We start from the raw sequence: 57,671 nt of genomic DNA, 5'->3' as shown, positions 1-57,671 counted from the left end.
GACATAGGAAAACGAAAGATACATGAGGAGGAACTCTTTTAGATGCAGAAAGTAGTAAAATTCGGTGGAAGCTCTCTTGCAAGTGCAAAGCAATTCAAAAAAGTAAAAAAAATCATTTTGGAAGATCCTGCACGCAAATACGTAGTGCCGTCAGCTCCGGGCAAACGCCATAATCGTGATATAAAAGTGACCGATATGCTGTACAGCTGCTATAAAAAAGCAGAAGATGGAGAATATTTTCTTGATACACTGGAAGCAATTCAGGAACGTTATGAAAAAATCATTGAAGGACTGGAGCTTTCCTTATCATTAGAAGAAGAATTTAAAGAAATTCAGAAACAGTTTGAAGCAAAGGCCGGAAGCGCCTATGCTGCATCCAGAGGTGAATATTTAAACGGTATTATTATGTCTGCTTATTTGGAAATGCCGTTTATTGATGCAGCTGAAGTCATCTTTTTTGATGAAAATGGAAATTTTGATGATGCGCGTACAGATATGCAGCTCAAGAAACGCCTTTCTCAGGAACCTACTGCTGTAATTCCTGGATTTTACGGTGCAAAACCGGATGGAACCATCCAAACATTTTCCAGAGGAGGCTCTGATATTACCGGATCGCTTGTGGCAAAGGCAATTGATGCAGATCTCTATGAGAACTGGACAGATGTATCCGGATTCATGGTAACTGATCCAAGAATTATTAAAAACCCGGAAATGATTGAGACGATTACTTACCGTGAACTTCGGGAATTGTCTTATATGGGGGCAACTGTGCTTCATGAGGAAGCAATCTTTCCGGTCAGAAAAGTAGGAATTCCAATCAATATCCGTAATACAAACAATCCGGAAGAACCGGGGACTTACATTGTAGAAAGTACATGTAAAAAACCAAAATACACAATTACCGGGATTGCAGGAAAAGAAGGCTTTGTTTCTGTTCATATAGAAAAAGCTATGATGAATGCTGAAATTGGTTATGGAAGAAAGGTCCTGCAAGTATTTGAAGATCACGGGATTGCTTTTGAACATATGCCTTCCGGCATTGATACTATGACTGTCTATGTACGTCAGGAAGACTTTGAGCCATATGAACAACAGGTCGTAGCAGGGATTCAGCGGGCGGTAGGTCCGGATCTGATTGAATTGGAATCGGATCTGGCGTTGATCGCAGTAGTAGGACGAGGAATGCGCTCTGCAAGAGGAACTGCCGGAAGAATCTTCTCAGCTCTCGCACATGCAAATGTCGAGGTAAAAATGATTGACCAGGGCTCCAGCGGATTAAATGTGATCATAGGTGTAAAATCATGTGATTTTGCCCCGGCGATCAAAGCAATTTATGATATTTTCGTGACAACACAGCTGTAATTGACAATCAGGAAGGAAATTATTATGAATATTTTATTTTTTCTGAAACCAAAAGCAGAAGTAGCAGTGATTTATTCCGATTACACCTTACGTCAGGTTTTAGAAACAATGGAGTATCATCGGTACAGCTCGATTCCGATGATCAGCAGGGCAGGAAAATATGTAGGAAGTATTACCGAAGGTGATCTGCTCTGGTATATTAAAGAACTCTCGAATCTAAATCTGAAAGAAGCAGAACGGATTTCTGTATCAGATATCCGAAGAAAGAGAGATTATGAATGTGTCAGCATCCTTGCTGACGTAGAAGATTTGTTTGGAAAAGCAATGTCTCAGAACTTCGTTCCTGTCGTAGATGATCAGGAAAACTTTATCGGAATTGTAACAAGAAGTGATATTATGAGTTACTGTTTCGAAAAATTAAAAAAATGTATTGACGAATAAATAAGTCAATGCTATAATACAGAGGTATGCCGCACAGTGGGGTTTCAAAGTGCTGCATTGCAGCCGCCGAAACTGGCGAGTAATGATAATAGGAGGTGCCATATGTACGCAATTATAGCAACAGGTGGTAAACAGTACAAAGTAGCTGAAGGCGATATCATTAGAGTAGAGAAACTTGGTGTAGAAGCTGGTACAGCTTACACATTTGACCAGGTTCTTGCAGTAAGTGACAACGAATTAAAAGTTGGAACTCCAACAGTTGCAGGAGCAACAGTTGAAGCATCTGTAATCGGTGACGGAAAAGCTAAAAAAGTTATCGTTTACAAATATAAGAGAAAAACTGGCTACCATAAGAAAAATGGTCATAGACAGCAGTACACAGAAGTTAAGATTGAAAAGATCAATGCTTAATAACTGACTATGATTCAGGTAACAATTTATAAGAATGAATTTAATGAGTTTGTAGGATTTCAGACATTGGGACATGCCGGATATGCAGATTCCGGTGAAGATATTGTCTGTGCTGCAGCGTCCATCTTAGTGATTAATACGATGAATGCGATTGAAGCATTTACTTCTGATGATTTCACTTGTGACTCGGAAGAAGAGAGCGGAATGATTCACTATAAGCTGTCGGCACGGCCTACAAAAGAAGCTGACTTATTATTGAGAACCATGATTCTTGGTTTACAGGACATGGAAGATGATGAGCATTATGGACGATATATTGATATAATTTACAAGGAGGTGTAACGACCATGATGAAATTGAACCTTCAATTTTTCGCTCACAAAAAAGGAGTTGGTTCTACAAAGAACGGTAGAGACTCTGAATCAAAAAGATTAGGTGCTAAAAGAGCTGACGGACAGTTTGTTAAAGCTGGTAACATCCTTTACAGACAGCGTGGAACAAAAATCCATCCAGGACTGAACGTAGGACGCGGTGGAGACGATACATTATTCGCTCTTGTAGACGGTGTTGTTAGATTTGAGAGAAAAGGTAGAGACAAAAAACAGGTTTCTATCTACCCAGTAACAGCTGAATAAAATGCATAATCACAGGCTTCAAATCTTTTGGTTTGAGGCCTCGTTTTTTAAGGAGAGAACTATGTTTGCAGACAGAGCTAAAATCTATATCCGTTCAGGAAAAGGCGGCGACGGACATGTCAGCTTTCGAAGAGAACTGTATGTTCCGAATGGCGGACCGGACGGCGGCGATGGCGGAAGAGGCGGCGATATTATTTTTGAAGTAGATGAAGGTCTAAATACACTGTATGATTTCCGTCATAAAACAAAATTCACAGCAAAAAATGGAGAAGAAGGCGGAAAAAGACGCTGTCATGGAAAGAACGCTCAGGATTTGATCCTGAAAGTACCGGAAGGAACAATTATTAAAGAAGCAGAATCTGGAAAAGTGATTGCGGATATGTCCGGCGAGAACAAACGTCAGGTGATCTTAAAGGGCGGCAAGGGTGGACTTGGCAACATGCATTTTGCCACTTCTACAATGCAGGTGCCAAAGTATGCACAGCCGGGCCAGCCAGCTCAGGAACTTTGGGTGATGTTGGAACTAAAAGTTATCGCAGATGTAGGGCTTGTCGGATTTCCAAATGTAGGAAAGTCTACATTACTTTCAAGAGTTACAAATGCGAACCCAAAGATTGCTAACTATCATTTCACTACAATCAATCCAAATCTTGGTGTCGTAGACTTGCCAAATGGTGACGGTTTTGTTATGGCAGATATTCCCGGACTGATTGAAGGTGCTTCCGAAGGACTTGGACTCGGACATGAGTTTCTGCGTCATATAGAACGTACTAAAATGATGATTCATGTGGTAGATGCCGCCGGCACAGAAGGTCGTGATCCGGTGGAAGATATTTATAAGATCAATGCGGAATTAAAATCTTATAATCCTGAAATCGCATCCCGTCCACAGGTAATTGCTGCCAATAAATCTGATTTAATTTACACAGAAGATGAAGACCCGGTGGAACGAATCCGAAAAGAATTTGAACCTCAGGGAATAAAAGTATTTAAGATTTCAGGGGTATCCGGTGAAGGGATCAATGAACTTCTTTATTATGTAGCAGAACAATTAAAGACAATGGATCAGAAACCGATCACTTTTGAACAGGAATTCTTCCCGGGAGATGAACTGATCCACGAAAATCTTCCATATACAGTAGAAGTTGTAGATGGCATGTATGTTGTTGAAGGACCAAAAATTGAAAAAATGCTAGGTTATACAAATCTGGATTCTGAAAAAGGCTTCCTGTTCTTCCAAAAATTCCTAAAGAATACAGGAATTCTTGCTGATCTTGAGAAAGCCGGAATTCAGGAAGGTGACACTGTAAAAATGTATGGACTTCAGTTTGATTATTATAAAGAATAACAGAAGGAGAAACGATTATGACAACAAAGCAGAGAGCTTACTTAAAAAGCCTTGCAATGACAATGGATCCAATTCTGCAGATTGGTAAATCGAGCATTACACCGGAGCTTACCACAGCAATTGCAGAAGCTTTAGAAGCGCGTGAATTGATTAAAATCAACGTGCTTCAGAATTGTGCTGATGATCCAAAAGAATTAGCACAGATTCTCGGAGAACGTACACGTTCTCAAGTTGTGCAGGTAATTGGCAAGAAAATTGTCCTGTACAAAGAGGGAAAAGACGACAAAAAGAAAATCGTATTACCATAAAAGAAAGGAATCCTGCGCAGACATTTTGTTTTGCGCAGGATTTTGGAATCATTATGAAAATCGGTATTATGGGAGGCACGTTTGATCCTATTCACAATGGCCATCTCGCATTAGCGCGATGTGCACTGACACAATTTCATCTTGATAAAATCTGGTTTCTTCCAAATGGAAGACCGCCTCATAAACTCGGGCAGGATGCGGATATGCGTCTGGCACATCGACTTAAAATGATAGAACTCGCAATTTCCGGAGAACCGGATTTTGAACTTTGCACCTATGAGGCAAAGAGAAAAGACGTTTCCTATTCTTATGATACAATGGAAACATTTCGGAAATATTGGCCGGAACACACTTTCTATTTTATTGTAGGTGCAGATTCTGTACTCACGCTGGAACAATGGAAACATCCGGAACGTCTTGCAAAAACATGCACCTTTCTTGCTGCCTGTCGAGATGATGTTGATAATGAAAAAATGGATCTAGAGATCAAACGACTGGAAAGACTTTATCAAACAAAGATTTTAATGTTAAAAATGCCCGTATTTCCAGTTTCCTCAAGTGAAATACGTCAAGAACTCGCATCCGGAAGTTTGGAGCATGGCCGCCTGCCGGAATGTGTATGGAATTATATTAAAGAAAAACATTTATATGAAGGTGATAAGAAATGGATCAGATAGCTCTCACAAAACTGCGCAAAAAAGTGAAAGAGCATTTGGATAAAGAACGCTATCAGCATACGCTCGGAGTTATGTATACAGCAGCTTCACTGGCTATGTGCCATGGAGCAGACCTCAGTCAGGCTATGTATGCCGGACTTCTTCATGACTGTGCTAAATGCATCCCAAATGATCAAAAATTAAATCTTTGTCGGAAATTTCAGCTGAATGTATCTGAAATCGAAGAAAGGAACCCAGGACTTCTTCACGCAAAACTGGGTGCTGCATTGACATGGAATAAATACGGCATAAAAGACGAACAGATCTGTCATTCCATTGAAGTTCACACAACCGGATGTCCGGAGATGAATCTGCTTGATCAGATTATTTATATTGCAGATTATATAGAACCGGGAAGATGTGAAGCGCCGCGCCTTGATCAGATCCGAAAACTAGCCTATCAGGATCTTGATTTATGTATGTACTATATTTTGGAAGATTCCCTTTCTTATATCCGTCTGCGAGGTTTTCCTATGGACCCGATGACAGAACAGACGTATCAATATTATAAAACAATCATTCAAAACCGTTAAAGGAGGAACTATTTATGGTTAATTCAAGAGAAATGGCGCGTATTGCATGCAAAGCGCTGGAAGAGAAAAAAGGCGAAGATATCTGTGTAATCGATATCTCAAAAGTGTCTGTACTTGCAGATTATTTTATTATCGCTAATGGTACAAACTCGAATCAGGTAAACGCACTGGTAGATTCTGTTGAAGAAGAACTCCACAAAGTTGGATGTGAAGCAAGACAGCGTGAAGGTTATGGCGCTGGAAATTGGGTATTACTTGATTACGCAGACATTATCGTGCATGTATTCGATAAAGAAAATCGTTTATTCTATGATCTGGAACGTATCTGGAAAGATGGACAGCGGATTGAATTAAATACTCTGTAAAAGCGGGGAGAACAATTTATATGCAATATACCATTCCCCACTATTATAAACAATTTCGCTGTATTGCTGATAAATGTCCGGATACTTGCTGTGCCGGCTGGCAGATTATGATTGATAATCGTTCTTTGAAAAAATACAGCAAGGTCAAGGGTGGTTTCGGGAATCGTCTTCAGAATGGTATCGATTGGAAAGCACATGCATTTCTTCAGCAGAGAGGACGCTGTGAATTTCTAAATGAAGACAATCTTTGCGATATTTATAAAGAGTGCGGGGCAAACATGCTTTGCAGAACTTGTCGGAACTATCCAAGACATACGGAAGAATTTGAGGGATTGCGCGAAATTTCCCTTTCCCTGTCTTGTCCGGAAGCTGCCAGAATCATTCTGGGAGAAAAAGAACCTGTTCGTTTTCTTACAAAGGAAGATTCCCGCGAAGAAACTTATGAATATTTTGATTTCTTCCTTTTTACTAAATTGTCTGATACGCGAGAGCTGATCTTTCAGATTTTACAAGACCGCAATCTGCAAATATCGGTTCGCATGGCAATTGTAGCAGCGTTGACTCACGATATTCAGATTCGAATTGATAAAAACAGTCTTTTCGAAATTGATGATATACTGGACCGATATCGCTCTGATCGGATGATTCCATTTTTCGAAACAGCTCTCAAATCATATAGCAATCGTGAAAAAGAACGTTATAAAATTCTGCAGCAAATGGGTGCCGTCCTCGATGAACTGGAAGTGCTGCGTCCGGAATGGCAGGTGCTCCTAAAAGACATCCGAAATGAACTCTACCAAAATGATATGGAACACTACCTTCGTTCTCGTGCAGAATTTTTGAGCACATTTGAGTCTCTTGAAATTTATTCTGAACAACTGATGATATTCTGGTGTTTTACCTATTTCTGTGGAGCGGTTTATGATGAAGCGGCAGAAAGTAAGATGAAGCTGGCTTTATTCAGCACAATCTTCATTCTTGAACTTGCCCACGGTATGTGGCTGAAACAAGGAAAACAGCTGTCATTCGATGATTTTACAGACTTAGCACATCGATATGCAAGAGAAATCGAACATTCAGATCCGAATTTAAACAGATTAGACCAGGTATTTCAAGAAAACAACATTTATCATCTGGAACAATTTCTTCTCTGTATTATGAATTGATGAAAGCGAAGAAAGCTATGTCAAAAAAAATATATTTACAGTATCATTTTCTATTTGTTATTTTTGATATTTGTAGCAAATGATGCATGGCTTTATAAAACTCCGATTGCAAAGATTACACAAGTTACAGAAAAGAAAATTGCAGAAATGCCTGCTGTCCGTGGCGGAAAAGAAATCTACTATTTGCTTGTTATCATTTTTACCATTGTAACTATGCTGATTTTGAATGGTTTCCATCGCAAAACAGTAGCGGCAATTTTTTCCACGTTCTTTGTATTTTCCCTAATCATGCTGATCTTTTTTGTTACTTTAAATACCACTGAACCATTTGATTATGGAATGATGGAATATCTTGGAAGTACAGAAAATCCGGAACATCTCTTTATAGCAGAAGTAATGTTTGCCGGTCTTGGCGCCATTATGGATGTCGCTGTTACATTAACCTCTGCTATGGAAGAACTGATTCGGAAAAAACCTGATATTTCTCTTCGCAAATTATTTCATTCCGGACGGGAAATTGGATATGACATTATGGGGACAATGATCAGTGTATTATTATTTATCTTTGCCGTAGGGTTAATTCCATCTTTTTTAATCCGAATGAACAACGATGTTCCGTTCATTACTAACATTAAGCAATATATTCCATTTGAAATTTCCAGATTCTTGATTGAAAGTATAGGAATTGTTGCTGCAATCCCGATTTCTATTGCAGTTTCCTCAGGATTTTTTAAATTGGCTGTTCGAAGGGAGAGAAGATGATGATATTAGTACTCATTCTTGTATTATGTATTTTTCTCTTCTTCGTAGGAGGAGAGCGTGGCGCTATCGTTGTAACAACGCTAGCCGGAAATGTTTGTGTATTAGCAGTTACGGTCATTCTTTTGGCAAACGGAATGCCGATTTTTCCCATTGTTTTTCTTGCCGCAGTACTAATCAGTTATATTACATTAATCCGACAAAATGGAAACAATCAGAAAACCTGGTCCGCATTTGTAAGTGTGGCAGGGATTATGCTTGTTCTTTCAATAGCCATTGCAGTAATTGTGCACATTACTAATGCTAGTGGATTAAATGAAATTCAATCTGTCCAAGAAGATGTAGCGTTTTATTATACATTGGATATTCAAATTCCTATGCAAAAAATTGCTGTAGGAGTTGTTATTTTAAGTGCACTTGGAGCTATTATGGATACAGCGCTTTCTGTAACGTCAGCAGTATACGAAGTTTCTCTTCATAAAGAAGAATTATCCAGAAAAGAATATATTTTATCTGGAATCCAAGTGGGAAAGGATATTATCGGAACAACCGCAAATACACTTTTATTCGCATACTTTGGAGAATCTATTTTACTATTTTCTTATCTGGTGAATATGAAATATAATTGGGAAATGATTTTAAACTCAAAGCTTTTATTTCAAGGTCTTGCCATGATGGCGGCCGGTATGACCGCATGTCTGCTGGCAGTACCTGTTTCATCGTATATCATAGCAAACGTAATCAGTGATAAATAAGAAAAACTGCAGAAGAGGAATGTTCTGCAGTTTTTTGTAATATTATATAACTTATTTGAATTCCGTGGGATGTGCCAGTTCCTTCATGGTTCTGCGATTTAGTATCACTGCCAGGAAAAAAGCAAATACGTCAGCAACAGGCTGAGCAAGCTGAATTCCTGTTAACTGGAGAAAATAAGGCAGAACAAGAATCATCGGAAGAAAGAATAATCCCTGTCTTGCAGCAGCCAAGAGAGAGGCGCGCATTGTTTTGCCGATTGTCTGCATCAACATATTATTCATTAAAACCCAGCCGCCTAAAGTAAATGTCACACACTGCATCCGAAGCGCTGTGCTGCCAATGGAAATCACAATAGGATCGTCCTTTCGGAAAATTGTGACAAGCGGTTCTGCAAACACGATCCCAAGTACAGAGAAGATAATAAGACCGCCAGTAGCGACCTTTACACAGAACCAAAATGCCTCCTGTACGCGCTTATACCGCCCCGCACCATAATTATAACCGCATACCGGTTGAAATCCCTGACCAAAGCCAATCAGGGCAGAATTTGCAAACATGGTAATTCTTCCAACAATAGACATTGCGGCAATGGCTGCATCGCCAAATGGATTTGCAGATAAGTTTAACGCCAGTGTTGCGATACTTGCAAGTCCTTGACGAAATAGTGATGGAAGACCGCCGCCGGCAATCGTAAGTAAATGTTCTTTGATATGCTTTAGATTCTTCAAACAAATCGGTATGCAAGTAGAAATCCGAATACCTGCCAACAGCAAAATGAAGCTGATAAGCTGGCTAATGATCGTAGCAAGGGCTGCACCGGCAACGCCCATATTCAATCCAAAAATAAAAATCGGATCCAGTACGATATTAATAACAGCACCGGAGGCAATTCCAAGCATTGCATAGAAAGCATTTCCCTGAAACCGAAGCTGATTATTCAGAACAAATTGCGCTGTCATATACGGCGCTCCAAGCAGAATAATTCCAAGATACGCTTCCGTATGGGGAAGAATCGTTTCCGTAGAGCCAAGCAGAAGAGAGAGTGGCTTTAAAAAAATCAGTCCCACAATTGTAATGATAAATCCTACAAAAATGGCAAGATAAAAACCGATTGCTGCAAGTTGTTCCGCTGCTTCATGATCTTTGGCTCCTAATTTTCTTGACATGGAATTCCCAGATCCATGACCGCAGAAAAATCCGGCTGCCTGTATTACGGCCATAACAGGAAAAGCAACTCCGACTGCAGCGGTAGCGCTCGTGCTGATCTGTCCGACAAAAAAAGTATCCGCCATATTATAAAATGCCGTAACAAGCATACTAATTATCGTCGGAATCGCCAGTCGGATAATAACCGATGGAAGAGGATCATCTGTCATCATTTTAAACTTTTCTTCTTGAGAAAGTGGATGTTTCATACTAATACTGCCTCCCGATTAACGCATAAAACGGAAGACACCGATTACTTTACCTAAAATTTCAACATGATCCACAATAATCGGATCCATGTGATCGTTCTCCGGCTGAAGTCGATAAATACCTTCTTCTTTATAAAAACGCTTGACAGTAGCGCTGTCATCAACCATAGCTACAACCATATCTCCATTGGCCGCTGTACATTCCTTTTGAACCAGTACAAAATCACCATCCAAAATACCGGCATTAATCATACTTTCACCTGATACTTTCAGCATATAAGTATTCTTATTCGGCATAAATTCCACAGGAATAGGAAAATAATCTGTAATATTCTGTTCTGCAAGGATTGGTTCTCCAGCTGCAACCCGTCCAACGATTGGAACCTGAACCATTTCCCGGCGTGACAGATTAAAGTTCTCATCAAGAATTTCGATCGCACGCGGCTTTGTTGGATCTCGACGGATATAACCATTCTTTTCAAGTGTCTCTAAATGTGAATGAACAGAAGAGGTAGACTTCAAATTCACGGCTTCACAAATCTCACGTACTGCCGGTGGAAAACCTCGTTCTAAAATCTGTTCTTTTATATATTCTAAAATTTCGGACTGTTTTTTGCTGATATTTCCATTTGACATAGTAATTCCTCCTGAATATGGCACAACTAATTTAAATTTAGTTTATCATAGATAATTTGAAAAAGCAAACAAATGTTTGAAATGTCTTGACAAACATTTGTTCGTATATTATAATTCGAACATAAAACGAACATTCGTTCTGATTAATAAGAAAGAGAAGTTATAATCCATTAAGAGTTCTACAAGAAGAGCAGGAGAGGAAGGTATTATGAAACATAAGAGCAATTATCATCATCACAATCCAAATAATCAAACGAACCATAATCACAGACGGAGATCCTCTGTCAGAAGAATACGTGCAAAGCGCTTATTCATGGTTATTTGTATGTTAATTGTAATCAGTTGTACCTTATTGCTTGGAAGCGCTTTTGCAAGTGCACATGATTCTAGCGAAAAGAACACAAACAATAAGTATTATAAATGTATTGAAGTTGCTCCTGGAGAAACACTATGGACTATTGCGGATCGTTATGCTTCAACAGAATATGATTCGTATCAGGAATATATCGATGAAGTCATTCAAATTAATCAGATGGATTGTTCTACGCTGTATGCTGATCAAAAACTTATTATTCCATATTATGCAGAGGAACACTCAGAAGATATCTATACAGCATCTGCGCTTATGCAATAGCTTTTTGCCATATACCATATAAATAGTACATACCATGTGACTGAATCGAATTCTTGGAAAAGAGTTGGTTGAATGAATTTTGTGTTTCATTATTGATATTTGTCTCTTCATTGAGAGAAGTATATCTATACGACAAATACAGATTTATTAAATAGATATAGACCAAATTGATTATTCGTGGTATAATCTCTTTAGATTTATTAATTTTAAGATATTAAGAAAGGGTTTACTACTATGGCGAAAGACATTAGAACATACCATGAACAGGCTTTTATTGACAATACGCTGCGGCTACGTGAAGTTCTTCAAACAATGCCGCCTTTTGTAAAAGACTATTTTCGAGCGATTGAACCGACTACTTCCGCAAAGACAAGAATTTCTTATGCTTACGATATCCGTGTCTTTTTCCGGTTTCTCATGGAGAATAACCCTGTTTATCGCAACTATACACTCAATCAGTTCCAACCCGCTGATTTAGAACGTGTTGAACCGGTTGATCTGGAAGAATATCTGGAATATCTGAAGGTTTATCACTCTGACGATGATAAACAAATTACCAACAGCGAAAAAGGGATTGCAAGAAAGCTTTCAGCATTAAGAAGTTTTTATACCTATTATTACCGTCATCAAGTAATCACAAAGAATCCAACAGATTTTGTAGATATGCCAAAGATACATGAAAAAGCTATTGTACGTCTGGATACCGATGAAGTTGCAATTTTACTTGACTATGTTGAGAATTGCGGAGCAACACTAACCGGTCAGAAAAAAGTATATTATGAAAAGACAAAAGAAAGAGACCTTGCCATTCTTACTCTCCTGCTCGGAACAGGAATTCGTGTTTCTGAATGTGTCGGTCTTGATCTGGATGACATTGATTTTAAAAATAACGGAGTAAAAGTAACTAGAAAAGGCGGAAACGAGATGGTTGTCTATTTTGGACGTGAAGTTGAAAAAGCTCTTCTTAATTATCTCGAGCATGATCGAAAACTCCAGAATCCTCTTCCGGGAAATGAAGAAGCCCTCTTCTTATCTACTCAGCGAAAACGTATGGGTGTGCAGGCAGTTGAGAATATGGTAAAGAAATATGCGCGACAAGTAACTCCAAATAAAAAAATTACACCGCATAAGCTGCGCAGTACATATGGTACTTCTCTCTATAAAGAAACAGGAGATATTTATCTTGTAGCAGATGTATTAGGGCATAAAGATGTTAATACAACCCGGAAACACTATGCAGCCATAGACGATCTTCGTCGCAGGCAGGCTGCCAGTGCCGTAAAACTCCGGGAAGAATAACCTGACTTTAGCTTTATCTGCTAGATTACTTATTGGTTTTCACGAAAATAATTCATTCGTTAATTTTCTATATGCAATATGGAAAGCTCATGTAATGCTCTTGTTGCACAGATATATTCTGCCTGTCGTGCCAGTTTCTGATTTGGAATTTCTTGCTGCCAGGAACAAACACAGTCAAATTCCAGTCCTTTTGCAAGATAAAATGTCGTGACGGTAAGGCCTTTTTGAAATGAACTGCTGTTTCGATCAAGATATGTTACTGCAGCATATTCTTTCAGATGCTCATAAATCCAGAGAGCTTCTCTCTCTGTTTTTGTAAGGATTGCTGCTGTTTCATATCCGTTGACTAATACTTCCTTAGAATCCGGATAGAGATATTCCAAACAAGATTGCAGTGCTTCCTCTCTACTGTGAAATATTGCTTCTTTTATCGGCGTTCCATGTCGCTGAAAAACACTGATACCGGATAATCCAATAAGACGATTTGCATATTCAGTAATTTCTACTGTGTTTCGATAACTTTTGTTTAGAACAATTTTCCGAATCTGTCTTCCATATATTTTAGGAAGAAACTGAAGTACATCCTGCTGTTCTTCATCCATTGTCTGCGCTTTATCGCCAAGAATTGTCATACGGCAGGAAAACATCGTTTCAAGGATACAGTACTGCAGATATGAGTAATCCTGCATTTCATCGACAACAAGGTGTTTAATGTGTTTATGCTGACGAACGCTGCAAAGACGATATTTCATATACAGCATCGGAAATACATCCTCATATCGGAGAAAACGTTCTTTCTGAGGAAGTTCCGGAAGTGGTTCAAAGCCAAACATCTCTAAAAATTGAGAATAGATTACATAGAGATCTTTTGTTTCATACATTTTTTGGAATTCTTCTGTAATGACTGCCCGCTCTTCTTCCGTCAGATCTTTTCCACGTAATGTTTCATATTCATCTATTACATATTCCATAACAGAATCCATTCTTGATAGTAAGGGGATCTGAGTAAATTTATCATAAAACAGGTGAATCAATTCATATTCGCTTTTTTCATAGCCTTTCCAGTGAATTTTATGAAATTGAACAAGACTATCTTCTAAAATAGCGAAATACCCTTCCATCATACCGATAAAATCAGCAGATTGTTTTTCATGAAATTTAGAACCGGCTTCTGGTGCAAAAAGCTGTTGTTCCAGAAGATCATACTGATCCTCACAATCATTGATATACGGCAGAAGCTCTCGATAAGCAAAAAGATCAAAACTCATTTCCTGAATTGGTTCTTCTCCCAATTCCGGCAAAATTTGAGAAATATAGTCTGAAAACACTGTGTTTGGAGATAAGATTAAAATATTGGAAGATTTCAAGTGTTTGCGATCATGATAAAGTAAATACGCTATTCTATGAAGTGCAATCGAAGTTTTTCCACTTCCGGCAGCTCCTTGAATAATCATAATTCGATCTTTCGTATTTCTAATAATTTCATTTTGTTCTTTTTGGATTGTTCTGATAATATTTTTCAGATGAATGTCTCCATTCATTCCAAGCTCTGCTTTTAAAATATCATCGTCTATTTTAATATCACTTTCAAATGCATAGATCAGCTTACTATTTCGGATTTTGTACTGCCATTTTGAAACTACTTCACCACTCATTTTTCCACCAGGTGCCAGATAGGATGCCGGTCCTTTATCATAATCATAGAATAAACTGCTGACCGGAGCACGCCAGTCATAGATTAATGGAATCTGTCCGCTTCCCTCTGAAAAACTGGCAATCCCGATATAAAAGGCTTCTGCATCATCCTCACCGTCATATTGAAAATCTACTCTCCCAAAATAAGGGGAATCTAGCATTTTGCGAAGACGCCGTCGAAAAAGCCGCTGCTCTCTCGTACTATTCATCTGTTGAAATAATGCTTGCTGATTATCATAATTCTCGTAGCCATATTCATCCATTTCTGTATAGCTTTCCCAATAATAGTCATGCATACGGTCAATATCTTTCTGACCATCGGCAATCTTCTGATCCAATTCCTGAATTCTCTTCTGTAATTTTGAAAGTACGAAAAAAAGATATTCTTCTGATGTATTTGTAGTAATCTCGTTCATAATTACTCACTCCTGTTGCTCTAGTCTTATGGGGTATTCTGTATCACTTCATTGGAGCCAAGCGGCATTAAATAATATGAAATCGTAACCGGGTAGCCTGATGCCCCGTCATAATGCCAAAATCTTAAGTACTGTCGATCATTTGTCATACCATCAAATAACAAATGCTGTTGTCCTCCAAGCCAATAACCAATTTGTGGATTGTCTGTTAAAAAAACAGCTTCCGGATAAACACTCTGAAAATGTGAAGCAAATAATATCTGCACAGCATTTCGGGGATCATATTCCAATGCAGAAAATCCAGCAGCGATATAATCTCCCGGCATAAAGATATGGTACATATCATTTTCAGAAAATGACAGTGTTTCTGGTTCCGCAATCATTTCCAAGCGGTACATTCCATTTTGTTCCTCAGTGAACGGATATACAGCATAACAGTCTTGTCCCTGCATAATTCTAAAATTCAAACAAACAGAAGTATCTTCTGCCAAAAGCGGCTGGCCATTGACCGCCGGAACCGTATATTGCTCTGTAAACGTAACCTGTGCCAGAAAATCGCTATCTGTTCCCGCTGTAATTTTCACTGTCTCTAATTGAATATAACGATCTGCTCCGTCTGTACGTCGGGATAACGCATATCGTTCCAAACTATTCTTGATCAACCAGTTTCTATCAGAATAGCTTCCGGCTATCCGAAAGCTTCCGGCAATAGTACTCTCCAGTGTTTCCAGCGTTGGATCCGCTGCCAGCAATTGCTGCATCTGACAGACAATCTCTGAATCCGCATCAAGCTGTTCCTCATCCAAAGAAGAGATCTCTTCGTTTAATACAGGATCTTTTGGAAATGGCTGCTGTTTTACAAAAAAATGTTTATAAGGATGCCAGATCATAGTCGTATCATGCACCGGATCACGCCATGTGATGGTCTTCGGATCATCGAGTGAGGAGGATAGCTCATACGACACTTGGATTTTCAGGTCATCAGTAAAAAAGCCTCCCAGTATAAATGTAGTCAATCCGGCTCCGGCAAATAAAATCCACATATTTCTCCACGGCCGTTCCGACACCCAGTAAAAAACAAGGCAGCCTGCCGCAAGAAGTGCAAACGCCAGCGCAGCTAAAAGACTTCTAAGCCATGGGATTCTATATGTGATCTGATAATACTTCAGCAAAAAAATATCTGTCCATGTAAGTATTTCGCATAAAAATGCGAGTCCAAGCAAAATACATCCTGTTATCTTACGTTTTTTTGAAATTTTCATAACTCCACCATCTTTTATGTGTATTCACACATTTGTATCAATACATGCACAACAATGCATGACGCAATAGACATCTGCTTTTTTGTTTCCTTCAGCTTAGCATTATAATTCTTTAGAATCCAGAATGATTGTAAATGGTCCGTCATTCAATAAATCCACTTTCATATCGGCGCCAAATTCTCCTGTCTGGACAACCGGAATAACTTTTTTACATTCTGAAATAATATACTGATACATCGCATTTGCCATATCCGGAGCTCCTGCATCTGTAAAGCCCGGACGATATCCCCGTTTACAATTTGCATAAAGTGTAAATTGAGAGACAAGGAGAAGTTCTCCATCAACATCGGCAAGAGATAAGTTTGTTTTTCCCTGTTCGTCTTCAAAAATGCGAAGCCCTGTCATCTTTTTTACCATTTTATCTGCAATTTCTTTTGTATCATCATGTGTCACACCGATTAAAACAAGAAATCCTTTATTGATTTTTCCTATCATCTTCCCTTCTACTGTTACCGAAGCATGTGTCACACGCTGAATTACAAATTTCATAATCATTTCCTCCTAAAGTTCCTATTTGTTATTTTTTTATTATAGCAAACCTACTGGCTTCACACAAGAATCGTCTCAGAAAAGTGTTGCATTTCCGCAGAAAATAAGCTAACATAACGATGATTAATAGTATTTAGTATTGATAGTAAAGGCAGGAATACAGATGAAACTACAACAATTATTAAGCTTGACACGAAAAGCAGTTGATGAATATGAAATGATTCAGGAAGGTGACCATATTGCTGTTGGTATTTCCGGCGGAAAAGATAGTCTGGCTCTTCTCTATGCACTGCAGGGGCTTCAAAGATTCTATCCGAATCATTTTAAACTAAGTGCAATAACCGTAGATTTAGGCTATGAGAAGTTTAGTACAGAACCCATTGCAAAGCTTTGTGAAGAACTTCATGTGCCTTATCATGTAGTAAAAACAGATATCGCACATATCCTGTTCGAAGAACGTAAAGAGACGAATCCTTGTTCGCTCTGTGCAAAAATGCGTAAAGGCGCCCTAAATGAAGAAATATTAAAACTTGGATGCAATAAAGTGGCATATGGGCATCATAAAGATGATATTATCGAAACAATGCTTTTATCAATGATTTTTGAAGGCCGCTTTCATTCATTTTCTCCGAAAACGTTCCTGGATCGAAGAGAAATTACCGTGATTCGCCCATTGATGTTTATTAATGAAGCGGATATTATCGGTTTCAGCCGCAAATATCAGTTACCGGTATCAAGCAGCCGTTGTCCGATTGACGGACTGACCAAACGCCAATATGCCAAAGAGCTGCTACACCAGATTAATACAGAAAATCCGGGAGCAAAGGAACGGATGTTTACCGCAATCTTAAATGGAAATATTAGCAGCTGGCCGCCGCGCACACTTCACCCGCGCATCCAGCAAAAGAAAGAAACTGAATAGTTTTTCAGAGCGTAAATAAAGCTCCGGCAGAAATACTTCTTTAAACATAAAGAGAGTTCTCTGTCGGAGCTTTCTGATTCGTTTCAATGCACACCGGATGGCAGATCCGGCAACTCAAAACAAATCTTAAATTGCTTCTACTGTTTTTTGATTGTTAAATGCGTCAACATAACGAATAATTGCTTCTACGGTCTTGTCGATTCCAAGCTTAGAACTGGACAGACAGAGGTCATAGCTAGACGCATCTCCCCAACGCTTGCTCGTGTAATAATTATAATAGCTTGCACGTTTCTTATCTGCTTTTAAAATCTTATCCTTTGCAGCTGCATCTGTCAAATCCTCTGTCCTCGCAATCCGCTGAATACGCGCATCTAATTCCGCGTGTATAAATACACTGACACGATTTGGAAATTCTTCCAAAGCATAATCTGCACAACGTCCTACAAGAACACAAGGACCTTCTGATGCTATCTTCTTAATCGTATCAAACTGTGCAAGAAAGATCTTTTGATTCAGCGGCATATCTGAATATGCAGATGATGCAAATCCATAAGAATACGTATCCATCACGAGAGAGTACAGAAAGCTGTTTGTAGGCTTCTCGTCATGGCTTTCAAATAGCTCTTTGCAAATACCGCTTTCTTTGGCTGCGCGCTGCAGCATTTCTTTATCGTAGAAACCGATTCCATAGTGAGCGGCGAGTCTCTTTCCGATTTCGTGTCCACCACTTCCAAATTGTCTTCCAATTGTAATTATTGTATTCATTTCACTCATAATGCCACTCTCCTTTTTAGATGATATGACAATTATATACTATTTTTACAATTTACGCAATAAATCCTCGAAATATTTTGGTAAAGGTGCATCAAACTCCATATATTCTCCTGTAGATGGATGATGAATTCCTAGTATTTTTGCGTGAAGTGTCTGTCCCTGAAGTTTATATGGACATTTTGCCGGACCATACACTTGATCTCCAAGAAGCGGGTGATAGATTGATGCCATATGTACTCTGATCTGATGTGTTCTTCCTGTTTCCAATTGGCATTGAATGTAAGTATACTGCGCAAAACGTTTCAATACTTTATAATGTGTTACCGCTTCCCGTCCACGATTATAATTTACAGCCATTTTTTTCCGATCAATAGGATGACGGCCGATTGGAGCGTCAATCGTTCCGGAATCTTCTTTAATCACGCCATGCACAATCGCATGATAGATTCGGCGAATACTATGCTCCTTGAGCTGCTCTGCCAGGTTTTGATGCGCCGCGTCATTTTTGCAGACAATAAGGGAACCTGTTGTATCCATATCAATCCGGTGAACGATTCCGGGACGCATTACTCCATTAATCCCGGACAAATGCCCCTGACAGTGATAAAGAACCGCATTGACGAGGGTGTGACTGTAATGTCCGGCTGCAGGATGAACGACCATTCCTTTTGGCTTATTTACGATTAAAATATCATCGTCTTCGTAAAGAATATCCAACGGAATATCTTCCGGGACAATATCCGGTTCTTGAAGTTCTGGAATCTGTACTTCAATCCGATCATCCGGAGATACTTTATAGTTGGCTTTCACAGTCATGCCGTTTACAGAAACAAGGCCGTCTTTTAGTAATTTCTGGATATAGGAACGAGAATACATCTCCATTTCCTGCGCTAAAAACTTATCAATCCGATCATTGGACTGTTCTTCTACAACAAATACTTCCAGATTATTCATTTGTAGTCCCTTTCTTTCTATGCAGAAGTAAATCTGTCATTAAATCCATATCTTCCTCTTTGTAATAAAACAGGATCAGACAAAGGAGTATAAAAGTAGCTACTGTAACAAAAATATCCGCAACATTAAAAATCGGAAAGTTAATCAGCGAAAGATATAAAAAATCAATTACATAATTATGGCAGACGCGATCAATCATATTTCCAACTGCACCCGTCATAATGAAAACAAGACACCACCGCAGCGGAGTGTAGCGTTTTTCAAATGGCATTTTCGTGAAAAAGAACATCCCGATCATCAGCATAAAAACACCAATGAGAACAAAAAACACTTTTTGATTTTGAAATATGCCAAATGCAGCTCCTCTGTTTTCCAGATATTGCAATTGAAATACATTTTTAATCAAAATAACAGGTTCCTTATCTTTTAAATTTACTACAGCCAGATATTTGGTAACCTGATCCATTACTACCCCCGCCAGAAATGCAAGCATACCGAGGGAATAGCACCGCCTTTTTAAAACATTTGTCATGAAATACACTTCTTTCTTTAAATTGTTTTACAATGAAATACATTTGCTTAAATATATTTATTGATGCATACACTGATCCGTCCTTTTTTCGTTCTGCCGGATGCCTCACAGAAACGAAAGCGTCCAAGTCCCCGAACGGAAATAATGTCCCCTTCTTTTACTTGATAACCATTTGAAGTGATCAGCTTTCCATTCACAAACACTTTTCCACCTTCAATCTGCCCGGTCAATTTACTTCTGGACGCTGAAAATGCCAGCGCAAGCAGACTATCCAGGCGCACAGAGGCAACTGTTCCGCGAATCGACTCTAATTTCGGTTCATAATGAAATTCTTCTTTTAAGATCCTCTGTGCCTGAACAGTTGTATGACGTATCCGTGTTAGATTGTCACAAATGTATTGTGCAATGGAACGATGTGCAAATAAAATAGCCCGATCCTGTTCTACAAGAATATCACCCAATTTACACCGTTCCAGTCCCAAATGTAAAACTGCACCAAGCACATCTCGATGTGACAATTCTTCTGCGAATTTCTTTTGGAGCGGTACAATTGCTATTGTTTCATACGGAAAGTCGATCTCTTCTACCGGATACAAAGAAAAAGCATCAGGTAGAAATGCAACCATCTGACGCTCTGAATACATATATCCTCCGCTGGAACAATACATCGTGTCAAATTCATTGTGCGGTGTCGTATGTAAAATATTTAGTTCATTCAAATTCAAAAAATCTGAATAGTAAATGATACCGCGCCGATATGCTGTCCGCGACAGCTCTATCAGGCGCTTCTGTAACATTAATTCTTCTTTTTGCATAAATCTTTCCTTAAAAACGTGTACGAATAGAAGGAACATCAAATGAAGAGTTCAGTAAATCCTGTAAATCCCCGGAAATTTCAACATTCGTTGGTGTTACAAGGAAAATATAGTTGGAAATCTTCTGAAGATTGCCACTGATTGCAAATGCAGCTCCGGATGTGAAGTCAATAATCCGCTGTGCAATCTCAAGATCCAGTCCTTCCAGATTCAAAATGACCGTACGTCCTTCTAACAGCGTCTCTGTAATATCTCTTGAATTATCTACAGAATTCGGCTTAATCACGCAAACCTCCATGCTAGGTGCACTTTTTCTTGCTGTTGGACGCATCGGAGTTACTTTATTATTAGACATTCTTGAAGATTTGGAATGACTGTCACTGTAATCTTCTTCCTCTTCTGTGCTGTCTTTTTTTCCAAATGCATTTTTCTTTGATTTATCATCATAATCATCAAATTCTTCGTCATCATCCATGAAATCGTCATCATCATAATCATCTTCATCTAACTTCATGATGGAAAGAAACTTATCTAATACTCCCATGTTATTTTATACACTCCTATCTTATGTTCTGTCGTAATTTCTCTCACCGAAGATGCCTGTTCCTACACGAACAATTGTAGCACCTTCTTCGATCGCAACTTCATAGTCGTTGGTCATACCCATTGAGAAAATACTCATAGTAACATTATTAACTTTTTTTGCTGTGATGTCAACAGATAATTGCTTTAATTTTGCAAAATATATCCGATTTTCTTCAGGATTTTCTACATATGGTGCAATGGTCATAAGTCCCTTTACGCGAATATGAGAAAAATCTGCAAAATGATCAATTTCTTTCAGTAATTCTTCCGCTGAAAATCCGAATTTACTTTCTTCTTGCGCTACATTTACTTCAAGAAGAACATCTGTTATACAGCCTTTTTTTGCCGATTCTGCTTCAATTGCTTCTGCAAGGCGCAGCGAATCCACCGAATGAATCAATGCTGTTTTCCCAATAATATATTTAATTTTATTGCGCTGCAGATGACCGATCATATGCCACTTAATATCTGACGGAAGCTGATCATATTTGTCTGTCAGCTCCTGCACTTTATTTTCACCAAAATCTCTTATCCCACAGTCATATACTTCCTTTAACATAGAAACCGGTTTTGTTTTGCTGACCGCAATCAGCGTTACTTCTTCTCGTTTTCGGCCGCATCGTTCACATGCAGCCTGAATATTTGCTTCTACTTTCTTCAAGTTTTCTTCTAACATGATCTCACGCTCCTTTATTCTAAGACAATTTCATTTTCCCGGACAGTGTCTCCGTACAAGGCAATCTGGTCATAATTGGATAACCCGTAGGCACTTCCGGACTGAATTACATAATATTCTTCACTCTCTGCCAATACATGGATTTGTTTAAAAACCGCATAGCCTTTATTGACATTATATACGCCCTTTAACGTCTTCGTCTCGCCAATGACATAAGTATCCTGAGATTCCGGCTCGAGAATTACATCTCCCTTTTCAAATAAGCTCTGTTCCAGATAAGAAATACCTTCTTCTTCATTTGCATAATAGACATCCGCCGAAACAAATTCTGTTGTATTTTTCTTTTTCTCTTTCAATACGCCGCTCTCATTTGTCTTTCCGCTTTCCGTAATATATTCTGTCGGAACAATATAAAACTTCTTTTCCACAACTGCTGATTTTGGAATCTTAAGTCCTGACTGATCTTCCAGAATGAGTTCAAAATCAAGATATCTGTCGCCGGCATAGCGAATCATCGAATGATCAAATGTCAGATACGCAAAATAAGCATCATCTTTCTTCTCAATCCGGATTCCGGCCCAAATATTTTCGTTGTCTTTCAGCATTTTAAGCTTTACCGTATTCGCTTCTGATTCCAGAAGGGTTTTCGCAGTATCTGCTGACAACACCGTCACAATCTGCCATGACTCGGAAGTGATCAGCCGGCAGACCGGATCCCCGGCTTGTACCTTCTGATTGTTCATAAATTCCTGGCGACTGTAATCTTTCTTTTGCAGATGATCAAATGTAACCTGCTCTGCAGTTAGTCCTTCATAGCCATCTTGTGAAAACTGTATGATACCGTCATCCGGCGTCTGAAACAGGCTCAACCCGGCAATACTTCCTCCCTGAATTAAGGAATCAAGATACATCTGTTTGCCGATAGAAGAATTGCTCTGCAAAATACTTTCCAATCCTGTCTTTAAACTATATGTTTCTGAAAAACGATTTGGATCATAGCTCTCCACAAAATTCTGTGTTTGCATAAGAAACTGTGCCGTATCTTCCTGATCCAAAACAGCTTCTTCTGACTGTGAAACATTCTCATCATAAGGAATCTTTTCTTCTGAGATCGTATAAATATTCTGTCCGACGGCAACCTTACTTCCTTCCGCTGCGTAATAATTAAGATAACCTCCCGCCGCTGCCGGAATGATGATTTCTTCTCTAAGAACAAGACCACTGTATGAATTATCTTTCAAAATAGAGCCTTCCCGTACTTCATATCTAATCACATGATTCTTCGTTAGATAAGTAAATACCGTCACAATTAGATAAATAAAAATCACTCCAAAAATTAACAGTCCGATATTAAATTGCTTGTTTCTCTTTTTAAATGTTCTGATATTTGAATATTCTTTCAGTTTTCCAGCCACCTGGCAATGCCTCCTGTATTAAATCTTAGAAAGTGCCGGACCATTACGGTAATGGAATTCTTTTCCCTGATAAATTCCCCGTTCTTCCATCCGTGTAAGCGCCTCGTCTTTTAGCTTCCACCAACTTGTATTCCAATTCGAAAAAATGGCTTCTTCCTCCGGAACCCGGCTAAAAAGCCTCTCCACAACAATCGTTGGATCTAAATATGCAATAAATGTAAGTAATCGTTCAAGATATTCTTCTTTTGAACATATTTGTATTGTACCATTTTCATATGCTTTGGACAATACAGTGTTCCGAGCAATATAAAGAGAATGCAGTTTTACTATCTCTGATCCAAGAACAGAAACAATCTTAGCTGTTTCAATGACATCCTGCATCGTATCTCCCGGAAGATTTAAAATAAGATGGGTACATACTTCAAAAGGATAGCGGTGAATCCTTAGTACACTGTCAATATATTCTGCCAGTCCATGTCCTCTTTGAATTTGAGCCAGCGTATGATAATTTGCCGTCTGAAGCCCAAGTTCAATCGTAATTCTTACATCGTATTCCAATTGAATTTTATGCAGCAGCTCAAGATAGTCATCACGAATACAATCCGGTCTGGTAGAAATGGAAAGTTCCACAATATCCGGAAAGGATGCGGCTTCCCGCATATATGTTTCGAATTGGTCCAACGGCATAAATGTATTTGTATAATTTTGAAAATAAGCAATGAATTTTTCCGCTTTATATTTGCGTTGAATCTTCTCTTTCGTAGTTTCAAGCTGTTCTCTGACACTGATGCTGGAATTCATTGCTTCAAATCCGGTTCCGACTTCTGCGCAAAAGGCACACCCCTTACGTCCACCCAGACGATTTGGGCAGGTAATTGGAAGATTTACCGGAAGCTTATAGACTTTCTGATGATAAATTTTTTTTAAATATTCAGAATACACACGATAATATTTATTTTCATTCATATTGTAAAAAACTTCCTTTATATGTGAATAACCAACTGCATCCGGGATATACTATAACTATCGAGTAAAGGAGGATATCATATGAAATGGTTCGATAACACAGCATTAACGATTGTTATTATCGGTGCAGTGAATTGGCTCTTAATTGGTATATTTCATCTGGATCTTGTGGCTTTTCTATTTGGAAACATGTCTGTACTTTCCAGAATCATCTATACTATTGTCGGATTATGCGGGCTGTATCTGATTAGTCTTTTTGGACGAATTCAGGAAATGTAAGCTATTTCCCAAAAGTCAAACACATAAACGCCACACATAAAAGAAAGAAGAGGGAATTTCCCCTCTTCTTTTGTAATGCAGTCATTAAAGTGCAGGTACTGCTTCTAACAGTGAGGTCATATCTGCATACAGTACCGGCCGCGTATCAGCTCCCATAACAATAGAAATGTATGGGCTGCCAGAAGCATTTTGACTGTACAAAATCAGGCATGCACCTGCTTCATTCGTTGTTCCGGTCTTACCTCCAACAACAGAAACATTCGCCGGCACGGGATACATTCCATTTACAAATTGATTGCTCTGTTTCCATATCTGACTTCGAATCGTTCCATCCGCCATAGTAATCGATGCCGTATATTCACTGGTAGAAACGATCTCCTGAAACACAGGATTCTTAATACATTCATTAAAAATCAAATACAGATCATATGCCGTAGTGTAGTGTTCTTCATGCTGATATCCGTTTGAATTCACGAAGTGCGAGTTTGTAGCTCCAAGAGATTGAGCTTTTTCATTCATCATCTGGGCAAAAGCCTCTTCACTTCCACTAAGAAACTCTGCGATTGCAACAGCTGCATCATTTCCGGATGGAAGCATTAATCCATACAAAAGATCACGAAGCGTTAATTGATCTCCTGTCTGCAAAAATGCTTTTGAAGAATCTGACGGCACATTTACCGCAGTCTGACTGACCGTTACAACCTCATCCAGGCGTCCGGATTCCAGTGCCAACAATGCAGTCAGTATCTTTGTTGTGCTTGCCGGAAAAAGTCGGTCATGAATTCGATAAGAATATAATACCTTTTGTTCATTTACTCCGAAAAGACCTGCTCCATGTAACATTGTATCTTCTGAAACAGACGGATTTCCAATATTCTCAGCTGTCACACAAAGCTCATCTGCAAATAATGATCCGCGATATAAGTCTTTGCGGTATGTGTCAAGCTCATATTCCGTAATTGCTTCGGATGGTTCCGGCTTAGCACATCCTGAACAGGTAATACAGCAAAGAAGGATACAACTCATTTTGATAATTTTATTATTTATACATTTCACGCCAATCTAAGTCTCCCCTGTCAAGTGCATGAATGATTAGTTCCGCTGTTGCAATATTGGTTGCCATTGGAATATTGTAAGTATCACATAATCTGACAACATCATTTACATTTGGTTCGTTTGACTTTGGAGTCAGCGGATCCCTGAAAAATATAAGCGCATCGATTCCATTCTGCTCAATCTGTGCACCGAGCTGCTGCATTCCCCCCAGCGGTCCGGCGAGATATTTATGGATAGAAAGGTTCGTAACTTCCTCGATCAGTCTTCCGGTTGTTCCGGTTGCATATAGAGAGTGCTTGCTTAGGATTCCCCTATACGCGATACAGAAATTCTGCATAAGTGTTTTCTTTGCATCATGTGCAATTAATCCGATATTCATCTCTGTCTCTCCTTATTGATATTTTTTCGGCTGCAATCCTACATTAAGCACAAATCCGATTCCCATATATAAACAAATAAGAGAGGACAGACCGTAACTTATGAACGGTAATGACAAACCTGTATTCGGGAAAATTCCCGTTGCCACACTAATATTAATAAATGTCTGAATCCCAATCAGTGAGGCGACGCCGCCGCAGATAATCATACCTGCCAGATTTTGCGCCCGTAGTCCGATTAAAATACATTCCACTACTATTAATAATAACAAAATTATTACGATACAACAACCCACAAAACCTAATTCTTCTCCAATAATTGCAAAAATAAAATCCGTCTGAGGCTCTGAAATAAAGTTACCATTTTTTACAGAAGTAGTTGTATTATTATCAAGTCCCTTTCCTGTCAGCTGTCCGGAACCAATCGCCATAATAGAGTTGCTCTGCTGATATCCCGTTCCATCTCTATATTCATCCGGATGCAGCCATGCAAGAATACGTTTCTGCTGATATGGTTTAATCAGTTTCTGGTCCGGCTGCACAACAATGCTTAAAAAAATCACTGAAATAGGAATCACAATGACCAGTACTGTTCCGATGAAACGATAATGCAGCCCCCCAAGATATAAAAGAGCACAAAATAATGCTGCAAGACAGATGGTATTAGAAAGATTCGGCTGCAGATAAATCAGAACCAGAGACGGCAGAATCAATGCAACGCCTTCCCAGAGTGTCTTATTTAAAAGCCCTTTACAATTCTTAAATACTTCTTCACGCTTCATCAAAAATTGAGCAAAAAACAAAATCATAAGAAGTTTTGTTAAGTCAGAAGGCTGAATTCTTGTAAAGCCCAGATCCAGCCAACGCTTTGCGCCGTTCACGGAAACTCCGAAAAATCTTACCGCAACAAGCAGAAGCAGATTCACGACATACATGACCCAATAGAATTTCAGCACCCAGTTATAATCAATCAATGACACAATTACCATAACAACGATACCCAGAATCACTCCGAAAATCTGTTTTGGCTGTGAAGATTTCTGTGCACTGCCAACTGCAAGAACTCCTATAATAGAAATTGCAATGACAAGCACTACCAGATTAAATTTGTAATCTTTCAAATGATACGGTTTTGTTAATTTCAAATTTCTTCTCCTGTAAGTTTGATATGTATGTGTGTATGTGTTACCTGAACTTCAAATTCCTCTTTTGTAATTTCTATATATCTGGAAAGAATCAGATATAACTCTTTTTCCAGCTGCTCCATTGCAGTCTCTGTACAGCAGATCCGGTCTGAAATCAGCAGTGATCTCAAGCGTTCTTTTGCGATTGGAACTGAAGCTCTTTTTTTCATATTTCTTTCCTCCCTAATGCTTTTTTAATGCATGCATTAGTTTCTGGAAAATCCCGCCGCCTTGTTCCAGATCTAAAAACGGAACTTCTTCTCCGCCAATTCGTTTACAGATATTCCGGTAAGCCTGTCCTGCCAGAGAATCCTGATCGATGACAGACTCTCCCTGATTTGTCGCAATTACTACCTGCTCATCATCCGGAATCGCTCCGATCAGATGAACAGACAGAATCTCATTCACATCATCGACAGACATCATATCCCCTCTCTTTACCATATCAATGCGAATTCGATTGATAATCAGATCAATCTTACGGATCTGATTTGTTTCTAAAAGACCGATGATCCGATCTGCATCTCGAATCGCCGAAACTTCCGGCGTTGTTACGACAAGCGCTCTGTCTGCACCTGCGATCGCATTTTGAAATCCCTGCTCGATTCCGGCAGGACAGTCCAAAAGCACATAATCATATTCTTCTTTTAACTCTCCCGTCAGCTTTTTCATTTGTTCCGGAGAAACCGCAGATTTGTCTTTCGTCTGTGCAGATGGCAGCAGATACAGATTTTCATAGCGTTTATCATGAATCAATGCCTGCTTTAACCGACATTTTCCTTCAATCACATCGACAAGATTATAAACAATCCGATTCTCAAGCCCCATTACTACATCCAGATTGCGAAGCCCAAGATCAGTATCGATTACAATAACTTTTTTTCCACTTTGTGCCAGACCGACACCGATATTTGCGGTAGTTGTTGTCTTTCCGACACCGCCTTTTCCTGATGTTACAACAATAATTTCACCCATTTCGATTCCTCCTGATCTTACTGTCCCATTCCCGCAAGCGGGAACATTTTAATTTTTGCATTCTGAAGAACTGCAATTTGCGGACAGAATGTAATTTCTTCTTTTTCAGAGCAGCGGGAATATCTAATCCCACGCCCGGCAATTTTCAGGCGTCCCGGACAAAATGCAAGAGCCGCAATAAAAGCCTCTTGATCTCCCGCAATTCCGGCATGAATATGCCCGGAAGCTGTTCCGAGTATGATCACATTCCCTTTTGCAGCGACACGGGCGCCTTCCTCCACATTTCCGAGAATGACAATACTCGTCTCGGACTCCAATATCTGATGTCTTTTCAGTGTTCCTTTGTAAAACTGTCCATCCTGTCTTGCAAAATCAGCAATGCAGTTATTAATCACATTGCGGTATGCAAGCTCTGTATGTTCCGACTGATCAACGATGCAGATAATATTTACTTTACCTGCTTCAGAAATTCGGCTGATCAATGCTTCTTCCTGTGCCTGACTCAAAGGACGGCCTTCAAATGAGACCGCCATTTTTGCCTCTTTGAAAAATTTCGCAGAAGATGCAAATTTCTCTTCCACCCGGTCAAGAAGCTCCGGGAAAGGAATTTCCCGATCCAGGTGTACAAGAATGCCATATCTGCTGCTTTTGATGATTACGGAGGGTTTCATTATACTTATACCTTCTTTCGCATTAATCTCCTGCAATGGCAGCTCCAAGCTCGGCAGCCTGGTTATGGATCAATGACGATTCATCAACAAGATGATAATAGTATTTGACAACATCTCTTCCAATCTCTGCAGCATAAGAAGAGCTGTATCCATTTGCAATTCGAACGGCAAGTGCAATCTCCGGATTCACACTTGGTGCATATCCTACAAAAAGTGCATGATCCGCGTGAGTCGTACTCTGCTGTGCGGTTCCGGTCTTGCCGGACATTTCAAAATCCAAAGATCTCATATCAGAAAAAGTAGACGAATTTTTAACCATATCCGCCATACCATCCTGGATCAGATTCCAGCTGGAGGAGGAAATATTCTCCATTTTTGTCAGGAGTTCTGGTGTAAATGTTTCAATGACATTGCCGTCCAGATCCTGCGTATGATCCAAAAGTGACAGCGAATACACATTGCCCCGGCTGGCAACTGCAGTCACATAACGAGCCAGCTGACTTACCGTATAAATATTAGTACCCTGACCAATAGCAGAACGAACGGCATCCGTATCAGAAATGTTCGGCTCTGATTCAGGAATCTCAAGTCCGCTCTTCTTGTCTAAACCAAATTCTGCCGCGTAAGACGCCAGTTTATTAACTCCAAGACTGTCTGAGTAGGAAGTTTCATTTTCTTTTGTTTCTGTGTTATAAGAAACCGTTTCTCCCAGTAAATGACCGACTTCATAAAAATAGCAGTTACATGATACATCAATTGCCCGCTCTACTCCGATACTGCCGTGTGCCCCACTGTATATCCAACATTTCGGACTCGGTGTTACCTTTGTATACACACCGGAACAATTAATTTTTGTACCTCCGTCAATAACGCCTTCTGTCAGACCTGCTGCAGAAGAAACCATTTTGAACGTAGATCCGGGAGCAGTTCGCTCTTGTGTCGCCTTATTATAAAACGGTCTTGAAGAACTTGTCTGAAGCTCATAATAATAAGCAGTATCCATTGTATTTGCCAGACGGTTATTATCATACCCAGGGTAAGAGACACAGGCAATTGTACTTCCGGTATTTACGTCTGTCATAACAATAGAACCGGTACACGGCTCAAGTCCCAGCGCTCCCGGCGTCAGCTCGAGCGACTGAATCTTTGCGCGAATGAAGTCGTAGGATGACAGCGATCCATCTAACAGTCCATTTATCGAAGCCTCATCTCTCGCCAGAACGTTTTGTTCAAACAAAGCAAGGCAAAGTTCGGTTCCGCTGATTGTACCGTCTTTAATCATATAGCGATATACCAGTTTTGCAAAAGCATCATCTGTTTTTAAGTGGTCCAGTGTAAATGTCAGGATTGCCTGATAAATCTCAGAGGCATCGGAATATTTCGCATCTGCAGACATATAATTTTGTAACACAGATGTATCAATCCAGTTTTTCGAAATTGCATGATTCAAATACGTATAAAGGTTGATGGATTCGTCTTCCATCCATGCTTTGTACATTTCATCATTTGTATCAATTTTGTCTTTCTGTATAATTCCGATATTCGTCGTCAGCAATGTGGTTGCAATATAATTCATATACGCCTGCATTTCTTTTGAAAGTTCACTATATGCAGGCGCCTGCGGGTTGGAAAGCTGTGCAGACAGTTCTGCAAGAGACTGCTCCAGCCGTACCTGGAAAGCACCGTAAATCGCCTGTTCATTTGCCCCGGCTTCTGCAAGCGCAATATGATCCATATCAAGGATACTGTTGTTGATCAGCGCAAAATACACATCATCAATTGGAATAATAACATTTTTTGAATCACTTTCCGGATCCGGCGTATAGTTCATAATATTTTGGATCTTACTCAGTAAAATACCCGCTAACTTTTCTTCGATCACGCGATATGCTGCGATCTGAAGATTCTTATCAATGGAAAGATAGAGATCATTTCCTGCTTTCGCTGCAGACACTTTCTGAGACTCTACAACTTTTCCCACATTATCTACATAGACAGTTTCTTCTCCTTTTGTACCTTGCAGATATTGATCCATAGACTGCTCAATCCCGGCTTTTCCAACAATATCTGTCAGAGAGTAATTACTATCCTTCTCTTCTGACAGTGTTTCATATTCTGACTGGGAGATTTTGCCCGTATAGCCAAGCAGCGGTGCAAAATACATTCCATCCGGATAGGTACGGACAGAATCTTCTGCAATATCAATGCCATAAAGCGTATCGAGATGCTCCTCAATCGCAGCTACTGTCACATCTTTAATATCTGTGGCAATCGTTACCGGAATGTATTTCTGGTAACTGTTCAAATGCATAGCATAACGAATCGTTGTCAGCTTTACTACCGTTGCCTTGTCATATTTTTTCTGATCAATATTGTAACCGCTTTTTTCGTCTTCACAGAGAAAATCCATAATATCCTGTGCAGTAGCATTCTTTTGTTTCGTACTCAGTTCATCAATGGTCCGCTTCCCGTACACATCGGCAATGAAACGCTGTCTCCGCGTTCCCTCGCTCATGGCAAATTCATATTCTCCATTGCTGTTTACAAGGATATTGAAGTCATTCACAATACTGTCTCCATTGGATTCTACAATATCAATGACATTCAAAATCGTCTCATTGATCACATCATTTTTTTCTGCCCGTGTTTCTGCATCAAATGATCCGTCATCTTCAATGGTAACTGCATAGGCAAGCTTATTATCCGCAAGTACATTACCATTACGGTCATAGATCCGTCCCCTTGTTCCCTTGAGTTCTTTTTTCTTCTGTATTAATAATTTATAATCTTCCAAATAGTTCTGCCCATTTACAATCTGCAAGTCAAACACACGGTAAATCAGTGTGGAAAATAATATGCAGAATGCAATAATCAAAACAAAACCTCTGGATTTTATAACATTTTTAAATGTAATTTTGATCCGGTTAAACAAGCTTACCAGCACCCCTTTTTTCGTCATCGTCCAAGCGTTGATTTACATATAAAATCAATGGATATAAAAACAATGTAATAATGATCGTATATACAAGTTCCGGCACGATAATATTCCAGAAATAATACCAAAAATCAAATTTACTCCGCATCATGTAAAGGAAAATATAATTACAAAGTCCGAATACAAACTCACTTGCAGAAATCAACAGAATCGGAAGTTTGATATCATCTTCAAAAAACATTCTGTTAAAAAAGCCATTACAGTATCCGATCAACAGATAAATCAATGCGTAAGCGCCGATCATGGAACCAACTCCATAAAATACATCCATGAAAAGACCGGAAACAAATCCAACAATCATTCCTTCTTTTTTACCACGCATGAACCCATAAGAAGATGCCAGAATAATCATAAAATTCGGAGAAATGGAAGCAAAAGCCAAATGCTGAAATACGGTTGTCTGCAGCAGGAAAAATACTACGATAAAAACTGCTGTTACAATTTTTCTTTTCACGTTGATACGCGCTCCTTTCTGATAACCCCGCCGTTATTCTTCTTTTCCGGTTAATTCCTGTTTCGTTGTTAAAATAACAAGTACTTCCTGCAAATGCTGGAAATCCACTGCCGGAGTCAGATATCCTGAACAAGTAAGATTATTCGAATCTTCTTCGATAGAATCTACATAGCCAACGAGAATTCCCTGGACATATCGACTGCTGATAGCAGATGTTACTACATATTCTCCGGCTGCAATTTCTTTGCCTGTATTCGGCAAACGTTCAAAGCGAATTCGTCCGTCATTCATTAATTTTAGATCGCCATTCACAATACAATTATCGGAGGTAGAGAGCATCATGGCGCTGACTTTACTTTCATCATCAATAATTGAACGCACTTCCGCCCAATTAGGCCCAACCTCGGTAACGATTCCTACAAGTCCGCTTCCTGCAATCACATTCATATCTGTTTTGATTCCATCATTGGAGCCTTTATCGATCGTAAAAGAATTAAACCAGTTGCTCCCGTTATTAGCGATAACCCGGGCGCCTATCTTCTCATAATCTGAATAGTTCTGATCCAATTTATACAGAGCCTGAAGACGTTCCAACTCCGATTGCTGCTGCTGCAGACTATTGCGTTCCAGAGTTAATGCATCTATCTGCTCTTTTAACGTCTCATTTTCTGCTTTTAATTCCTGAAGCGTCTCGAAATTATCCGTCAGATCGCTGAGCCATACTCCTATCGTATTAATCCCTTTCTGCATCGGCACAACTGTATATCCGGCAATAAAACGGAGCGGTCCGCTTGCCTTGCTGGATAACAGGGACAGCCCCATCATTAAAATACAGATCAGGCACAGGATCAGTACCCAGTATTTATTTGACAATGACGATTTATTTCGCTTTTTCATGCTATCATCCACCTACCATAATAATCTGATTAAAAATCTAGTTGCATTCATAATATTTTTGCTACAGCAGCTTCTGTTCTGCCATACTGACATAACAGCGATCACCCAAAATGATGTGATCCAAAAGCTCAATGCCGATCAGCGCACCCGCTTTTGCAATCTGCTGTGTTACCATAATATCTGCATGACTGGGCGATGCGTCTCCGCTCGGATGATTGTGAACCAGAATCATAGAAACAGCCTGATACCTCAATGCTTCAATCATCAGTTCCCGCGGAGAAATAATCGCAGAATTTACCGTCCCTTTAGAAATAATCCGTTCTCCGATCAGCTTAGATTTTGTATTTAGAAGCAGCAGCATCAAAAGTTCCTGTTCCTGATGTCGAAATTCTTCCATATAGTAAGCCGCAATGGAAGACGGATTGTCAAAACAAAGAGATTCCTCCGCCTCTGCTTTTGCCAGTCGTTTTGCCAGTTCTGAGAGACAGAGGATCTGAAGCGCTTTTACTCTTCCGATTCCGGGGATTTTAAGAAGCGCTTCATAAGACCATGTATGAACAGCCAGCAGTCCTTCCTTTGGTCCTCCCGGATGCAGGAGCATTCTTGCCAGTTCAAGAGAAGTGATTCCCTTTGTTCCTGTCCTCAGTAAAACAGAGAGCAGTTCACTGTCTGTAAGAAACTTTGCTCCGTTCTGCTCACATTTTTCATATGGCCGATCTTCTTTTAACATTTCTTTCATTGTACAAGTCTGATTCATAATTCTTTTGCAGACGCCGCCATGAGACAGCAGATATTATAAGAAGCGATATATAATAATAGACAAAATCATGCCCAGAATGCTGGCAATGTTAATCTCGATGCTGAGTCCAAATGTAATTGACATTACCCCAAGATTCAGTACAACGGGATTCTGAAGTCCAAATGCCTGTCCATATGACAGCCAGCTCAAGAATGACACACCATCCGCAAGCATTCCGATAAAGCCCCCAAGCACAATTCCTGTCAATATCAACAAAAATAAAGCCCATGAATTTTTGCTTCCTGAACCTCTCATTGATACTCCTCCTCTAATCCATTTCTTTCACAAACTTAGTTCATTTTAGCATATTTAAAAAATAGTGTATATACTTTGCAAAAACTTTATCATTAAATTTTTCTTAACTCCAAAGTCACTTTTTGCTGTAAAAACTACATCCATTTTTGAAAACGTGCTGCAATCATTTCCGCAATTTTTAAGCCGTCTATTGCTGCTGAAGTGATTCCTCCGGCATATCCGGCGCCCTCTCCACAAGGAAACAACCCTCTTATCTGATGCTGCATATCAGCATCTCGCGGAATCCGCACCGGTGATGATGTTCTGCTTTCTACACCGGAAAGCAATGTATCCGGATGATCAAAGCCACGAATCTTTTGTCCAAATGTGTTCATCCCCTCGGCAATCGCATCTCCGATAAACTCCGGTAAAATTCCTCGTACATCTGCAACACAGTATTCGCCTTTCATCTGTGGATGGACAAGGTTCTCCGCCACTTCCTGCGGCGTTTTTGTTTTTGAAAGAAAATCTTCCAAACGCTCCACCGGAATCTTTCCTTTGCCCGCTTCATATGCCCGCCGCTCCAGTTCTCTTTGAAAACGAATTCCAGCCAATGCATCTTCTGCACCGTAATCTTCCGGAGATACCGTCACTACAATAGCGCTGTTGGCATTCTCTCCTGCCCGGTCTCGGTAACTCATACCGTTCACAGCAAGCATTCCTTCTTCCGAAGAAGCATTCACAACATAACCGCCCGGACACATACAAAAGGAATAAACACCTCTTCCATTCTCCAGATTTGCTGTCACTTTATAAGCAGCCGCTCCAAGATATTGCTGTATTTCTTCCGGCTGATCTCCATACTGAGCCATATTAATCATCTTCTGTGGATGCTCTGCACGCACTCCTACCGCGAAAGACTTCGGTTCCATTGCCACCCCTCTTTCATAAAGACGAAAGAAAGTATCTCTTGCACTGTGTCCCGGAGCAAGGATCAATACTTCTGTTTCTATGTAGGAATCTTTTCCCTCTGGAAGATGTTTCACCATTATACCACACACCTGACCTCGATTTATGTCAATATCTGTCATCTGTGTATGAAAAAATACATCTCCGCCATGTTTAAGAATAAATTCCCTCATATTTCTGACTACCTTCGTCAAAATATCAGTTCCGATATGCGGTTTATTTACATAACAAATATCTTCCGGCGCACCGTGTTCGGCAAAAACCCTCAATACTTCAGCTCCTCTTCCATCCGGATCTTTCACAAGTGTATTGAGTTTTCCATCAGAAAATGTTCCTGCTCCGCCTTCTCCAAACTGTACATTAGAATCTGGATCTAAATATCCTGTCTGCCAAAACATTTCCACGTCTTTCATCCGTTCCTCTACCGGCGCCCCTCTCTCGATTAAAATCGGTCGATATCCATGAAGCGCAAGCATATACCCGCAAAACAAACCTGCCGGCCCGCATCCAACAATAACCGGACGATGGCGCAGCATTTCTGTACCGCTTTCCGGAAACTGATATCTCTTCTCCGGAGCCTTCCCAGCTACAGATTCTTTCAGCCGTTTTAATACCTGCGCTTCTTTCGGAACCGATACATCTACAGTATAACTGTAAAAAAGCTGCGGTTTTTTGCGCGCATCAAGCGACTGCTTACGGATCTCATACTTCTGAATCTGTCCTTCCGGAACCCGAAGCGTCTGCGCCAGTTTTTTTCGGAATTGTTCCTCACTGTGAGGAATGGGAAGTTTTACTTGATGAACTCGAATCATATATTTTTCCTTTCTGCCGCGCTCTGTCCTGCCAGATAACCGCTTGACCACGCCCATTGGAGATTATATCCGCCGCAAATACCGTCTACATCCACAATCTCCCCGGCAAAATACAATCCGGAGATACGTTTGGATTCCATTGTTGCAGAATGGATCTCTCTTGTATCTACGCCGCCTGCACAGATTTGAGCCTGTTCAAATGGGTTTGTTTTTATTACTTCTGTCTTAAAATGCTTTATTTTCTCTATAAGCATCAAAATTTGTTTTTCTGTTAGTTCTTTTCCCAATGTTTTTCTTGAAATCCGGCTTTCCTGTACAAGTACCTGTGCCAGTTTTTTGTGAAACAAGCCAATGAACAGCTCTTCTACCGTCTGTTCCGGATGATTATGAATCCGCCTTTTTAAAAGCCGCATAACTTCCTGATCTGTAAGTCCCGGAAGAAAATCAAGCTCTGCCCATACCTGTTTTTTATCTAAAAGCGCATAAGCAGCATATCTGCTTACCTGAAATACCGGAATGCCTGATATTCCATAATTGGTCAATTGCAGTTCTCCGCTGTCTTCTGCAAGCATCTTCCCGCCGGACCATATGGAAACACGCCCCTGCACCCGCACACCTGATATGATTTTATAGAAAGATTCTTTACAGCAAAGTTGTACAAGCGCCGGTACTACAGGAACAATCCGATGACCGAGTTTCTGAGCTAACGGATAGCCGCTTCCGTCAGAACCTGTATTTGGTGCAGCTTTAGAACCGGCCGTCAGGATAACCGCATCTGCTTCATAACATCTTTGCCCTGTTCGAATCCGGAATCTTCTTGAAGCTCCCTTTCCGGAAGGCTTAATCTCTAATACCTTCTCTTCGGTATGGATATCCACTTTTAGCCGCGTCAGCTCCATTCGAAGCACGTCCAGTACCGCTGATGCCTGATCTGAGTTTGGATAGAGATATCCATTTCTGTCTTTGGCATAAACACCAAGACGATCAAAAAAAGAAATCGTCTGCTCCACCGGAAATGTCTGAATCACTTTCCATGGAAATTCCGGATTCTGACTGCGGTAACATTCCGGCGTCTGATATGTATTTGTAAAATTACATCTTCCATTTCCGGTAGATAAAATTTTCTTTCCTATCCGGTCTTTTTGCTCTAACAAAAGTACTCGGGCGCCAGCCTTTGACGCAGCAATGGCAGCCATCATACCGGCCGCCCCTGCACCGACAATTACTATCTGTCTCATAAAACTCCTTTTACAATGTAACCATACCGGCATCAACAAGTTTCTGCAATGACATTAAAATACCAAATTTTGCATGTTCCCATGTCAATCCTCCCTGGAAATACACTGCATACGGAGGTTTGATCGGACCATCTGCACTCAACTCAATAGAAGAGCCCTGTACAAATGCGCCCGCTGCCATAATGACATCGCTGTCATAGCCAGGCATTGCCCACGGTTCCGGTGTGACATAGCTGTCCACCGGCGCTGCTGCCTGAATTCCCTGACAAAACGCAATGACACCTTCCGGTGTCCCAAATGTAACTGCCTGAATGATATCATGACGGCTTTCACTTCCATTTGGCACAACAGCAAAGCCTAACTGTTCGTAAATATTTGCAGCAAACACAGCCCCCTTCAAAGCGCCATTTACAACTGTCGGTGCTAAGAAAAATCCCTGGTAAAAATCTTTCATAACGCCAAGTGTAGCTCCAACCTCTTTTCCAAGTCCAGGGGATGTCAAACGAACTGCACAATTTTCAATACATTCATGAGTGCCTGCAATATAACCTCCGATCGGTGCAAGTCCGCCTCCCGGATTTTTAATCAGAGAACCTACAATCATATCTGCCCCCACATCACTAGGCTCCTGCATTTCTACAAATTCTCCATAACAATTATCTACCATACAGATGATGTGTGGATTGATTGATTTTACAAAGGAGATCGCCTCTCCTATCTTTGCAACCGAAAGTGTCGGACGTGTCTGATAACCTTTTGATCTCTGAATTTCGATTAATTTTGTCCGCTCATTGATAGCCGAACGAATGCCTTCAAAATCAAAATCGCCATTTTCTAACAGATCTACTTGCTGATATGTTACGCCATATTCTGCAAGCGATCCGCGAGACGGCCGAATTCCAATCACTTCTTCCAGCGTATCGTATGGTTTTCCGGAGATAGAAAGCATTTCATCGCCCGGCCGGAGATTTGCACTGAGTGCAAGCGCAAGCGCATGTGTACCGCATGTAATCTGCGGTCTGACAAGGGCGTCCTCTGTGTGAAATACTTTCGCATAAACTTCTTCCAGTTTATCACGTCCAAAATCATTATAGCCATAACCACTCACATAATTAAAACACTCTGCGCTGACCATACAGTCCTGCATTCCCTTAATTACTTTCAATTGATTATATTCTGTAATCCGGTCAATTTCCTCGAACCGTTCCTTTAATTTTGCCTCTACCTCGCGCCCAAATCTCAGAACCGGTTCAGAAATTCCAAGCGCCTGATACATAGTTGTTATTTCTGTCATATTCTTTTCCTCATTTCTCTTTGTAATGCTATCTTATATTCCATCTGCAGCTGCAGTAATTTTCTTTTCCTTCAAAATCCGAAGTATCTCATTTAAAATCAAAGTCTCATCATTATGAAACTCCTGCTTCTCAATCCAGATAACATCCCGTTCCCTCCGAAACCATGTCAGCTGGCGTTTAGCAAAATGTCTCGTATCTCTTTTCAGGAGATACACTGCTTCAGACAATGTGATCTCACCTTCCAGATAAGCCAGAATTTCCTTGTATCCCAGCCCCTGCATCGAAACAAGCTCTCTCGTACATCCACGCTCTTTCAGCGCTCTGACTTCTTCTACAAGTCCTTCTTCTAACATCTGGTCAATCCGTTTTTCAATCCTGTTGTAAAGAACCTTACGATCATCGTTCAACACAAAATATGCAAATGCATACGGCGATTCCTTTTGACGTTCCTGTGCATTGTGCTCCGAGATTTTCTGTCCGGTCTGATGGTAAAATTCCAGTGCACGGATTACTCGTTTGATGTTGTTTGCGTGAATTGTCTGGGCAGAGATCGGATCTACTTCCTTTAATTTCTCATGCAGCGCCTCAGCGCCGTTCAACTTTGCGTATGTTTCCAACTCATTTCGATACGATGTTTCTTCTTCATTTGCTGTAAAATCAATATCATACAGAAGCGCCTGAATATAAAATCCAGTTCCCCCCACAACAATTGGAATATGTCCTTTTGCATAAATTTCTTCCATTGCCTTTTTTGCCAGGCTCTGGAAACGCACGACATTAAATTCTTCTTCCGGCATAAGAACATCGATCAAATGATGTGTAACTCCGTCCATCTCCTCCTGCCGGATCTTAGCAGATCCGATATCCATATATTTATAAACTTGCATAGAATCAGCGGAGATAATTTCTCCGCCGATTTTTTTTGCAAGTCCGATAGATGCTTTTGTTTTTCCGACCGCAGTCGGTCCTGTTAAAATAATTAACGGCTTCTTCATCTTATACAATCCTCTTAAATTTCTTCTCCAGTTCCCGACGGCTCATCTCAATAATCGTCGGACGCCCGTGCGGGCAGTGATATGGATTCTCCAATTTCAAAAGTTCTCCAATCAATGCATGTACTTCGGCCGATGATAATTTGGAGTTTCCTTTTACTGCGGCCTTACATGACATGGAGGCAATTTTCTCATCAATAAGCTCCGGGGTGAGATTTGGTCCCACTTCATCCGAAAGAGAATCAATCATTTCCATCAGAAGTTCTTTCTTAGCAATGCCAAAAAGGTTATCCGGAACAGCTCTCACTGCAAAGGAATCACCGCCAAATGGTTCAATTTCAAATCCGATTCTCGTGAATTGATCCAGATATCGACAAAACAATTCTGATTCCTGCATTGTCAGATTCAAAATAATCGGCGGACTAATGTACTGAGAGGTATACTCTCTTGTACGCATTCCCCGAAGCGTTCTTTCATACAATACTCTTTCATGGGCTGCATGCTGATCGATGATATACATTTTATCTTGCAGCTGCACGATCCAATAAGTGTCAAATACCTGACCGACGATTTCATACTGTGCAAGTGTTTCCCGTTTCAGAAGATTTTCCGAAAAAAGATCCAACTGCTGCACAGAACTATCTTCCGCTTTCCTTCCTTCCGGAGCTTGCTTTGATTCCGCTTTTGGTACCAGCTTTGGTTCCGCAGATAGTTGTTCCGTCTGCTTTCGATAATTCACAGCCTCGCGAATCCGGTCTGCCTGAAATTGTGGTTTTGCAAAGGCGCTCTTTCCTGCCACCTCTGCCTGAGAATTCTGGTTGTGATACGACAATACCCGATCCCGCATCTTCTGCATAAAATAATCCAGTTTTGTTCCGTCTGATGCCTCTTTTGACAAAGGCTCTTCTGTTATTCTGTCTGATTTCGTGAAATCTCTTTTCGGAAGACCTGATTTTGGAGCCTTTGAATTCGTATCATTCACTTCCGGAACATTCGATTTCGGAAGTTTTGGCTCCGGAAGTTCAGCCTCCGGAATCAGCTCTTTTCCATGCAAATGTGCATTTACAGTCTCATAAAGAAATCGGTATACTTCCTGTTGATTACTAAAACGAAGCTCCATCTTTGTTGGATGTACATTCACATCAATGTTTTCTCCCGGCATCTCCAGATGAAGAACAGTAAACGGATATTTATGCTGCATCGAAAAATCTTTGTACGCATCTTCAATCGCTTTCGCTACTATTTGATTTTTAATGTATCTTCCATTAATAAAATAATTTTCATAATTTCGGTTTCCCCTGGTAATAATCGGTTTCCCGAGAAATCCGGAAATTTTCATTCCATGTTGTTCTGCTGAAATCTCAATCAGATTCATTGCGATTTCCCGCCCATAGATATGATAAATAACATCCTTGAGATTTCCGTTTCCGGATGTATGTATTTTCGTCTGACCATTATTTATAAATTGAAAAGATACTTCCGGATGTGACAATGCCAGTCTTGTCAGCAGCTCACTGACATGGCTTGCCTCCGTCATTGGCGTCTTCAAAAACTTTCGTCTTGCCGGAGTATTATAGAACAACTGACGTACAAGAAAGGTTGTTCCGTCCGGAACTCCTGCCGTTTCAAAAGAAACTTCTTCTCCCCCTTCAATGCGATAGCAGTTTCCATAGTCATCTTCCTGTCGCTTTGTATTTAATTCCACTTGCGAAACAGCTGAAATACTTGAAAGCGCCTCGCCCCGGAATCCGAGGGAATGAATATGAAGAAGGTCTTCCACCTGACGGATCTTACTTGTTGAATGGCGCAAAAATGCATTGGGAATATCTTCCTTTGCAATTCCGCATCCATTATCTGTAATACGGATGAAAGAGATCCCGCCTTCCTGGATTTCTGCCACAACGGCAGTTGCTCCGGCATCAATCGCGTTCTCTACAAGTTCTTTCACAACAGAAGCCGGGCGTTCGATTACTTCACCGGCTGCGATCTTATCAATTGTAATTTTATCCAGTACTTGTATCTGTCCCATAATATCCTACCACCGATTCTTCAGTTTATTCTGCAGACGATAAATGGCATTCAGCGCATCCATCGGCGTCATATGCGCAACATCCATTTCTTTCAATTCTTCCAACACATCATCATCTTTTACTGTATCAAAAAGTGAAAACTGCGCAAGATCCACCTCATCATAGCGCGGCGCTTTTGCCTTTGGCTTCGGTTCTGTTTCCGCTGACGCAGCCTCATTGATCCGAAGCGCAATATCCGAATCACTTAGTTCCTCTGCAATTTCTTTCGCTCTGGCAATAACACTGTCCGGCACTCCTGCAAGCTTTGCTACCTGTATTCCATAACTCTTATCAGCGCCACCTTTTACGATTTTGCGAAGGAAAACAATATCATCTCCATTTTCTTTTACTGCAATACAGTAGTTATTGACATTACTAATCTTTCCTTCCAACTCAGTCAATTCATGGTAATGTGTGGCAAACAATGTCTTTGCTCCAAGCAATTTGCCGTTGCTGATATGCTCTACCACCGCCCAGGCAATAGAAAGTCCGTCAAATGTACTTGTTCCGCGGCCGATCTCATCCAATATCAGCAGGCTCTTACTCGTTGCATTGCGAAGAATATTGGCAACCTCTGTCATCTCCACCATAAAAGTACTCTGTCCGGATGCCAGATCATCAGACGCTCCGACACGGGTAAAAATTCTGTCCACAAGTCCAATATTTGCACTTTTCGCCGGAACAAAGGAACCAATCTGTGCCATCAATACAATTAACGCGCTTTGGCGCATATAGGTAGATTTTCCAGCCATATTCGGACCGGTAATAATTGCAATCCGGTTCTTTTTATCATCCAGATAAGTATCATTTGCAATAAACATATCGTTTGGAATCATTTTCTCTACAACCGGATGACGTCCATTTTTTATATCAATCACACCTTTTTCATTGATCTTCGGACGCACATAATTATTGCGCTCCGCCACAACTGCTAAAGATGCAAATACATCCAGTTTTGCCACCGCTTTCGCCGTCTTCTGAATCCGCACAACTTCTGCCGCAATCTTATCACGCACTTCACAATAGAGTTGGTATTCCAATGCATACAGTTTGTCTTCTGCACCAAGAATCGTATCTTCCAGTTCTTTTAACTCCGGAATCGTATAGCGCTCTGCATTGGCTAATGTCTGCCTGCGTGTATAGTATTCCGGCACCTGATCTTTAAATGAATTCGTCACTTCCAGATAATAACCGAATACTTTATTGAATTTTACCTTCAGTGTGCGAATACCTGTTTTCTCCCGCTCCTTTGCTTCCAGCTCTGCAAGCCACGTCTTTCCGTCTGATTTGGCATTTCGCAACCGGTCTACTTCTTCAGAATATCCTTCCCGGATAATTCCGCCTTCTTTCATCGCCAACGGCGGTTCCTCCTGGATTGCCTCTGTAATCAGGCTGCAAAGATCTTCCAGTGTATCCATCTGCTCACGGATATCACACAACCCTTTTGTACTCATATCCGCTAAAATACAATGAATTGGCGGCAGCATCGCAAGTGAACTCTTCAGCGCGATTAAATCTCTCGGATTTGCCGACTGATATGTCACACGGCTCATTAATCGTTCCAGGTCATAAATTGCTCCCAGATATTCCCGGATTTCTTCCCGGCAAATGGCGTTATTTTTTAATTCTTCAACGGAATTTAAACGTTCCTCAATACTCTCTGCATCGATCAAAGGCTGCTCCACATATTTTCGGAGCGTACGCCCGCCCATTGCTGTGCGTGTTTTATCAAGAACCCAGAGCAGCGAACCTCTCTTTTGTTTTTCACGAAGCGTCTCACATAGTTCCAGATTCCGTCTCGTAGAACTGTCAAGCAACATATATTTTCCAGTAACATATCCCGTCAGACGGCTCAAGTGCGTCAGGTCATTTTTCTGTGTTTCCAGAAGATACTGCAGCAATGCTCCCGATGCGATCACACCACAGTCATAATCCTTCAGACCAAGCCCCTCTAATGAAGACACATGAAAATGTTCCTTCAGCGTTCGCTCACAGATTGCATCATCAAAATACCATGCATCCAGTGAATAAATCGTAATGCCGAGGCGATTTTTCATATCGTCCAAATCCATGCCGCTCATATAAAATGCTTCGTTGCAAATAATCTCCGAAGGCATAAATTTGTAAATTTCATCTCTGAGCTTCGTACTGCTGTCAATCTCTGTTACAAGATAGTCTCCAGTTGTAACATCTGCAACAGACAAGCCGTACCGGTCAGCAATATAGACAATACACATGATATAATTGTTCTTTGTCTCATCAAGCGCCTGCGTATTCAAATTCGTTCCCGGCGTCACAATACGAACAACTTCTCGTTTCACAATGCCTTTTGCCTGTTTCGGATCCTCTACCTGTTCACAAATTGCAACTTTATAGCCCTTTGATACTAATTTATTCAAATATCCATCTACTGCATGATATGGAATTCCGCACATCGGCGCGCGTTCTTCCAATCCACAGTTTTTTCCTGTTAACGTAATTTCAAGTTCTCTTGATGCCGTCAATGCATCATCAAAGAACATTTCATAAAAATCACCAAGACGATAAAAAAGAATACAATCTTTATATTCTTTCTTTGTTTCCATGTATTGCTGCATCATTGGTGTTAATGTATTACTATCTTTCATGTTCCCTTTGTTTATCAGTATTTTAGGACGTTGTCATCAGTCTGCAACGTCCTAATACTTTTTCCCTTTTTAGTTTTTCTATATGAATCCTACCCATCTCTTATTTTTCAGAAATAAGGATACAGGTTATATTTCGGTTTTCATTTTAGCAGACTTATTTTATATTTTCAAGAAAAAACCGAATATGACATTGCAATCCTACTAACCGAATAAAATTTCCTATATAATATTTGCAGATGAATTTGCTTACTTTTTTTAGTTCTTCTGTGAAGTACAATAAAGAAAATGGACAGCACTATCCCGTACTATCCATAATTTCTTTACATTGCCTCTACGGCATGCACAAATTCTTTTTCTGTGTTTACAAAATGATATGGCTCATACTCACCATACGCGGACGGCCTACTGATAGTCACAAGCTGAATTTTATCATAGCCAACTTTTGACTCAATACTTCTTTTAAATGATGAAAGATGCTTTCCATGTGTTGTTCTTAAAGCAACACAGCCAACATCATCAATGTTTTTTGCAATTAGATAACACATATTCTAAAGCCTCCTTAAAATCTTGTTCCGTTTGAATCTTCCCCATGTATATAATATTTTTTCTGAGCCTGATAAAGCTCATAATATCGTCCTTGTTTTTTAGAAACAAGTTCTTCATGGGTTCCTTTTTGAATAAGTTTTCCATCATCAAATACTAATATTTTTTCACAGGATTTGCAGCTTCCCATCCTGTGAGAAATAGAAATACTCGTTTTCCCTTCTACCATTTTTCTTAAATTGTTATAAACATGATATTCGCTGATTGGATCTAATGCAGCGGTTGGCTCATCAAAAATCACAATGGGTGAATCTTTATACAGAGCCCGTGCAATAGCAATTTTTTGTTGTTCGCCTCCACTAAAATTAACTCCATTCCCTGTATATTGAAACATAATTGTATGAAGCCCTTCCGGCAATTGCTCAACATATTCTTTTATCCCTGCTTTTTTCAGGCATGTTTCAATTTTAGAAGAGTCATACTTTTTCGTTAAAGTAATATTTTCCTGAAGCGTAAATGCAAATAATTTAAAGTCCTGAAATACAATTGAAAATAATTCCAGGTATTCTTTATAGCGGAATTCTTTAATATTAATTCCGTTTAAAGTAATATATCCTTCTGTCGGATCATATAATCTGCATAGTAATTTTACAAAAGTTGTCTTTCCAGATCCATTTCTCCCTACAAGTGCAGTATGTGTTCCAAATACGATTTTGCAAGAAATATTTTTCAAGGAATCTTCATTGTTTCCCGAATAACGGTACGATACGTTATGAAATTCTATGATGTTTTCTTTTTTCGTATTCAATTCTACTTTTCGTGTACCAGTGTCTTTTGGATTACTCAAATTTAAAACATCATCAAATATTTTAATAAATTCTGTTTGAAGAATAATTTTGTTATTTACGTCTATAATTTTACTCATAGATTTATTTAAGAGTGTAACTGCACCTACATATTTCGAAAACTCGCCAATTGTAACTGCTTTTTCTACAACTTTTTTTATCACGATCAAATATGCTGTAAATGTACAAAGGGCATGACTTATGCCCATAATCGTCTCTTTGTTTTTTCCTGCATCCGCATAATATTTCTGATAAAATGCGACAGATTCTTCTAATGCATTTTCATGATAATCAAGAATCAAATCTTTCATTCCAAAAAGACGGATATCTTTTCCCATAGAATAATTCATGTAAACATCAGATGCATAGTAATTCAAAATCCGCTCCACATTCATTTTCTTTTTATATCCTTCTAAAGAACGCATACGAAATAAATTGGAAGCTTTTTTACTGGTAATGATATTCATCACAGCAGTTCCCACAATAACTAAAAAAGGAAGAATACATTCTAAAACAATGGATAGAAAATCCCCTTGAAAAGACTGTGGGAGTTTTAGACATAAAGAACAAATGATCATAAATGATGCTATTGTCTGAATAATACTTTCAACAAATTGACGATAATATAGGATAAAAACGTCATATCCACCAATATGCTCTGTTACATAAATAGCATCTGTTACCTGCTGCAGTAAATTTGTATTTTCCAATTCTTCAAAGTCTAATTCCATGACTTTTTGATCAATTTGCTTCAACATGAACTGGTGAATTTTTTTTGCACGATATGACGTGGATTTATCCAAAATATCAATCATACTACCGAGTAATAGATTTATTATGATCAGATATAAAACGAATAAGATTCCTTGCCGATAATCCGATTCTAAAAGAGAATTTATGATATATGTAGAAAAATATAATTCAACATATGGAAAAAATGCATTTAAAACAGACTGCAAAATAGACAGTGGAATGATATATCGATCAATTGTACCCATTTTTTTTAGCCCAAGTATCGCATATTTATGGCACTTAATATTAGAAAGTTTTTCCTTCTTCATAGTTAGTCTCCTTTTTATAATAAGAAGATTGAATTTGGTACATGTTTGCATACTCTCCCTGCTTCTTCATTAATTGTTCATGAGTACCCTCTTCAATAATTTTTCCATCTTTCAGTAAAACAATCCTGTCACAGAATTTTGTAGAATTTAAGCGATGAGAAACATAGATACATGTTTTTCCATCTGAGAATTTATCATATAATTCATAAATCTCATTTTCTGAGATTGCATCTAACGCCGCTGTCGGCTCATCAAGTAAATATATTGGTCTATCATGGTAGAGACACCGTGCAAGTAACAATTTTTGATATTCTCCGCCGGACAGAATAATCCCCTCCTGATTAATTTCTTTTGTCAGTAAAGAGGAACTTCCCTTTGGGAGGCGCTGAACTTTTTCATATAGACCGACCTTACGGAGACACTCCATAACCCTTTTCATGTCAGTATCTTTTTCTGGTATACAGGAAATATTTTCAGAAATTTTTGCTGACAAGATTCCATAGTCTTGAAAAACCGCTGAGAATAACTTGTAAACAGTGTTTGAAGGAAAAGCTTTGATATCATAACCATTTAACAGTATTTTTCCTGATGTCGGATGATATAACCCACACATGAGTTTTATCAGAGTACTTTTTCCAGCACCATTTATTCCGACGATTCCTACCCGTTCTCCTGCTGAAATTGTAAGATTGAAATGTTCCAGAATGACTTTTTCTGACTCGGGAAACTTAAAAGTCACATCAACAAATTTAATTTCTACTCGGTCAAACCCTGCACTTGCTAGATCCGGTTCCCGGCTCAATATATTATCTTTTTGCATAGAAAAAACTTTCCTGGAGTTTTCTACATGAACTGCATTTAATTGAAGAAACTGTATATTCTCAAAAATTCCAGAAACCCAACTATTAAGTCCCATAATTAATCCGATTGAAAATATGAACTCACTAACTTCCATTCCATGAAGTAATTTATAAAATACACTCAAATATGCGATGAAATACTTTGCTGCTGCCAGAAAGCGATCTCCTATTTTAACAATGCATAAAAATAGCAGTTCTTTCTGATGCCAATGTTGTCTTAAAAATGTAAATTCGTCATATAGATTTCCAAACCATTCTTTGATTCCATAGACTTTAACATCTTTTGCATTTCTCAATACAATCGCTTCTCTTGATACATATTTTATTTTGGAATCCTGCTCTAGCCAATTCCATTCATTTTTTGTAATCCATTTCTTATAATAATGATTTATAAAAATAGAAAGAGCTGATATAGAAACAAGCATAAATGCAACAATATAGTTAATTTTTATCGTAAAGAAAATATACACAATCAATCCAAGCACATTAACCAAAAGCTTTCGTGAATCAATTATAATGTGATGAAATCCTTCATGATACCCATCATAAAATGAGGTAAGCCCTGCGTCAAATAATTTCTTGTTAACATGATTCTCTACTTTCTCATAGTCCATTGATATAATGTTTAAATAGTAATCTTTTGTTTTGCTCATCCGACGACTGTTAGTTTCCTTGTTGATGTTATGTTCCAGTCGTTTAGCAATAATTGATAAAAGAAATGTTCCAACCAATAAAGAAGTCATTTGGGCTATTATAGCGTATAAATTGTACGATGTCTGTAACAGTTTAATCGTAACTGCCGGTAAAGCCATGAACAAAAATGTTGTTGCGACATCACTGACAACAACAAATAGTGCAAAAAAGATATATTTGAAATAAAAACCTTTTAGTAAATATTTATGAGTAAAAATTACATTTTGCAGTGTTGTATGATTTTGCCCCATATTTTTTCTCCGTTTATTTTTCAATAAATAATTTCGTTTTCAATCTAAATGCCAAATAGCAACTCATTACTGGGGATGCGAAATCATTGGATCTTTAGCACATGTTTCATTGGATATAGTGAAGTTACAAGGAAATACTCTTTTTCTTCGATTTTTTCCCATTGTCCATTACGGAAGTTAGGTTTTACAAAAAGATATGGTAAATCCATTCTCACTTCTTCCTGAGGTTTTAATTCAAAGTGATGCGGACGTTCTGGATTTCCAATCTTGTAATAAAAATCATAATCTGGGATATTACTCCATCCGGATGTGGATGCACCAATATCTAAAATATCAATATCTGCAGATTCACTGCTGTCATTTTTTAAACTGACCGTTACCCACATAAGTTTTAATATCATTCCTGGAAATGGTTCTGTTTCATCTTCATCCAACCTATATAAATATCGGATTTCATCATTTTCCATAAACCGAGCTCCTTCTGTCCGAAGTTTTACATTTTTCTTCCACTGAAACCATTCCCTTGCTTCTGTGACTTCTGTCTGAACCTGCGGTATTTTCTGATTCATACGATAAACCTGAATTCCCCATATTGCCAGCAAGATGACCACAAACGCTATTCCCATAATTTTTAACACTTCTTTTTTATTTTTCTTCATCTGCGTTCACACTCCACTGCGAAACCACTTTTCCTTCTTTAATCTCAATAATCTCATCAGATAATTCTTCGAGATCTTCCGTATCGTGACAACTGATCACGATCAATTTCCCTTTTGCCCTCATTTCAAGCAGAATCTTTCGCAACTGCTCCCGCGTTTTTTCATCAAGTGCATTGGTCGGTTCATCGAGAATGATCAGTTCCGGTTCTTCCATAACTGCCGCCACAATCCCAAGTTTTTGTTTCATACCAAGTGAGTATTTGCGATATGCCTTCTTTTCATCCGGATCCAAACCAAGCTCACTCATTCTTATCCGGATTTGTTTTTCTTCTGCAATCCCTTTGATTGATGCAATCGTTTTCAAATTTTCATATCCTGAATAATTGCTGATAAATCCAGGTCCTTCAATCAGTACCCCAACACTTTTTGGAAAGGAAATATCTCTTCGGAGTACCTGTCCATCAATAATAACTTCGCCGGATGTACATTTGATCAGACCACAGAGTGCACGCATCAGCATTGTCTTTCCTGAACCATTTCTTCCTTTTAATCCATATATATGTCCCGATTCCAAATGAAGAGAAATATGATCTAATACTGTCTGATTTCCTATCTGTTTTGAAATATCGTTCACTTCTATTTGCATTACAAATCCCCCTTTGCCCGTAAATAATCTATCCGCCTTATCAAAATATTTCCAACTATTATTCCAGTCACTAAAAGTATCATTAGAAATATAAGTATTTTCCCATACGAAAATCCAGAATCAATCAGTGCTGTTACCCGTAGTTTCATCAAATAGTTTCCGATTAAATACCATTTCTGTGCATACGCTGAAGAAACAACAAGCCCAACCATAAAAATTACCCCGGAAATTGTATTTATCTTCATAGAAATTACCATTTGCCACACTGCAATTGTCCATGCGGTTATGACGGGAATCAAAAATTGTTTCAGAAACTCCTCCACCGGTAAAAGCATTTCCGCTGAAATTCCATATTTCCAAATTATAAACAACAATATTACAAAATACGCAGTTCCGAAATACAATATTGCCTGAATCAGACTCGTAAAACACTTCACATACCAGATATTTTCTACCCGTTCTGTTCTCAGCAATAGCTGTAAACCGGTGCCAGCAGTATAGTTTTTTGCGTCCCTGCCTATTATATACAAAAAGAAAAAAACAAACACACACCAGTCTCCGGGAATGAGGAAACGCTCAGGTCCTAACAACATCCCTGATATTTGCTGCATTCCCTCCAGAAAGCTACTATATAATACGGGAGTGGTAAGCTCTTCTTTCCACATATTCAGCGAAACAAAACATCCCTGAAGCGCAACAAGTGCCGGTATGAGAAACTGATAACTTTTGCTTATAATAGTCTGACGGCATTCATATAAAAAAAGCCGTTTTCTTTGTTTTATCCTATCCATAAAACTCTTTTTCCCTCCAGATTTTACAGCCAGCCAGATATATTCCAAATACAGCAATTGCGCCGATACCTATCAGTATGAATATTTTTCCCGGATCTATAAACTTATCTTGTGAAATGGAAAATAAATTAAAAAAGAGAACAAACTCACTTCCAAACCACTCAACTGCTACAGGAATCAGAATGATCACATAACCGATCATAACGCCGCCCACTCCATATTCCAAAAGACTCAAAATAGCTGCTCCGATTACAGTTTTTATAAAAGCAAACACAATAAATGCTGTAATGACCAGAACGGTGGAACCTTCATACAATGTTCCTGTCACATTATGGAACATACTATATTTTACATGCCAGTTATTTGCCTCATAAGAAGAAAGAGCAGAAAACAGACAGACAAGTCCGCAATAAATTCCCGAAAAAACTGCTGACCATTTCAAAAGATTCCCAAACATCTGCTTCCAGATTACCTTAGTACTGCTGTAACAGACAACAAATGCAGGTTCATGTAAACTTCTCTGCTTTCCAACAATCAGCGAAACTGTTATGAGGAAATAAAATATTCCGAAATTCTGTGCATCTTCCATTTCATGAAGACAATCTAGCATACAGTAATTCCATCCCATTACATTCAAAAAGCGAACTGCTCTTGCCAATAGAAAAAACAATACGATTGACATGCCAAGACTATATAAAATCACTACTGTCATTTCGCTTCGTTTTATTAAAAAATATCTTCTTCTTTTCCCATTTTCCAAAACAACAGACCTCCTACTATAAAAAATAACAGACCATATCCGAGCAGCAGCCATAACGTCGGACACCCATTAGCCGGTCTTAAAAATATAATAGGAGAATACTCTACGGAATCAGACATTGGCAACATCATCGAAAGAGAATAGGTAAATATATGAATGACAAAAGGCATCAGCAGTATTACAAATTTTTTTGTCGAAAAAAAACTGAACGCTAGCGGAAGGACTGCCATAAATCCTGCATAAATAAAATCAATCAGTATAAAAATCATAGCATACAACAGCGGATGTGTTTCATGGATTCCAAACCAAAGAACATTTGCGTTAATAAATGTACCTGCCAGATTTTGTGGATATAGCGCCGGAAGAATCGTTGCACATAGCATCAGATTTAAAATTAACGGTACAACACAAACTGTTCCGCCAACACAAAACACGCTTAAAAATTTTGCTTTCAGATAACCCATTCTCTGGTCACGTGTATATATTTGTTTCACATATCCGGTTTCTTTATCTTCCAGATAAGATATGCTGTAAGGAAGTACTGCCAGAATAGGAATAAGTATATAATACAGTAGTCCTTCTAAGCTTGAAGGATCTCCTCCAAGCCATCCGGTAAAAAGATTGATCGGATACTGCATGTTACTTTTAACAGGAGCTGAATTTACTGAAATTATCATTGGAAGTATATGAAACATGTGAACAACAGCAATAACGCAGCCGATTACTAGAGTTACCGCTGTTTTCCGGTTCATAAAGGCTCTCTTCCATTCGATCTTACTGTTCTTACTCATATCTACCACAACCTCACATATCTTCTTAACTGATTTTCCGGATCGACATTTCCTGTAAAATCCACTTGTATATAAGCATCCTTTCCATTAATGTCCTCGTCTGGTTCAATGTAGACAAGATTGCAGGAAAAGTCACTTTCTGCAGGGATTTCGACTAATGCATATGATTTATCCGGCACATAGGGATCTGCCTGCGTTTTATATCCTCTCATATCTCCCATATAAAATGGACTTACATATTTTCCGGACTCATGTTCCATAATAAAATACCGAAATGTATTAAGACGCACTTTCTGTGGAGAAGGTTCCAGATTTTTTAATGTTAAGCGCACTGTAACATAGCTGAAATCATTCACTAGATTATAATTTTCATCAAATTTCATCGGATAATTTTCATCATCCATTGCGTGGTATGGTGCATCTGAATCCACATTTTCTTTTGTTACGTTCACCTCATCAATCACAATATCCAGATTGTATCCTGGATATTGAAAAACCTTTCCAATTTCAACGATATTTTCTTCATAAGGTAACACTCCAACTTGTGGAGCAGATGGCAGTTTTCCGGTATCTGCAGAAGTCTCAACACTATTTTTTATAGGTTCCTTATTTTCTTTTTTGGTTTGTTTTATCAGGACATTATTCTTTACAAAAGGATTTTCAATTACTTTACTACCAAGAAAAATAAGGATGACTGCTACCATGACGATCATTATGCTTATAAAAAGAATCTTACCTAACTTATGTTTCATGGGGTATTCTCCTTTCGTTTTGGTTATTTTATATCTTCTTCCCAGTGGAACAGCAACAATTTTTCTTACATTCTTTCTTCCCATTTTAAAAGTAACTTATAAAATCAATTATCCTTACTATCTTTTAGTATATCTGAAACTTTGGAGATTCTAAATGATTTTAATGATATTATGAGTGTAATGATATAGAACACATAGACTCCAATTACATAGCTAATATATTGAAAGAACATAGTGTTCTCACGAGAAATCAGTGTATAGCTGACTATTTCTCCCATAACTAATATCATTGCGATTGTCATAGTAATTACTTTTTTTATAAAATACCTTTTCTTTATTACACGCATTGGTATATGCATAGATATTAAAATACTTAGATTCTTCCTATTTTTTCTTGTGTCTTTCAAACTATAAAAGAGTACATATAATATAGTAAAGATGAATAAAATGATTTGAATGACTTGAAATACCAATTGATAAATTTCTTTTTGTTTTCCCAATTCATCCATATTGGAAAAAATGCTGTGATAAACTTTCATGTCTATCGAAGTCAATTGATCATAAAATGTCCGGCAAACAGTCTTTTCATTTACTTCCAAAGCATATTCTCTATGATATTTACATAAATAGTCATATTGACTCATTCCTGTAAAGTATTCTTTCTCCTGCAGGAACTGCTTTAGATAGTCATAATTATAATATAGATTCATTCTGCCATTGACATCTTCTTCCTGCACAATTCCTGCGATTTCAAAAATAATCGGGTACTCCTCTTTCTCAATAATATAACTCAATTCAAGTTTTCTTCCTAAAAGATCTTGTGAACTACATTTCAATGTTTCTTTCATTTTGTCTGCGGCATACCCATTGATTAAAATCTCATTTTCATTTAATCTCGCCTTTCCCAGTATTTCAACGTTACTCCGGTTACTGATATATGGAAATATTTTCGGCTTGTAAGCTTTTCCTTCATAAAACCAAAATGAGAACGGTATCTGAAGATACGAATTTTTAATAGAATCCAGCGGCAGTTCCTTTTTCAATGTTTCATTATCACCGCCTTCGTCAGAAAGATACACAACATCATAATTCAAGGAACTTATCTGTTTTCTTTCTTTGAAAATCTGATGATTTACCTGTGCAAAAATCACGGTAACAAGCAAAACCACACCAAAGATTGCAGAATACATAACTGTACTTTTTCTTATCATTTTCCAAAGATATACATCCACTTTTTTAAGATCAAGGACTTCATTCATTTTCGAAGCAATACATTCTTCTCCCGCAACCCGTTTCTCCGTACATATAACATTTTTATCTAAAATTTCATAATGGTAGTCATAATATTCTTCTAAAATTGCTTTTTCATGTGAAGCAATGAGAACAATCATATGACGCGAAAGCTTTTTTAATAATTGTAAAACTTTTTCTTTGTTTTCAACATCTAACGCTTCTGTTGGTTCATCGCATATAATCATATTGGGGTGCAATAGCAATGCCCTCGCAATTCCGACACGTTGTTTTTGTCCGCCGGAAAGCTCTTTTGGATAGTGCTCCAGCACTTCTTCAAGTCCAAGTTCTTCTATGATTTCTTTTGAATACTCCGTTTCTCCTTCCCGAAACACATTTTGATAAAGATATAGATTGTCACGGACAGTTAATTCTTCTATCAGTTCATAACTTTGAAAAATGCAGGCAATGGAAATATCATCAGAAAGTATTCGTTCACCATCCGCTCTTTCATATCCGGCAATGATATTTAAAAGTGTAGTTTTCCCACTTCCGCTTTCCCCTGTCAAAAAGTAAAGTCCACATTTTGAAAATTCAAGATTTACATTTTGAAAGAGAAATGTTTTTCCAAAATGTTTGTGTACATTGTGTAATTTCAAAAACATCTACTCACCTCCACTTCGTTTTCTCTGAAAGAATAATTCAATCAAAAGAACAAGGATAAGGCTGATGCTCCATGCAAATAGATATCCTCGCACATCTTTATTCAGCATATATTCAAACCCAAGTGATGAAGCAAATGTATTCAAAGTTTCACTGATAAATGGTAAGCATAAGATTTGAAGAATTCCCACAACTGCAAATATTCCAAATACCTTCCAAAGTGTAATAAGAATCGGCCGGTAACCATATATCCTCATTAATGCAGCTTCTTTTTTCTCTCTTTTTCGAATGACAATATGGCTTATAATTAAAAATATTACCATTCCCATACATAACAGCCATACAAAAATACGGAATATCGATGCATTTTGATAATCTTCTTTGATAATTTGGGAGCCGGATTTTGTCACAAAATGACTTTCCTCACTTTCTAATAGACTATCTATTCTCCCAGCTACTTCCTCTGCCTTTGCAGTTTCATCTACGATAAAATCTACATACTGATACTGTACATCATCTTGAAATTCATAAAAATCTGAACGCAGTCTGTCCCAAATACCTTCTCGTAAAAAAATTTGTTTTTCATCTTCATGCCCATAATATGTAATTCCTACAACTGTAAAAGAGCATACTTTTTTAATTTTATCTTCATTACTCGGTACGCCTATTGTATTCTTCGGCAAATACACCGGATAAGACTGTCCTATAATCTCTTCCGGAGATGACAGATTGTTCAATTCCTGCATCTGTACAGCAACATTATAAGGTACAACGATTTCCTGATCACTCTCCATCCACCTTCCATATCGTATCGGTAATTGGTATTGATCAAATATTTGATAAAACGCGACTTGTTCTCCTGATGAAAATGGTGCAAATCTAAGAAATTCATCTTCTAAATATACTTCTGTATGATTATTGATTCTTTCCTGATTTCTAAAATCCGTCGTATAATATTGGCTGGCATTACGTTTTTCTTCTTCACTCATCGAATCCACATATTTTTTTAAATAAAGTTCATATTCTGTATAAGATCGTCCGGTTTTTTCTACCTCCGAATCTGCTTGTTTTACCAATTCAATGATACGATCATAGTAAATACGAGGCATCCATGTTCCATGCTGACTAAATAAGTGTATATTCCACCCACACCGATATCCGATCACTTCTTCCACATTGTCTTTCACAAGTTGAATATCATCTGCTGAATACAAATCATAGTAAAATGCTCCTGAAGAATATTCAAGTTTCTCAATATCGTTTTCATCAATAGAATCTCGAAAAATATTATTTCCTTTGTTTGGCTGTGATGTAATTATATTTTCTCCAGTTCGCCACTTTCCTTTATCATTCACGGTTTGATTCACACTCTGGAATAATGATGAGCTAAAAAGAGAAATACACATCAGAAATATAAGTATAGTCAAAAAAAGTATTTCACCAACTCTTGAGCAAATAATCTTACAAAACAAATCGAAGTGTTTCCTTACTGACTTTTTTTCGACTGCATGATTTACCGGTACAAATTGCTGTTTTACATTTTTAACCTCGATCCTTTCAATACATCCTTTTTGCATTTTGATAACCTGATCGGCATAATGATCGACAATGGCTCTGTCGTGCGTTACAATAACAACACTGATCTCCTGACTAATTTCACAAAGCATCTGCATTACAGCCTCTGCATTCTCATAATCCAATGAAGAGGTTGGTTCATCGCACAGTAGGTAGTCCGGATGATTTAGCAGTGAACGAATAATCTGTACTCGCTTTTTTTGTCCAACAGATAAGTTCTTTATTTTCTTCTCTTTATGCTCTTCCATTTGAAAATGTGTTAATAACTGCTCCGTTTCTTCGAAATTATCGCTAACCATCTTCAAATTGTCTAAAACGCTCATTTTTTCAAACAGTATAATATCCTGTTCAATTACCTCAATATTACCCTGGACAATTCTTTCCCCTTCAAAATCAGTTTCCCGCCCGCTCAAGATATGAAGTAACGTTGTCTTTCCACAACCACTCGGACCGATAATTGCGGTAATCCCCATTTGATTTATTTCTAAATTCAAATGATTTAGTGCAGTTACATCAGAATGCTTATTGTGATATATTTTTGAAATATTTATTAACTTCATATCTCTCCGCCTCCTTCTGTTTTGTTTTAATTATTTTATCAAATTTTATATAATGTGTACATATAATTTAAAATAAGCAGTGCATATTTTCACTATTTTTTAATATTTACTTCATTCTTCAGACAATCTTCTCATTTGTCTCCATATTTCTAATCTCCTGATACAGAACACTTTGATTCCTCCATAGGTCTTTATCTTGATGAAGATGTCCAAAATACCAGTGACTGTAGGCGGTATTTTCCCTTACCCACTCTAAAAAATTATTTAACCGCTGCTCCTCCGGATGATATGGATGAAATCTTGTCATCGTATCTTCCGGAGCAGTGTGGGTTACAATATAATCCACCTGAAAATGATGCCTTTTTAAATTCTTGATTGCCTCTTGCATTTCTTCATCGGTCGGCATTTCCTGGCTCCACCAACTCACACCGGGATTTCGGCTATATTTATCAATAGAATAAGCGCCGCCAAAGGTAAATATCTTTTTCCCTTTCATTTCAAAAACCTGCCCGCGCATCAGATGGATGACTTTCGGGATTCCGTGCTTGTCCTGTCGAAGCATGTGAACCTTCCCTCCACACCACTTCTGTACCGGATACGTTTCCAGAAGGTCAAAGTTCTCGTGGTTTCCATCCACAAAAAGTATCTGATATGGAAGGGAGGTAAGCGTATTCAGATACTCCTGTTCCCGCTTACTGCCACTGAACAGATATCCGAAATCCC

Annotated in this window: 60 protein-coding genes (2 of these 60 only partly in view); 18 read left to right on the top strand and 42 right to left on the bottom strand. The window is 38.8% G+C overall.

Annotated features, from left to right (window positions below):
- The 14 genes from KFE17_03045 to KFE17_02980 all read left to right on the top strand — a co-directional run.
- A protein-coding gene (locus KFE17_03045) for an HAD family phosphatase (protein ID QUO32746.1) crosses the window boundary here: on the top strand, positions 1-7 show its end. 587 nt of this gene lie to the left of the window's left edge; only the last 7 of its 594 coding nucleotides appear in the window; the start codon falls outside the window, past its left edge; it ends in the stop codon at positions 5-7.
- A gap of 35 nt (positions 8-42) precedes the next feature.
- The gene (locus KFE17_03040) at positions 43-1,362 is read left to right on the top strand and encodes an aspartate kinase (protein QUO32745.1); all 1,320 of its coding nucleotides are present in this window, start codon (positions 43-45) and stop codon (positions 1,360-1,362) included.
- Positions 1,363-1,386: 24 nt separating this feature from the next.
- Positions 1,387-1,803 (top strand): CBS domain-containing protein, encoded by a 417-nt coding sequence (locus tag KFE17_03035; protein QUO32744.1) that lies wholly within the window; start codon positions 1,387-1,389, stop codon positions 1,801-1,803.
- A gap of 102 nt (positions 1,804-1,905) precedes the next feature.
- Positions 1,906-2,214 carry a 50S ribosomal protein L21 gene (rplU, locus tag KFE17_03030; GenBank protein QUO32743.1) on the top strand — a complete coding sequence of 103 codons (309 nt, stop codon included), beginning with the start codon at positions 1,906-1,908 and terminating at the stop codon, positions 2,212-2,214.
- A gap of 9 nt (positions 2,215-2,223) precedes the next feature.
- Positions 2,224-2,556 (top strand): ribosomal-processing cysteine protease Prp, encoded by a 333-nt coding sequence (locus KFE17_03025; protein ID QUO32742.1) that lies wholly within the window; start codon positions 2,224-2,226, stop codon positions 2,554-2,556.
- A 5-nt stretch (positions 2,557-2,561) separates the two neighbouring features.
- Complete coding sequence (gene rpmA / locus KFE17_03020; GenBank protein QUO32741.1) at positions 2,562-2,849, top strand: 50S ribosomal protein L27; 288 nt, start codon at positions 2,562-2,564, stop codon at positions 2,847-2,849.
- Positions 2,850-2,910: 61 nt separating this feature from the next.
- Positions 2,911-4,197, top strand: a complete 1,287-nt coding sequence (gene obgE, locus KFE17_03015; protein QUO32740.1) for a GTPase ObgE — start codon at positions 2,911-2,913, stop codon at positions 4,195-4,197.
- A gap of 17 nt (positions 4,198-4,214) precedes the next feature.
- Positions 4,215-4,505 (top strand): ribosome assembly RNA-binding protein YhbY, encoded by a 291-nt coding sequence (yhbY, locus tag KFE17_03010; GenBank protein ID QUO32739.1) that lies wholly within the window; start codon positions 4,215-4,217, stop codon positions 4,503-4,505.
- A 53-nt stretch (positions 4,506-4,558) separates the two neighbouring features.
- Positions 4,559-5,182 (top strand): nicotinate-nucleotide adenylyltransferase, encoded by a 624-nt coding sequence (gene nadD / locus KFE17_03005; GenBank protein ID QUO32738.1) that lies wholly within the window; start codon positions 4,559-4,561, stop codon positions 5,180-5,182.
- A complete protein-coding gene (gene yqeK, locus KFE17_03000; GenBank protein QUO32737.1) occupies positions 5,170-5,754 on the top strand; it encodes a bis(5'-nucleosyl)-tetraphosphatase (symmetrical) YqeK in 585 nt (194 codons plus the stop codon). The genes nadD and yqeK overlap by 13 nt, the downstream gene beginning before the upstream one ends.
- A gap of 14 nt (positions 5,755-5,768) precedes the next feature.
- Positions 5,769-6,119: a ribosome silencing factor gene (gene rsfS, locus KFE17_02995; protein QUO32736.1), complete on the top strand. Its 351-nt coding sequence runs from the start codon at positions 5,769-5,771 to the stop codon at positions 6,117-6,119.
- A gap of 20 nt (positions 6,120-6,139) precedes the next feature.
- Positions 6,140-7,285, top strand: coding sequence for a flagellin lysine-N-methylase (gene fliB / locus KFE17_02990; GenBank protein ID QUO32735.1), 1,146 nt, complete (start codon positions 6,140-6,142; stop codon positions 7,283-7,285).
- 33 nt (positions 7,286-7,318) lie between these two features.
- On the top strand, positions 7,319-8,047 hold the full coding sequence (locus tag KFE17_02985; protein QUO33600.1) for a YibE/F family protein: 729 nt from the start codon (positions 7,319-7,321) through the stop codon (positions 8,045-8,047).
- On the top strand, positions 8,047-8,799 hold the full coding sequence (locus KFE17_02980; GenBank protein QUO33599.1) for a YibE/F family protein: 753 nt from the start codon (positions 8,047-8,049) through the stop codon (positions 8,797-8,799). Before KFE17_02985 ends, KFE17_02980 begins: the two co-directional genes overlap by 1 nt.
- 51 nt (positions 8,800-8,850) lie before the next feature.
- On the opposite strand, the gene KFE17_02975 is transcribed toward KFE17_02980, so the two are convergent.
- Positions 8,851-10,215, bottom strand: a complete 1,365-nt coding sequence (locus tag KFE17_02975; protein QUO32734.1) for an MATE family efflux transporter — start codon at positions 10,213-10,215, stop codon at positions 8,851-8,853.
- A gap of 18 nt (positions 10,216-10,233) precedes the next feature.
- Positions 10,234-10,851 (bottom strand): transcriptional repressor LexA, encoded by a 618-nt coding sequence (gene lexA / locus KFE17_02970; protein QUO32733.1) that lies wholly within the window; start codon positions 10,849-10,851, stop codon positions 10,234-10,236.
- 208 nt (positions 10,852-11,059) lie between these two features.
- Between lexA and KFE17_02965 the strand changes: the two genes are divergently transcribed.
- Positions 11,060-11,485, top strand: a complete 426-nt coding sequence (locus tag KFE17_02965) for a LysM peptidoglycan-binding domain-containing protein (protein ID QUO32732.1) — start codon at positions 11,060-11,062, stop codon at positions 11,483-11,485.
- A 234-nt stretch (positions 11,486-11,719) separates the two neighbouring features.
- Complete coding sequence (locus KFE17_02960) at positions 11,720-12,784, top strand: tyrosine-type recombinase/integrase (GenBank protein ID QUO32731.1); 1,065 nt, start codon at positions 11,720-11,722, stop codon at positions 12,782-12,784.
- Positions 12,785-12,843: 59 nt separating this feature from the next.
- On the opposite strand, the gene KFE17_02955 is transcribed toward KFE17_02960, so the two are convergent.
- The 3 genes from KFE17_02955 to dtd form a co-directional block, all read right to left on the bottom strand.
- Entirely contained in the window at positions 12,844-14,895 is a 2,052-nt protein-coding gene (locus KFE17_02955; protein ID QUO32730.1) for an AAA family ATPase, read from the bottom strand.
- Between the two features lie 26 nt (positions 14,896-14,921).
- Positions 14,922-16,157, bottom strand: a complete 1,236-nt coding sequence (locus tag KFE17_02950; protein ID QUO32729.1) for a hypothetical protein — start codon at positions 16,155-16,157, stop codon at positions 14,922-14,924.
- A gap of 102 nt (positions 16,158-16,259) precedes the next feature.
- Positions 16,260-16,706 carry a D-tyrosyl-tRNA(Tyr) deacylase gene (gene dtd / locus KFE17_02945; protein QUO32728.1) on the bottom strand — a complete coding sequence of 149 codons (447 nt, stop codon included), beginning with the start codon at positions 16,704-16,706 and terminating at the stop codon, positions 16,260-16,262.
- 163 nt (positions 16,707-16,869) lie between these two features.
- Between dtd and KFE17_02940 the strand changes: the two genes are divergently transcribed.
- Positions 16,870-17,628, top strand: a complete 759-nt coding sequence (locus tag KFE17_02940) for a tRNA 2-thiocytidine(32) synthetase TtcA (GenBank protein QUO32727.1) — start codon at positions 16,870-16,872, stop codon at positions 17,626-17,628.
- A 126-nt stretch (positions 17,629-17,754) separates the two neighbouring features.
- On the opposite strand, the gene KFE17_02935 is transcribed toward KFE17_02940, so the two are convergent.
- From KFE17_02935 to KFE17_02900, 8 genes are read right to left on the bottom strand one after another with little or no spacing between them, the layout of a single operon-like run.
- Complete coding sequence (locus KFE17_02935; GenBank protein QUO32726.1) at positions 17,755-18,402, bottom strand: cytidylate kinase-like family protein; 648 nt, start codon at positions 18,400-18,402, stop codon at positions 17,755-17,757.
- Positions 18,403-18,447: 45 nt separating this feature from the next.
- Positions 18,448-19,356 carry an RluA family pseudouridine synthase gene (locus KFE17_02930; GenBank protein ID QUO32725.1) on the bottom strand — a complete coding sequence of 303 codons (909 nt, stop codon included), beginning with the start codon at positions 19,354-19,356 and terminating at the stop codon, positions 18,448-18,450.
- Positions 19,349-19,888 carry a signal peptidase II gene (gene lspA / locus KFE17_02925; GenBank protein ID QUO32724.1) on the bottom strand — a complete coding sequence of 180 codons (540 nt, stop codon included), beginning with the start codon at positions 19,886-19,888 and terminating at the stop codon, positions 19,349-19,351. Before lspA ends, KFE17_02930 begins: the two co-directional genes overlap by 8 nt.
- A gap of 47 nt (positions 19,889-19,935) precedes the next feature.
- On the bottom strand, positions 19,936-20,703 hold the full coding sequence (locus tag KFE17_02920) for an RNA-binding protein (protein QUO32723.1): 768 nt from the start codon (positions 20,701-20,703) through the stop codon (positions 19,936-19,938).
- A gap of 10 nt (positions 20,704-20,713) precedes the next feature.
- Positions 20,714-21,247, bottom strand: coding sequence for a cell division protein SepF (locus KFE17_02915; GenBank protein QUO32722.1), 534 nt, complete (start codon positions 21,245-21,247; stop codon positions 20,714-20,716).
- Between the two features lie 21 nt (positions 21,248-21,268).
- The gene (locus KFE17_02910; protein QUO32721.1) at positions 21,269-21,964 is read right to left on the bottom strand and encodes a YggS family pyridoxal phosphate-dependent enzyme; all 696 of its coding nucleotides are present in this window, start codon (positions 21,962-21,964) and stop codon (positions 21,269-21,271) included.
- Positions 21,965-21,978: 14 nt separating this feature from the next.
- Positions 21,979-23,379, bottom strand: coding sequence for a hypothetical protein (locus KFE17_02905; GenBank protein QUO32720.1), 1,401 nt, complete (start codon positions 23,377-23,379; stop codon positions 21,979-21,981).
- 18 nt (positions 23,380-23,397) lie between these two features.
- Complete coding sequence (locus KFE17_02900; GenBank protein ID QUO32719.1) at positions 23,398-24,345, bottom strand: TIGR01212 family radical SAM protein; 948 nt, start codon at positions 24,343-24,345, stop codon at positions 23,398-23,400.
- An 81-nt stretch (positions 24,346-24,426) separates the two neighbouring features.
- Between KFE17_02900 and KFE17_02895 the strand changes: the two genes are divergently transcribed.
- Positions 24,427-24,624, top strand: a complete 198-nt coding sequence (locus KFE17_02895) for a DUF378 domain-containing protein (protein ID QUO32718.1) — start codon at positions 24,427-24,429, stop codon at positions 24,622-24,624.
- A gap of 84 nt (positions 24,625-24,708) precedes the next feature.
- On the opposite strand, the gene KFE17_02890 is transcribed toward KFE17_02895, so the two are convergent.
- From KFE17_02890 to KFE17_02750, 29 genes are all read right to left on the bottom strand, one after another.
- Positions 24,709-25,680 carry a D-alanyl-D-alanine carboxypeptidase gene (locus KFE17_02890; protein ID QUO32717.1) on the bottom strand — a complete coding sequence of 324 codons (972 nt, stop codon included), beginning with the start codon at positions 25,678-25,680 and terminating at the stop codon, positions 24,709-24,711.
- Complete coding sequence (locus KFE17_02885; protein ID QUO32716.1) at positions 25,664-26,059, bottom strand: methylglyoxal synthase; 396 nt, start codon at positions 26,057-26,059, stop codon at positions 25,664-25,666. The genes KFE17_02890 and KFE17_02885 overlap by 17 nt, the downstream gene beginning before the upstream one ends.
- 12 nt (positions 26,060-26,071) lie before the next feature.
- Entirely contained in the window at positions 26,072-27,202 is a 1,131-nt protein-coding gene (locus tag KFE17_02880) for a rod shape-determining protein RodA (protein ID QUO32715.1), read from the bottom strand.
- Positions 27,199-27,411 carry a cell division topological specificity factor MinE gene (locus tag KFE17_02875; protein QUO32714.1) on the bottom strand — a complete coding sequence of 71 codons (213 nt, stop codon included), beginning with the start codon at positions 27,409-27,411 and terminating at the stop codon, positions 27,199-27,201. The genes KFE17_02880 and KFE17_02875 overlap by 4 nt, the downstream gene beginning before the upstream one ends.
- A 13-nt stretch (positions 27,412-27,424) precedes the next feature.
- Positions 27,425-28,216, bottom strand: a complete 792-nt coding sequence (gene minD, locus KFE17_02870) for a septum site-determining protein MinD (GenBank protein QUO32713.1) — start codon at positions 28,214-28,216, stop codon at positions 27,425-27,427.
- A gap of 17 nt (positions 28,217-28,233) precedes the next feature.
- On the bottom strand, positions 28,234-28,887 hold the full coding sequence (locus KFE17_02865) for a septum formation inhibitor (GenBank protein ID QUO32712.1): 654 nt from the start codon (positions 28,885-28,887) through the stop codon (positions 28,234-28,236).
- A gap of 22 nt (positions 28,888-28,909) precedes the next feature.
- Positions 28,910-31,819: a penicillin-binding protein gene (locus KFE17_02860; protein ID QUO32711.1), complete on the bottom strand. Its 2,910-nt coding sequence runs from the start codon at positions 31,817-31,819 to the stop codon at positions 28,910-28,912.
- On the bottom strand, positions 31,812-32,336 hold the full coding sequence (gene mreD / locus KFE17_02855) for a rod shape-determining protein MreD (protein QUO32710.1): 525 nt from the start codon (positions 32,334-32,336) through the stop codon (positions 31,812-31,814). The genes KFE17_02860 and mreD overlap by 8 nt, the downstream gene beginning before the upstream one ends.
- A gap of 33 nt (positions 32,337-32,369) precedes the next feature.
- Positions 32,370-33,233: a rod shape-determining protein MreC gene (mreC, locus tag KFE17_02850; protein QUO32709.1), complete on the bottom strand. Its 864-nt coding sequence runs from the start codon at positions 33,231-33,233 to the stop codon at positions 32,370-32,372.
- Between the two features lie 61 nt (positions 33,234-33,294).
- Entirely contained in the window at positions 33,295-33,990 is a 696-nt protein-coding gene (radC, locus tag KFE17_02845; GenBank protein ID QUO32708.1) for a DNA repair protein RadC, read from the bottom strand.
- A gap of 36 nt (positions 33,991-34,026) precedes the next feature.
- Positions 34,027-34,287: a DUF4321 domain-containing protein gene (locus KFE17_02840; protein QUO32707.1), complete on the bottom strand. Its 261-nt coding sequence runs from the start codon at positions 34,285-34,287 to the stop codon at positions 34,027-34,029.
- Between the two features lie 134 nt (positions 34,288-34,421).
- Positions 34,422-36,047 (bottom strand): FAD-dependent oxidoreductase, encoded by a 1,626-nt coding sequence (locus KFE17_02835; GenBank protein QUO32706.1) that lies wholly within the window; start codon positions 36,045-36,047, stop codon positions 34,422-34,424.
- Positions 36,044-37,285 (bottom strand): NAD(P)/FAD-dependent oxidoreductase, encoded by a 1,242-nt coding sequence (locus KFE17_02830; protein ID QUO32705.1) that lies wholly within the window; start codon positions 37,283-37,285, stop codon positions 36,044-36,046. Before KFE17_02830 ends, KFE17_02835 begins: the two co-directional genes overlap by 4 nt.
- 10 nt (positions 37,286-37,295) lie before the next feature.
- Positions 37,296-38,579 (bottom strand): methionine gamma-lyase family protein, encoded by a 1,284-nt coding sequence (locus tag KFE17_02825; protein ID QUO32704.1) that lies wholly within the window; start codon positions 38,577-38,579, stop codon positions 37,296-37,298.
- Between the two features lie 33 nt (positions 38,580-38,612).
- A complete protein-coding gene (miaA, locus tag KFE17_02820) occupies positions 38,613-39,575 on the bottom strand; it encodes a tRNA (adenosine(37)-N6)-dimethylallyltransferase MiaA (GenBank protein QUO32703.1) in 963 nt (320 codons plus the stop codon).
- A 1-nt stretch (position 39,576) separates the two neighbouring features.
- Complete coding sequence (mutL, locus tag KFE17_02815) at positions 39,577-41,601, bottom strand: DNA mismatch repair endonuclease MutL (protein QUO32702.1); 2,025 nt, start codon at positions 41,599-41,601, stop codon at positions 39,577-39,579.
- Between the two features lie 6 nt (positions 41,602-41,607).
- A complete protein-coding gene (gene mutS, locus KFE17_02810) occupies positions 41,608-44,241 on the bottom strand; it encodes a DNA mismatch repair protein MutS (protein QUO33598.1) in 2,634 nt (877 codons plus the stop codon).
- A gap of 347 nt (positions 44,242-44,588) precedes the next feature.
- Positions 44,589-44,813 (bottom strand): hypothetical protein, encoded by a 225-nt coding sequence (locus tag KFE17_02805; GenBank protein QUO32701.1) that lies wholly within the window; start codon positions 44,811-44,813, stop codon positions 44,589-44,591.
- 14 nt (positions 44,814-44,827) lie between these two features.
- Positions 44,828-46,717 carry an ABC transporter ATP-binding protein gene (locus KFE17_02800; protein QUO32700.1) on the bottom strand — a complete coding sequence of 630 codons (1,890 nt, stop codon included), beginning with the start codon at positions 46,715-46,717 and terminating at the stop codon, positions 44,828-44,830.
- Positions 46,695-48,521 carry an ABC transporter ATP-binding protein gene (locus tag KFE17_02795; GenBank protein ID QUO32699.1) on the bottom strand — a complete coding sequence of 609 codons (1,827 nt, stop codon included), beginning with the start codon at positions 48,519-48,521 and terminating at the stop codon, positions 46,695-46,697. Before KFE17_02795 ends, KFE17_02800 begins: the two co-directional genes overlap by 23 nt.
- A gap of 83 nt (positions 48,522-48,604) precedes the next feature.
- A complete protein-coding gene (locus KFE17_02790) occupies positions 48,605-49,180 on the bottom strand; it encodes a hypothetical protein (GenBank protein ID QUO32698.1) in 576 nt (191 codons plus the stop codon).
- Positions 49,167-49,826 (bottom strand): ATP-binding cassette domain-containing protein, encoded by a 660-nt coding sequence (locus KFE17_02785; protein ID QUO32697.1) that lies wholly within the window; start codon positions 49,824-49,826, stop codon positions 49,167-49,169. Before KFE17_02785 ends, KFE17_02790 begins: the two co-directional genes overlap by 14 nt.
- Positions 49,826-50,617 (bottom strand): hypothetical protein, encoded by a 792-nt coding sequence (locus KFE17_02780; protein QUO32696.1) that lies wholly within the window; start codon positions 50,615-50,617, stop codon positions 49,826-49,828. Before KFE17_02780 ends, KFE17_02785 begins: the two co-directional genes overlap by 1 nt.
- On the bottom strand, positions 50,610-51,377 hold the full coding sequence (locus KFE17_02775; protein ID QUO32695.1) for a hypothetical protein: 768 nt from the start codon (positions 51,375-51,377) through the stop codon (positions 50,610-50,612). Before KFE17_02775 ends, KFE17_02780 begins: the two co-directional genes overlap by 8 nt.
- Complete coding sequence (locus KFE17_02770; GenBank protein ID QUO32694.1) at positions 51,344-52,168, bottom strand: hypothetical protein; 825 nt, start codon at positions 52,166-52,168, stop codon at positions 51,344-51,346. The genes KFE17_02775 and KFE17_02770 overlap by 34 nt, the downstream gene beginning before the upstream one ends.
- A gap of 2 nt (positions 52,169-52,170) precedes the next feature.
- Positions 52,171-52,920: a hypothetical protein gene (locus tag KFE17_02765; GenBank protein ID QUO32693.1), complete on the bottom strand. Its 750-nt coding sequence runs from the start codon at positions 52,918-52,920 to the stop codon at positions 52,171-52,173.
- A gap of 104 nt (positions 52,921-53,024) precedes the next feature.
- Positions 53,025-54,815 (bottom strand): ABC transporter ATP-binding protein, encoded by a 1,791-nt coding sequence (locus KFE17_02760; protein QUO32692.1) that lies wholly within the window; start codon positions 54,813-54,815, stop codon positions 53,025-53,027.
- A complete protein-coding gene (locus tag KFE17_02755) occupies positions 54,816-56,948 on the bottom strand; it encodes an ATP-binding cassette domain-containing protein (protein ID QUO32691.1) in 2,133 nt (710 codons plus the stop codon). It lies immediately after the preceding gene.
- A 118-nt stretch (positions 56,949-57,066) separates the two neighbouring features.
- Positions 57,067-57,671, bottom strand: partial view of a metallophosphoesterase gene (locus KFE17_02750; GenBank protein ID QUO32690.1) — the 3' portion only. The gene runs 94 nt beyond the window's last position; only the last 605 of its 699 coding nucleotides appear in the window; its start codon lies off the right edge, out of view — the gene reads right to left on this strand; the stop codon is at positions 57,067-57,069.

It is taken from the genome of Faecalicatena sp. Marseille-Q4148, assembly GCA_018228665.1.
In the GTDB taxonomy this organism is placed as follows: Bacteria; Bacillota; Clostridia; order Lachnospirales; family Lachnospiraceae; genus UBA9414.
Note: the sequence above shows the minus strand (reverse complement) of the source record. Positions and strands in the feature narration are given on the sequence as shown.

Bases quoted from the DNA above. Each gene is read 5' to 3' on its own strand.
- rpmA (QUO32741.1), top strand. From the start codon at position 2,562: ATGATGAAATTGAACCTTCAATTTTTCGCTCACAAAAAAGGAGTTGGT.
- KFE17_02960 (QUO32731.1), top strand. From the start codon at position 11,720: ATGGCGAAAGACATTAGAACATACCATGAACAGGCTTTTATTGACAAT.
- KFE17_02865 (QUO32712.1), bottom strand. From the start codon at position 28,887: ATGAAACCCTCCGTAATCATCAAAAGCAGCAGATATGGCATTCTTGTA.
- KFE17_02900 (QUO32719.1), bottom strand. From the start codon at position 24,345: ATGAATGAAAATAAATATTATCGTGTGTATTCTGAATATTTAAAAAAA.
- KFE17_02835 (QUO32706.1), bottom strand. From the start codon at position 36,047: ATGATTCGAGTTCATCAAGTAAAACTTCCCATTCCTCACAGTGAGGAA.
- KFE17_02930 (QUO32725.1), bottom strand. From the start codon at position 19,356: ATGAATAATCTGGAAGTATTTGTTGTAGAAGAACAGTCCAATGATCGG.
- KFE17_02975 (QUO32734.1), bottom strand. From the start codon at position 10,215: ATGAAACATCCACTTTCTCAAGAAGAAAAGTTTAAAATGATGACAGAT.
- KFE17_02830 (QUO32705.1), bottom strand. From the start codon at position 37,285: ATGAGACAGATAGTAATTGTCGGTGCAGGGGCGGCCGGTATGATGGCT.
- KFE17_02885 (QUO32716.1), bottom strand. From the start codon at position 26,059: ATGAATATCGGATTAATTGCACATGATGCAAAGAAAACACTTATGCAG.
- miaA (QUO32703.1), bottom strand. From the start codon at position 39,575: ATGAAGAAGCCGTTAATTATTTTAACAGGACCGACTGCGGTCGGAAAA.
- KFE17_02780 (QUO32696.1), bottom strand. From the start codon at position 50,617: ATGGATAGGATAAAACAAAGAAAACGGCTTTTTTTATATGAATGCCGT.
- nadD (QUO32738.1), top strand. From the start codon at position 4,559: ATGAAAATCGGTATTATGGGAGGCACGTTTGATCCTATTCACAATGGC.
- KFE17_02980 (QUO33599.1), top strand. From the start codon at position 8,047: ATGATATTAGTACTCATTCTTGTATTATGTATTTTTCTCTTCTTCGTA.
- KFE17_02965 (QUO32732.1), top strand. From the start codon at position 11,060: ATGAAACATAAGAGCAATTATCATCATCACAATCCAAATAATCAAACG.
- KFE17_02840 (QUO32707.1), bottom strand. From the start codon at position 34,287: ATGAGAGGTTCAGGAAGCAAAAATTCATGGGCTTTATTTTTGTTGATA.
- KFE17_02805 (QUO32701.1), bottom strand. From the start codon at position 44,813: ATGTGTTATCTAATTGCAAAAAACATTGATGATGTTGGCTGTGTTGCT.
- KFE17_02920 (QUO32723.1), bottom strand. From the start codon at position 20,703: ATGCAAAAAGAAGAATTAATGTTACAGAAGCGCCTGATAGAGCTGTCG.
- KFE17_03035 (QUO32744.1), top strand. From the start codon at position 1,387: ATGAATATTTTATTTTTTCTGAAACCAAAAGCAGAAGTAGCAGTGATT.
- KFE17_02940 (QUO32727.1), top strand. From the start codon at position 16,870: ATGAAACTACAACAATTATTAAGCTTGACACGAAAAGCAGTTGATGAA.
- KFE17_03040 (QUO32745.1), top strand. From the start codon at position 43: ATGCAGAAAGTAGTAAAATTCGGTGGAAGCTCTCTTGCAAGTGCAAAG.
- KFE17_02950 (QUO32729.1), bottom strand. From the start codon at position 16,157: ATGAAAATTTCAAAAAAACGTAAGATAACAGGATGTATTTTGCTTGGA.
- KFE17_02800 (QUO32700.1), bottom strand. From the start codon at position 46,717: ATGAAGAAGGAAAAACTTTCTAATATTAAGTGCCATAAATATGCGATA.
- KFE17_02875 (QUO32714.1), bottom strand. From the start codon at position 27,411: ATGAAAAAAAGAGCTTCAGTTCCAATCGCAAAAGAACGCTTGAGATCA.
- KFE17_03025 (QUO32742.1), top strand. From the start codon at position 2,224: ATGATTCAGGTAACAATTTATAAGAATGAATTTAATGAGTTTGTAGGA.
- radC (QUO32708.1), bottom strand. From the start codon at position 33,990: ATGAATCAGACTTGTACAATGAAAGAAATGTTAAAAGAAGATCGGCCA.
- KFE17_02895 (QUO32718.1), top strand. From the start codon at position 24,427: ATGAAATGGTTCGATAACACAGCATTAACGATTGTTATTATCGGTGCA.
- yhbY (QUO32739.1), top strand. From the start codon at position 4,215: ATGACAACAAAGCAGAGAGCTTACTTAAAAAGCCTTGCAATGACAATG.
- KFE17_02795 (QUO32699.1), bottom strand. From the start codon at position 48,521: ATGGGGCAAAATCATACAACACTGCAAAATGTAATTTTTACTCATAAA.
- KFE17_02770 (QUO32694.1), bottom strand. From the start codon at position 52,168: ATGAGTAAGAACAGTAAGATCGAATGGAAGAGAGCCTTTATGAACCGG.
- yqeK (QUO32737.1), top strand. From the start codon at position 5,170: ATGGATCAGATAGCTCTCACAAAACTGCGCAAAAAAGTGAAAGAGCAT.
- KFE17_02955 (QUO32730.1), bottom strand. From the start codon at position 14,895: ATGAACGAGATTACTACAAATACATCAGAAGAATATCTTTTTTTCGTA.
- fliB (QUO32735.1), top strand. From the start codon at position 6,140: ATGCAATATACCATTCCCCACTATTATAAACAATTTCGCTGTATTGCT.
- mreC (QUO32709.1), bottom strand. From the start codon at position 33,233: ATGAAAAAGCGAAATAAATCGTCATTGTCAAATAAATACTGGGTACTG.
- lspA (QUO32724.1), bottom strand. From the start codon at position 19,888: ATGACAAATGTTTTAAAAAGGCGGTGCTATTCCCTCGGTATGCTTGCA.
- KFE17_02790 (QUO32698.1), bottom strand. From the start codon at position 49,180: ATGAAGAAAAATAAAAAAGAAGTGTTAAAAATTATGGGAATAGCGTTT.
- KFE17_02910 (QUO32721.1), bottom strand. From the start codon at position 21,964: ATGTTAGAAGAAAACTTGAAGAAAGTAGAAGCAAATATTCAGGCTGCA.
- KFE17_02765 (QUO32693.1), bottom strand. From the start codon at position 52,920: ATGAAACATAAGTTAGGTAAGATTCTTTTTATAAGCATAATGATCGTC.
- minD (QUO32713.1), bottom strand. From the start codon at position 28,216: ATGGGTGAAATTATTGTTGTAACATCAGGAAAAGGCGGTGTCGGAAAG.
- KFE17_02915 (QUO32722.1), bottom strand. From the start codon at position 21,247: ATGGGAGTATTAGATAAGTTTCTTTCCATCATGAAGTTAGATGAAGAT.
- KFE17_02755 (QUO32691.1), bottom strand. From the start codon at position 56,948: ATGAAGTTAATAAATATTTCAAAAATATATCACAATAAGCATTCTGAT.
- lexA (QUO32733.1), bottom strand. From the start codon at position 10,851: ATGTCAAATGGAAATATCAGCAAAAAACAGTCCGAAATTTTAGAATAT.
- mutL (QUO32702.1), bottom strand. From the start codon at position 41,601: ATGGGACAGATACAAGTACTGGATAAAATTACAATTGATAAGATCGCA.
- KFE17_02785 (QUO32697.1), bottom strand. From the start codon at position 49,826: ATGCAAATAGAAGTGAACGATATTTCAAAACAGATAGGAAATCAGACA.
- KFE17_02825 (QUO32704.1), bottom strand. From the start codon at position 38,579: ATGACAGAAATAACAACTATGTATCAGGCGCTTGGAATTTCTGAACCG.
- obgE (QUO32740.1), top strand. From the start codon at position 2,911: ATGTTTGCAGACAGAGCTAAAATCTATATCCGTTCAGGAAAAGGCGGC.
- rplU (QUO32743.1), top strand. From the start codon at position 1,906: ATGTACGCAATTATAGCAACAGGTGGTAAACAGTACAAAGTAGCTGAA.
- KFE17_02760 (QUO32692.1), bottom strand. From the start codon at position 54,815: ATGTTTTTGAAATTACACAATGTACACAAACATTTTGGAAAAACATTT.
- rsfS (QUO32736.1), top strand. From the start codon at position 5,769: ATGGTTAATTCAAGAGAAATGGCGCGTATTGCATGCAAAGCGCTGGAA.
- dtd (QUO32728.1), bottom strand. From the start codon at position 16,706: ATGAAATTTGTAATTCAGCGTGTGACACATGCTTCGGTAACAGTAGAA.
- mutS (QUO33598.1), bottom strand. From the start codon at position 44,241: ATGATGCAGCAATACATGGAAACAAAGAAAGAATATAAAGATTGTATT.
- KFE17_02935 (QUO32726.1), bottom strand. From the start codon at position 18,402: ATGAGTGAAATGAATACAATAATTACAATTGGAAGACAATTTGGAAGT.